A 57,671-nucleotide genomic window follows, 5' to 3' on the forward strand; every position below is an offset into this window, starting at 1 on the left:
GAGGCTCCTCAAAATATTCTCCGTCTGCCTGGTCGATGAAGGCGAACAGAGCCTCTACCGCCTCACCGTATGACTGCGAAAACTCCTCTTTTAGGAAGGTGATGATCTCCTCATGGGACTTTCCGGCAGTTTCATATCGTACACGTTCCTCATCCTTTCCGCCCGCCAGATAGGGAAAGCGGATATAGCGCAGCATTTCCCAATAGAGATTGAGGACCAGACTGTTATTCAAGGTGCTCAGCGTCAGAATATAAAACTCTGCCGGCACCGATATGGCTCCGGGTAAAGGTTCTTCCATCTCACGAAGCAGCGTTTGCCAATCCTCCTCGCTCCATCTGCGCAGCCCCTCCTCCCAAAAAGGTTCAAACAAAATCTGGCCCGACTGGGTCAGATCTATGATTCCCGCTTTTCTGGGAACAAAATATTTGGCTGCGTTTTCCCGCAGCTGACCGGGCTGGGCATGATAAGTTACCTTCGCCGCTTTTCTGGCATCGGTCCGGATATATCCGTTCTTTTGCAGCAAAGACAGCGCCGAACGAACGGTTGCCGGCGCCATGCGAAACATGGCGCAGATCTTGGGGATAGACGGCAGAGAATCGCCACAGGTATAAAAGCCAAAAAGGATTCGCGTCTCATAGTATTCATAAACAAGTTTGTATAATTCGCTGTCAATTTTCATTATTGCACCTCATGTTTATTTTAGCACAAAGCTTTTTTCCCTTCTATAACTATATTGCCGCGTTGTATGGTGTTCCCGGTGGATCAAAAAACTCCGAAAAAAATAGGGGAACTGCGGCATTAGACATTATCTAATACCGCAGTTCCCCTGAAAACCGGTGCTTTGCCGGATACTTATTCCTTTGGATGATCGAAATTCTCTTCCAGTCTGTATTTGGATGGATCACTGCCTTCCAGCTCGATCACGTTTCTGCGGGCAATCGGTTTGTATATGCGGTTTTCACCCACGCTCATATAGGCCGGACGAATAATCTTATCTACGTTAATCAGTTCTTCAATGCGGTGAGCGCTCCACCCCACCACTCTGGCAATGGCGAAAATCGGTGTATAGAGCTCCAGCGGGATGTCCAGCATACGGTAAACAAGGCCGCTGTAAAAGTCCACGTTGGCACTGACCCCTTTATAGATCTTCCGCTTGTCGGCAATGACCTGAGGCGCCAGTTCTTCCACTGCGGAATACATCGCGAATTCCCGCTGGTAGCCCTTGGCCTCCGCAAGGTCCTTCACAAAGCCTTTGAAGATTTCCGCCCGGGGATCGGATACACTGTAAATAGCATGTCCCATACCGTAAATCAATCCCCGCTCGTCAAAAGCCTTTTTATCTACGATATCCTCCAGGTAGCGTCTGATCGCTTCCTTATCTGTCGTATCCTTTACCGTTTCCTCCAGGTCCCGCATCATTTCCACAACCTTGATGTTCGCGCCACCGTGTTTCGGCCCCTTGAGCGAACACAGCGCTGCCGCGATAACCGAATAGGTATCGGAACCTGCAGAAGTTACCACTCTGGTCGTAAAGGTGGAATTGTTTCCGCCTCCGTGCTCCATATGGAGCATCAGGGCAATATCCAGCACGTGAGCCTCAAGCTCCGTGTATTTCATGTCAGGACGCAGCATCCGCAGTATGTTTTCCGCCGTTGACAGCGATGGGTCCGGACGGTGGATGTACATGCTCTCATCCTGCTCGTAATGGTTGTAAGCGTGATAGCCATAGACAGCCAGCATTGGGAATACGCCGATGAGCATCAGACACTGCTGGAGTACATTGTCGATTGACAGGTCCGACGCATTGGGATCATAGGACGAAAGCGTGAGCACGCTTTTGGTCATGATGTTCATAATATCTTTTCCCGGAGCCTTCATGACTACGTCACGGACAAAGTTGGTAGGCAGCCGCCGCATAGTCCCTATCGCTTCCTGAAACTCCGCCAACTCTTCCTCCGTGGGCAACTCGCCGAAGATCAGAAGGTACGCCGTTTCCTCAAAGCCGTATCTCTCCTCGTGAATCGGCCCCTTTACCAGATCTACCACATCGTATCCCCGGTAATAAAGCTTGCCCTTGCATGGTACCTTGTGACCCATATATTCTTTATACGCCTCTATTCGCGATATGGAAGTGAGACCGGTGAGCACCCCAATTCCGTTCTTATCGCGCAGGCCTCTGTTTACATGGTTGTCGTGGAACAGTTCCCCGCTTATAAAGTCATTCTCTCTGCACAGTCTGGAACGGTCTTTCATGTATTCATCAATTTTCTTCATACAAAGCCTACCTCCTTTTTTATATGGACATTATAACATTTATGTAACTTTTGTCAATTATTGATTTTAGTCATCGTTTGACATGTGTTACGGTTTGGTATATACTTAAGGACAGTAATTAGGACTTGAAAGGATTGAATACGATTATGAATCATGCTGAAAAATCGGAGAAAGAACAGATTATTGTGTCCCTGTTGGGGCTCCTTCTTAATTACAATCAGTGTTTCAACAACTTTCTCGATATCCGGCAATACCATCTCACCAAGACACAGCTGATGGTCATAGTAGCGCTCAGCCGCTATCCGGGTATCACCATGAGCGAGCTGTCGGAAAAGATCAGCACTTCCAGAGAGCAGGCCTCAAGGGCCGTATCTCCCCTCGTGCGCAGGCAGCTGATCAGCAGGGATACCAATGCGCTCAACCGGCGTCAGATCAATATGGCGCTGACCGATGACGGCCGCAGATACCTCTCCCACATCAAGGAGAACTATCTGGACCTTTTGGTATCCTCCTTTGATAAACTGACGGATGAGGAATTGCGTACCTTCCTCACCTCTCTGAAAAACATTTCCGAAACTTTGAATAAACTGATGGAAACCTAAAAGGCCCGGCATGGATATTTCTAAATGCCGTCAGGCCTTTTTCTTGTATAAGCATTTTCACACTTTCATCAATTCCCGTATATTTTAAAAGCGATTCCCGCTCCCCGGGTACGGGGTATTTTACCCTTCGATAATCTTCACAAAGAAGGTTCTCCGTCTGGGTCCATCGAACTCGCAGAAATAGAGATCCTGCCAAATGCCAAAAACGATCCTTCCCTGATGGATAATCAGTGTCTGCGAGGGGCCGAACACTGTGGTTTTAATGTGGGCATGGGAGTTCCCCTCCCCATGGCGGTATTCCCTGTCATCCGTAGGAAACGTATTTTCGAACCCGTACAGCATATCGGAAACCACATCGGGATCAGCGTTTTCGTTGATTGTGAATCCGGCGGTGGTATGGGGAGAAAAAATCACAGCGATTCCCTCCTTTACGCCGCTCTTCTTAATATCCGCCTGAACCTCTCCGGTAACCTTTATCATCTGCTGAGGCCGGCCGGTTTCAATTTCATGTTGATAGAAATACATCGTACACTCTCCTTCTCTTCTCTATTATACCAGAAAGCTATAGAATTCTACAAATAGAAAAAGTCCCCTGCGGCCATAAAGATGGTCACATAAGGGACTTTTATCAAACTGCTGCTATCGCTCCAGCCTTACGATGGACAATGTCAGCTGCGTCTCCGTATTGGCAGTATTGGCGTTAAAGGTCAGGGAAAAGTTGGACCTGCCGGTTATTCCGACAATAACCGTTGTCGAACCGCTGGCGGTCTCACGATCGCTCCCTGTTTTCGCATAAATACTGTATTCGGTGTGCGGCGCCCCGTCATAAGAAGGGGTAATCTGCATGAATCCGGCAGTGGTAAGGAGCGAGCTCACCTGAAAGGTTATGTGGTAATAGCCGGGATTCAGGGTTATCGCTGTTTGCGAAGCCGCTGTTATATTTCCGGTGGTATCCGTCACGATCGGGTAAAGGGACATCTGCGTTCCATCCGTATAACGGGCACCATAGTCCGCATAGGAAGCAAACGCCTGGGCAGTAATGCCCGCAGGTCCGGTAGCGCCTGTGGCTCCCGTGGCACCGTTTGCTCCTGCAGCGCCCGTTGGCCCAGTTGGACCTGCAGGGCCGGTTGGGCCGGTCGCTCCGGTCGGGCCTGCTGTTCCCGCAATTCCTACAGGGCCAGTTGCTCCCAAAGGGCCAGCAGGACCCCTGGCACCCGTAGGGCCTGTGGCGCCTGGCAGCCCGGGTTCTCCTGGCAATCCGGCAGGGCCGGTTGCACCCGTGGGACCCGTTGGACCAGTCACGCCTCTCGGACCGGCAGGACCCATCGGGCCTTGCGGTCCCGTTGAGCCAACGGAACCGCTGACCCCTGTCGCGCCATTCTCTCCCCGCTCTCCCGCAGGGCCTCTTTCTCCGCTCGGACCAGTGGGACCTGTTGGGCCGGTTGGACCTATTGGGCCTGTGGCTCCGGAAGGACCGGTCGGACCGGTTGGCCCCACCTCGATGATCGGCGCAGGGCAGTCCGGCTGACAGCACTGACAGGAATCCGCCTCCTGCCGACAGTCGCGACTGTCGATAATACGCTTATCCATAAACAATTTCTCCTTTTCATAGAATACTTTATTTTATGAATAAAACCCCATGGTGTGCGTATCGCCGTGCCATACGCTCCTCCGTTCGCCCTCAGCCAGAAAAAGCTTATAATTTTACAGAGATCGATTTTCCTTCTTTGCGCCAGTTTCTGAACTCAGCCGTAGCTGTAAACAATGCGTCCGACGATGAGTTGAGCGCTGTCTCGCAGGAATCCTGAATAACGCCGATGATAAAACCTACGCCGACTACCTGCATGGCAATGTCATTGGAAATACCAAACAGGCTGCATGCCAGTGGAATCAGAAGCAGTGAACCGCCTGCCACTCCTGATGTTCCGCATGCCGCTACGGACGCTACTACGCTCAGCAGCAAAGCTGTGGGGAAATCTACTGTAACCCCCAGCGTATTTGCCGCAGCCAATGTAAGTACGTTGATTGTAATGGCTGCCCCCGCCATGTTGATGGTAGCTCCCAAAGGAATGGAAACCGAATATTTTTCTTCGTCCAGTCCCAGCTCTTCACACAGAGACATATTAACCGGAATGTTGGCAGCGGAACTTCTTGTGAAGAACGCCATGATGCCGCTGTCCTTGATGCATTTCAAAACCAGTGGATACGGATTTTGACGGATATTCAAGAATACAATAATCGGATTTACGATGAAGGCTACAAAGAGCATGCAGCCCACCAGTACCAGGATGATCCGTCCATAGGAAGCAAACGCCTTGATTCCAGTGGTTGAGATCGTTGTGAACACCAGTCCTAAAATACCGAACGGCGCACAATTGATGACCCAGCGAATCGCTGTGGAAAGCGCGTCTGAAATATTTTCCAGCATATTTTTCGTGTTATCGGACGCAGCCCGCAGAGCCAGTCCAAAGATAACCGCCCAAACCAGCACGCCGATATAATTGGCGTCTACGATGGAACCGATGGGATTGCTCACTGCGTTCATCAGCAGATTTTTCAGAACTTCCGCGATTCCTCCGGGAGCCGTGGCCTCAGCCCCTTCGGCCAGCGTCAATGTTGCCGGGAACAAAAAGCTTGCAAGGACCGCTGTAAAGGATGCCAGCAGCGTACCGATCAGGTAGAGCACGATAATTCGCGTCATATTGCTGCTGTTTCCCTTCTGGTGCCTGCACAGGGAATGAATAACCAAAAAGAACACCAACAAAGGTGCCAGCGCTTTCAGCGCGCCTACGAATAAGTCTCCCAAAATGCCGATTACCGCAGCCTTCGGGATAAGTAAACCTAAGATAATTCCTACTATCAATCCTGCAACGATTCGTTTGACCAGACTGATACTGTTCCATTTTCTGATAATACTCATGTTAAACCTCTTTACTTAACTATGAAAATTTATAATTGCCGTAGCGGACGCGGCGTTTACGACCGCCATATATAAGTTTAACGCAAAGTTAGAAAATGTCAAATAGTTTCGTCAACGGGACTGTCTTTAACCCCCATAACGAAGCACTCTTTACGGAAAAAACAAATCCCATACATCCGGATCACTATAAGTGGAATCTCCTGGTAAGCTCGCGGCGGATTTCGTCCCCCTGGAAAACAATAATGCCAGCCAGAGATATGATGCTGCACGAAATACAGATGATCGAAGGAATCTTCACATCCACGATACCGATCGCATAAAAGACAATGGGAATAAAGCCGAAGATAATATCAATGATCAGGCAGATCAGATACTCGCCTGCGGGAATTTTCATCAGCCTGCCCAGGACTGTCATGGAAATGATCGCTACCGCAAAGGTACAGGGGATGGCAAAATTGATCGACCAGCCGTGCCAATGGGTCACCAGGTCCCAGATCACACTGAAAACGGAAATGAAAATCGCCTGGTATGTAATATTTTTCGGCAGACTGTTTCTCTGATGTACGGCAAAGTACATGCTGATCCAAAGACCCGCGATTCCAATTACCACAAAGAGCGCCCAGTGTCCGCTCTGGGGAAGAAGCAGATTTACGGCGCAGGCCGCGACTGCTGCGACAATCGTTGAAAATATCAGGATTTTGAAAAAATGACGATACTGCCTGTACATTGTACGAACCTCTGGATACAAAGGTCCACCCTCCGCTTCTCCGACCAGCATCCGCTGGCACAGCGGACAGCGCTTCATATCGCCCCGAACCTGCACTTTACATTTTTCACAATACTTCATATATCGTCCTCCTCCCCGGTAAGATTTGTGGTAATCTCCACAGAAGCTCCCGCCGTCGTCAGCATGCGGAAAAAGCTGCGCTCAATGTCCGTACTGATATGGGGATTGGTGCAGCTGAGACTGAGCCGGTCACCAAAGGTGCAGATGCAGATCTGCAGTTTATTGGTGGAAGCGCAGACATCCACGGCGCGGATATATGGCGCCAGCTCCGGCGGCAGCACAATTCTTCCCACATTGGAAATGGTTGCGGTGACGCTCTTCATGTTTTGTTTATAGACACGCCTCAAAACCAGATTTTTTAAAAACAGAGGCGCCAGCTTGGCAAAAAAATTGTTGACCGGCGTACTGTAAGAATCCAATTGCCGCGACAGATAGTCCTCTGTCAATTTTTCATGAAACTCACCCTTGATCGTTTTCACTACATCATCAAATTCTCCGCCGCCCTTATTCCAATCGTAGGAAACCTGAATGGTTCCAAAAAAATTGCGGGCCGAAACCGACGGGAAATAACTGCGCAGGTTAACCGGAACCGACAATACGATCGGACGCTTTTTTTCTCTTCTTGAAACGTTTTCGCCAATGGCGCAGATCAGACACGCCGCCAGAAATACGGTCACGGTTGCATGATGCTCTTTGGCCATAGCCCGGATGGCCTCGGTAGAGGTCACGCCGATGATATTGCGCAGGATCGATTCCCCGTAACGCATACCCTGAATCCGGCACGCTCCCTCCGATTTGTCCCGTTTTTGCTTTTCCCCTGAATAGTAGCGTTTGTAGCTGTCGTCCCGGCTCTGGGTGTAGGAAGCATCCAGATCTGACTCCGGTTCGGCAAGATCATAGGCAATACAAAGATATTTGGTCACCAGAACCTTCAAAAACTCCATGGCGCTGGTTCCATCTGACAGCACGTGATAGACCTCCAGATTGATCCTGTTTCGAAAATAAGTCACTTCAAACAGAAGCTTTCTTGTATTGGCACAGCCCAGGTCCCGGCAAAGCTTTTGGGTCTCAGGCAGCACAACCGGCCGGATCTGGCTTTCCTCCAGGTAGTGCCAGAAAAATCCCCGTTTAAGCACCACCTGGTAGGTGGGAAACAGATCCAGGGTTTGCTCCAGCGCCGTCTGCAGGCACTCTTCTTTTACCGGCTCATTCAGCTCACAGGAAAACCGGAAAACCTGCGTTTCCGTCTTATGGACGCCGGCCGGAAAAATCTTGGCCGCATTGTCCAGGGAAGTCCAGTTATTCCGCATAGCACGCTCCTCCTCTCAGAAAATCGTCTACCAGCCGATAGGTCTTCTGTACATGGACAAACCGCTGGGGCAGTGTGAAAAATCCGTGAAGCGCATCTTTCATCCTGTGAAGCATAACCGGATTTCCCTGAAGGGCCAGCTTCTTTCCGTAAGCTTCTCCCTCGTCGCGAAGCGGGTCGTATTCGGCGGTTACGATCAGCGTTTCCGGCTGCCTGGAAAGATCCTCTGCCAGCAGAGGCGCAAAATATGGATTTTCCAGATCTTCTTTATTGGAGATATATAAATCGATATAATCACGAATGCGCTTTGAGGTGAGAAGATAATCTTTTCCAAACTCACGGACAGAAGCAAACTGCGAATCATCGCTGTGGTCGTTTCCGGCCGCCGGATACAGAAGAATCTGCCGCTTTACCTGAAAATCCCCTCTGTCTCTGGCCATCAGGCTGACGCAGGCCGCCAGATTTCCTCCCGCGCTGTCGCCCATGAGAACGATCTGCTCCGGGTGCAATTGAAATTCGCCGCTGTTCTGATAGATGGTAAGGGCCGCCTGGTAACAGTCGTTGAGCCCGCAGGGAAAGGGGTACTCCGGCGCCAGGCGGTAGTCAACCGACAAAACCCGCCGGCCCGTATTGTTAGCAAGAGAAGCGCATGGCTTGGTATAGGAATCGATGTTTCCGGTAACCCAGCCGCCGCCGTGGAAAAAGAGAAACACTTCTTCCGAACGTTTTTCTTTTGGTTCAAAGATCCGCACCGGTATATCCGCCTCGTCCAGGCTGATTTTATAATCGCTCACTTCGTAGATTCGTTTCACCGGTGTGACGATTGTATTGTTCACCGCCCGGTAAAGCTTGTAATTCTTTTTTAAGTCTGGTTCTGAATAGGTCAACGCTTTCAGCGCCGCTCTCATCCACTTATTAATTGCCAAATTTTCTCCTCCTAGCAAAAAAGCTGCTTTCTAAAAAGAAAGCAGCTCTCTGATTTGAAAAACTATGCCGCGCAAACGTTAGCAGCTCTAAACTTGTTGCGCTGCGGGTCCTGTTCGATATCGAACGTAACCTGCTGTCCTTCTCTCAGTGTTTTGAATCCCTCTCCCGTGATTGCGGAAAAATGTACGAATAAATCTTCGCCGCCCTCATTGTTTGTGATGAATCCGAATCCTTTGTCCTCATTAAACCATTTTACTGTACCTGTATGCATAGTGGTACCTCCTATTTTTTATTATATCGCATAGATCTCATATAATAAAATATAGTTCCAAGGCATTTGAATAGAAAAACCTCGAAACTATACGTTAATCACTGTTATCCATTTAATACTCTCTTAATATACCACGGATTCCCCATAAATGCAAGCATTAATTTAAAAAATTCGCAATTTCTATTCCTAACCGCAGCCCGAACCTCGCTCCACCGCTGTGGCAAATTCCACACTGCAGGCCGTTTCTTCTTATATTATGCGCAAAGATGGCCGAGAATCATCAGTATCCACAGGTGGACCGGATATATAATATAAAACAGATTCTTGGCAAAGCGGCTGCTGTTTCCCCTGGTTCCATCGTACAGCATCATAAATGGAACCGCTGTAAACATCATGAATTGATTATCAAAGGTCAGGTAATCGTAGAGGCTGGTATAAATGCCTGTCATGCTGCTGTAGCTGTAAATCGCTTTCACCAAAAGCAGGCCGCAGAAAAGAAGGATCAGCCCATACTGCAAGCGCGCTCTGTTCCTGCACAGATACATAATCAAAGCTATTGGAAGCAAGTAAATTCCGCCTTCGCACATTAAGGACGCCAGCATCAATGCCAATGCCGACACGCCCTTGAGCACCCGGAGCTTTTTTGTCCGCCGTATGGAATCCAGCAGCCAGATAATAGAAAACAGCACTGCCAAGGTCAGAAAAATATTGTTTCCTTCTATCAATGACAGAAAAGTGATTTTTCCGGTCATTGGATCGGTATTGTGGGTCAAAAAGTTGATGACCGTATTACCGGCCAGCATGACAGCCGCTCCTGCGTACAGGCGAATCAGATATTTCTTTCTGCTGCGGGTGTAGAAAAAGCCTTCTATCATTAGATATACGAAGATTGGCGCCACAAAGCGGGTCAAAAGCTCGACCCAGGAAGGCAGCAGGCCGTAAAAGGTTTTATTGACGTGATCCAGGATCATAAACGCCAGCGCGATCAGTTTGATTTGAAATCCATTTAGTTTCATATTGTGTTCTCCTCTATTTCTCAGTAAATTTCTTTCTCAATTATACGGATTTTGCCAAGAAATAAAATCGAATCACCTTGCAGAAACCTTACAGTTTTGTCACGTCCTCTTCCGTCAGAACTCCGTAAGCCTCTCTATACTTTTCCTTTCTCTTCCGGTCCTTTTCCTTAATGGTTTCCAGCCGGCCCAGATCCATATTATGTCTCAGATCAGCCTTTTTGACCGCTGCGCATATGGGATTGTCCTTGAGGCTATGTATGTATTCTATATAGGGAATCTGCGGATCGTGGGTCAGCAGCACCAGAGCTTCCTGAACCTGCTTTGAAATTCCCAGATTTCTAATATCCTCTAAAGTGCGGTCCGTATCTTCCAGCACGTCGTGAAGCAGCGCTGTGAGGATATAATCTCTGTCTTCTCCCACAGAAGACGCCACATGCATAGGATGAAATACGTATGGGACTCCCGCCTTGTCCTTCTGCCCTTTATGGGCTTCGAAAATAAAACAAACTACCTTTTGAATCATTTTGTCTTTATACATTTGCCGAACAATGTCCATCTTAGAAAACTCCTTTCTATACATCCAACAGGTCGAGGAAAAATCTATTCAGCCCACCCCAGTCTCTGTTTTCATCATCCGTTAAGGATGTCAGCTGCTCCTCGATCCTTCTTAACTGCTCTTCGATATATGTGTTCAGCTCCCCGATACTAGCCGAGGTTCCCATTTCAGGCGTATTCTTTTTTTGTTCCAACAAACGCTCTACTGCCGGAATCAAATACGGCTCCAGCTGTGTCTCCACCAGCTGATCAAAGGGTACAGGCGGCGTAGTTTTCTGATCCAAGGCCCAGCGGGCCGCCAAAATAGGCCGCAGCACATAGAAATATTTTTTCAGGTGTACCTGCTGTCCTTTTAAATAGTTTTGGTAGTTGGCCCTGGCCATATTATAATAATGGTGCGTCGTCTTTTTTACGGAAAAACAGTCGTTTGCCAGCTCTTTAAATCTTAAAAAGGCTTCGCTGCTGCGGTAAAGGATCGGGGATGCGCACCATTCAAAAATCGTAGGGTTGGATTTCATCAAAAGGCGCAGTGCTTTCTGCACATCCCATCCGTTGATGTCCAGCGTCTGGTCCAGCTGCCACTCAATCACATCCCTCTGGCCTTCCAGCTTCAGGTAATCTTCCCGCAGCCTCACATAGATGAAACGAACGTCATAATCGCTGTCCGGAGAAGCAAATCCCCATGCCCTGCTCCCCGCTTCCGCAGCCATAAGGATTGTTACCTTTTCCTTTTTTTCAATTTCTTTCAGTTTTTCTTCTATTACCTGCCTCATGCCGCCTTACTCCTTCTTTTTTCTTTGGCCCTCCATTGAAAATCAAAATATTGAATCTTTGTTTTTTACACACTTTTTTGGACTTGACTGTCGTATAATTTGCAAGCTGCTCACCAAAAGGGCAGTCCCGGTAACCTATGCTGATTTTTTCGAAAAGTTACGCATTTTTCAATGATCCTGCGGCCTTCAGAACGACTAGTAGCACAAATTTTCACTTTTTACGATTTCGAGCACCCGCAAACCCACAACTTTGCGTAACTTTTCATGATTTTTTTGAAAAGTTACCGCCGCTCGCAAATTATAACTTACGAGCCAGGTCGAGTAAGCTTCACGTATATTCAACCTCTCGGCGAAGCCGGCCCAATCAGCGTTTGGAAGGCCGCAGCTTTTTTAGCAATATACATATTTCTTCAACAACGGATTCATTTCTCCTTGGTTGTAGAAGTATTTCCAAGGTTTGGGGCCTCCCCTTCCGTCTAAAACCACATATTAATTGAGTTTCTGCGTTTACATGTTCTGTATCCTTGAAAAAAGCTCAACAAAAACTCGTTTTTTAGCTGCGTGTTGATGAAAATAATAATTTGCCTTTTTGAGGCGGTCTTTCATATGAGCCGATTCTTGCCGCGCAGCGAGGTGGCCCTGGGTTCTCTGCAAGGTGACCCGGCGGGCCAACGGACTCACATCTGCACCTTTTCAGGTTCGAATCCTCTTATCCGTAAAATGGAACCCTGCGTCGAACCCGGGGTTTTCTTTTATATGAAAAAATAACGCCCTACATGGGCGTTATCAAAATTGGTGCGGATAAGAGGATTCGAACCTCCACGAAAACAATATTCACACGGACCTGAACCGTGCGCGTCTGCCAGTTCCGCCATATCCGCATATGTTCTTCACTGACTTGATTCAGCTTTTCTATAATAAATCAAATCAGTGAATTTGTCAATCGGAAAGCTGCACTTTTTTCTAAAAATCCGCAATTTTTTCAGTCGATAAATTCCAGTTTCCAGCTATAGTAACCTTTTTGAGGATCTTTTTCGTAATGGAGGTAAGCGCTGAATTTATTGCCCTTTTTGCTTTTCAGCCCGTGAAAGCCCACTCTTCCGTTCTGCAGCAGCAATTTTACCATCTCCGGAGAAACCTTTTTACCCAGAGACTCGATATATTTGTCGTCCTTCCATATGGTGTAGCGGCAGCCGTTTTTCCAGTTGCTGCAGCCGTAGGCTTTCTCCGATTCAATGACCGGATTGCCGCATTCCGGGCACATGCCCAGCACCTCCACCGATTCGGGAAGGCTCACTTTGGAAGCAAAGACTTTATCCTCCTTGATAGCCTCCACAGACCTGGCGGTAAAATCTTTGATCATATCCAGAAAATCCTTTTTCTGAAATTTATTCTTTTCGATATCGGAAAGGGTCTTTTCCAGCCGCCCGGTGTATTCCAAATCGAACAAGTCTTTAACGGGAAAGGTTTCCACCATCATCCTCCCCAGCTGGGTGCAGATCAGCGACTTGCCTTTGGTCGTTATGTAGCCCACGTCTTTCAGCTTACGGATGGTCTCGGCCCGGGTGGCCGGCGTGCCGATGCTGAAACCGCTGAGAATCGCCATCATCATTTCCTCGGAGTCTTCCTCTTCAAAGCTCTTGCCGCAGGTCTCCATGACCCGCAGCAAAGTCTTTTCCGTATGATGCTTGGGCGGTTTTCGCACCACTTCTTTCACCGCCAGCTCCCCTGCGGTCAGCAGTTCGCCTTTTTCAAGGGGCGGCATCATTACTTCCTTCGTGGAAACGGATTCCGCTTTTTTCCATCCTTCTACCAGCTGAACCTTGCCCTTGGCAACGAAAACGCCCGGCAATTGCCCATTCTCATCTTTGATAACCAGCCGGGTCTCTTCGCTTTCCGATATGGGCAGAAACTGAGCTAAAAACCGGTTTCTCACCGCATCGTATACGATCTGCTCATCCGGTGTCAGGTTTTTAGGCACGACATAAGTGGGTATGATCGCCGAATGGCTCTCCACCTTTTTACTGTCAAAGATACGTTTGGACTCGCTGAATTTGATCTCATCCTCATAGGGCATCCCCCGCTTAACCGTTTCCAGAACCTTGGCGGCTTTCTCCTTCAGACTTTCATCCAGCACGCTGCTGGCGGTTCTGGGATAGGTGATGATCTTTTTTTCATAGAGATCCTGCGCTGTTTTCAGGACCTTTTCCGAAGTCCAGCCCTTGAATTTGCTGGTGATATGACCCTGCAGGTTGGAAAGATTAAAAAGATACGGCGCGTACTCCTTTTTCTGCTCCACTTCCTTCTCTGTGATAAGACCTTTCTTACCCTGCATCTGCGAAAGAATTTCTTCCAGATAGTTCTGGTCTTCAAACTTTTCGCTGTCCTTTTCCATGTAAAGAGCTTCGATCTCCTCCCCTTCATCTGTCTTAAAGGGAGCGATCAGCTTATAATATTTGGATTTTTTAAAGCTTTCGATCTCTTTATCACGATCGTAGATGATTTTCAGAGTCGGCAGCAAGACTCTGCCGATGTTCAAAACCTTGTCATTGTTGGAATTACGATATTTGACCGTAGCAACAGAAGTCAGATTGATCCCGATAAGCCAGTCCGCCAGCTGCCGGCCGAATCCGGCGTCCTGCATGGGTTTTAAGTCGCTGTTGGGGCGCAACCTGGAAAGACCCGCCAGTACCTCATCCTTCGTCCACTCGTTGAGCAGCAGGCGCTCCACCCGCTTCTCTGTTTCCGTATAGAGAAAGATTTCGTCAGCGATGATCTGCCCCTCCCGGTCGTAGTCAGTAGCGGAGACCACACCCTCGACATCTTCCCTCTCCATCAGGGATTTGATGATTCCAATCTGTTTTTCCGCACCTTCATCCACCTTGTTTTTATCACGGGAATCGGTCTTGATCTTATAGCGAAAGTCCTCCGGAATAAAAGGAAAGTTTTCCATACGCCAGCTCTTTCGGCTCTCATCGTAATCCTTCACATCATAAAGCTGGAGAAGATGGCCAAACACCCAAGTGATGACATACTCTTCTCCCTCCATATATCCGTCCCTGCGGCCCCTGATTCCCAGGGCGTCGGCAATATTTCTCGCTACCGATGGTTTTTCTGCGATGATCAGTTTTTTCAAAACCCGATGTGTTCCCCTTTCCTGTTTGTTCTGCATAGATGCTATTTTAACACGAAAGCGGCAGGAAAGTCGAGTCTGATTTCATTCAAACTCTTTTGTCCCGCGCAGAGATCCATCCTTCATAACGTACAGCGCGCCGGCTCCTTTGATGGATTCGATCAGAGACCTGCTCTTTTCATAATCCAGGAGAAAGGCCGCTGTGGACAGGGCGTCCGCAAGCCCGGAATCCTGGCAGTGTACGGTGACCGCCCGGTAATGCTGCGCCGGCATCAGGGTCTTGGGATCAATAATATGGTTATACCGCTTCCCATCAACCATATAATAGCGCTGATAATCGCCGCTGGTAACCAGAGAACTGTCGGCAATGGAGAGGTCCCGCAGCATTTTTCCGCTGTCATCGGGATTCTGAATTCCCACCTTCCAAGGCTCCGATTTGCCGTCTTTATAGCCGATGGCCCGCACATTGCCTCCCACGCTCAAAAGCAGAGCGTCCGCCTGCTTCTCTCTTCGCACGTCCCGGCTTACAGCCTCCACGGCAAAGCCCTTTGCCACTGCTCCCACATCCAGGCTCATCTGCGGGTCTTTCAGGAAAACAGTTGATTTCTGCCTGTCGATAATCAGGTCTTCAATATTCGTATGCTTTGCCGCTTCTCTGAGCGCTTCCATGGGCGGCAGCTGGGCACGAGCGGGATCATCCGTTCCCGATTCCCGATACTCATGCCAAATGGAGAGCACGCTGCCGAAAGCCACATTGACATTGCCGTTGGTCATTTGGTAGACCTGCCGGGAAAACTCCAAAAGATCCAGGATCTTTTCATCTACCTTCACCGGAGCCTTCCCTGCATGATCATTGATACTTTTTATATTGGATACCCCTGTATAATCGTGATAAATATCAAAGAGCTGATGATACCGTTTCAATTCCTTATGAATGAAATCCGTTTGATCCCGGAACTGCTTTTCGCTTTTGGAATAACCAACGATCTTTGTCATCGTATCGAAAACATCGATGAACTCTGCTTCATATCGTTCCGTTTTTTCCTTTTTTACAAACCAGACCGCCGCTCCCAGGATCAGCACAGCCGCAAGCAGCAGGGACAAACGTCCCCGCCGCTTTTTCAATGCGTTCATATTAGTTTTACCTCGCCATGTTAAAAGCTTTTGTAATACATCCGTTGAAGTCTCCTACGGAGATCGTTACTGAAGAAGCCAGCTCCGGATCAGCAGGCGAACCTTCTTTGTTCACTGCTACATCCGTTATTTCCTTTTCTGTTTTTCCCAGTACATAATCACTGTACGCTGCTGACTGTTCATACCATTCTTTTCCGATTCCGGATTTTGCTTTCATGCCGTAGTCGTCACCCATTCCGGCTTTTGTCTTCTGCGGAGCCGTCAGGTCTGAGGTGAACTTGCCCTGGCTGTTAAAGTTCAGGTTGCTCTGCGATCCGTCAATAACACAGCTTGTTACCTGTCCGTCACCGTTAAAGGAGGCCAGTGCATAGGAAGAGTTCGCCTGAGCCAGGCCGTCTTCTGCTCCCGCGTCCTTAGATTTGTCGATCCTGGTTACGATTCCCAGACCCAGGGTATCTCCCTTTTTCGCTCCCCGGTCCTTTGCGTCTGACACTGCCTTATCGAGACCTTCGATAAACCCGCCGATCTTGATTGTGACGGATGATGCCAGTTCTTCATCTTTCGGCGCTGTCTTTTCATCTACACTGATTCCCTTTACTTCATCCAGTGTTTTCCCCTGAACGTAGTCACAGAAAGCAGTGATCTGATCCTTCCAGTCCTTTCCCAGTGAAGATGCTTTGTGCAGACCATAGTCGTCTCCCAGTTCATATTTCGTAGGAACCGGCTTGTCCAGCGGAGTCAGCAGCTTCCCTTCTTTGGAGAAGTTGATCTTTGTCTGAGCCGAATCAATTACACATTTTACAATCACGCCATCGCTGTCCACCAATACGCCGAAAGCCGTGGAATCGGTCTGGGCCAGGCCGTCTTCCTTCCCCGCGTCCTTAGAATTTTCCACGGATGAAGTTACGGCAAATCCGGTTTTAAGCGTATCGCCATCGCTGCTTTTCTTCGAATCCTCCGAACTGCTTCCGCAGGCTGTGATAAATACCATTGACAGCACCAGGGCTGCCGCTAACAAAACTCGTTTCATGTCATCCTCCTTATTTCCTCCAACTTTTGATACTAACCTTTTAATCTATTAAAGCAATCCGCAGATAAAAATGAGCCCCGCGTCCGCGCTCATGATGAGGATATAGTTTTTGATGGAGCACAGGAAAGTCGTTTCTTTGTTCTGCGTTTTACGAAAGACCCGAATATTCTTCACCACCGGAATCAGCGTTATAAAAAACAGCAGGCACAGCGGCGGCAGAATTCCAATTATAATCATTACCAGGTGGACTGCGTAGACCGCGTAGTAAGTTGCGGAAAACAACAGCAGCGCCCGCTTTTTTCCCAAATAATACGCCAGTGTGTAGCGCTTTACGAGGACATCCCTCTCCACATCGCAGATATTATTAGCCAGCATAATGTTGGCCGTAGCGCAGGCCGGCGCCGCGGACAGCAGTAAAAGCCCGATAAGCGGCATGATATGCAGCGTAATAACCAGCTCTCCCGAAGACAGCGCCAGTTTCAGAAAGGTTCCTTCCGGCATATTGATATAGAGCAACAAAAAGGGAATGAGCAACCCATAAAATATACCGGAAAGAGCCTCTCCCAGGGGCAGGCGGGATATTGGAACCGGCCCCCAGGTATATAAGATTCCGCCCAGAAAGCACAGCCCTCCTGTAAGAAGCACTACGATATCTGTCAGATACGCCAGAAAAATTCCACAGGCCGTACTGACACATAGGAGGATCATAAGCGCTGCGAAAGCCGGTTTTCTGGGCAGAGTAAGCTCCTGATCGTTTGTCTTTGTATCAATGTAATTGTTGATCGCTGTTGTCGTCAGATCGAAGAGAAACATCCCCGCGAAGAACAGCAGCGTCAATTTCCAATGGATTTGCTGATCTCTATAGTACAGGAAGGCCAGTCCCATCAAAAATGCGAACAAACTTGTAATCTTGGTGGTAATCTCCACATATTTGAAAAACCTTCCGAGCACGTTTCTACCCTTCCTTCCCTAAAATTCCGTAATAGGACTGATTTACAAGCTGCAGGATATACCGTCTTTTTTCTTCCGTAATATCCAGTTCCGCAAGAAGATTTCGCGCTTTGCGATAATAAAGCTCACAGATTCCACGGGTGTATTCCACCCCCTGGCACTGTTTCACCAGTTCCTGAATTTCCTCTTTGGCAGGAGGTTTCTTGTTTATCTGCTGTTTAACCTGCGGGTAATGTTTTAACGCGTACACAAGCGGCAAAGTGAAAACTCCCTGCTCGTAATCGGAACGGACCGGTTTTTTTATTTTGCTCTCGTCTGAAACATAGTCCAGACAGTCATCGGTCAGCTGAAAAATCATTCCCGTGTACCTGCCCAGCCTCGCGTATTTTGCGGACTGACTCTCCGTTTGGTCAGAGAGAATGGCTCCGGCCCGAAAGGCCCCTTCAAACAGAGCCGCGGTCTTTCCTCTGGCTATCCTTAAACAGGTCCCGGGGGAAATGTCCGCGTTCCAGCCGTTTTCCTGCTGCAGAAGTTCCCCGCCGCACAGGCGGCTGATATAGTCCGGGAAGGAAAGACCAATGTATGTTTCCCGTTCAGTGACCTGGGAAAAGCATTTCATCGCCATGCACAGCAGATAATCCCCGCAGATGACAGCGGATCTTTTGCCGAATTTTTTCTGTACCGTAGGGATGCCCCTTCTGACAGAGGCATTATCTATGACGTCATCATGCACCAATGTCGCTAAATGCAGAAGTTCGATCCCTACTGATACGCGTACCGCATTTTCACTTATCCGGTTCTCTCTGTCCATGGCACAGGCCAAAAGCCCGCGGCTGCGAAGCATCTTTCCCTGGGACAGAGCCAGGTGCCGGGTATAGACTCGCACCATCGGAGGTGTGTTTTTCAGTAAATGTGAAAGCTGATGTTTTACCCTCTCAAGCGCCGTGTCGAACTTATGGGAAACAGTAGCGGGCTCTTGATTTTGCGCTGTTTTCTTCTCAGTCATTGTACCAGTACCACTTTCTCACAAATTTAACTCGTTTCCATTTCTTTTTCAGCCATGGCATTACATAATAATCCAATCCGAAAGTATGTCCGCCTCCAATCAGTACAGCGATCGCTGCGAAAACCATCCACACAGTTCCCATGTACAGTCCTGTGGTAGCGACGAACATGAACTGCAGGATCAAAGACGCTCCGGCAGAGAGGAAGGTTAATAGTCCACCGATCAGCGCCAGCCCAATGAGAATTTCCGCAATAACGATCGCCGACTGCATGAAAACCTGCATAGAATCGCTCGAAAGAACAAACCGATCCAGCATGTCATTCATCAGCGGAATATTCAACTTCACTGCGTAATCTGAAATCTCAGCGCTGTGAAGGTCCGCGCCTGAAACGAAGTACAGCTGAAACCAACCGAAAAAATCCCAATTGATCAAAGCCGTTCCGGCAGACACCGCCGTTTCCGCCGCAGCGCCGGTCGCTGATGACACGGCATCCGCCGCGGCTCCGGTAGCGGCTGTCTGCGCATCTGCCGCGCCGCCGGAAACACCGTTTAAAATACTGTCATACCAGGCCGAAGCGCCGCCGAAAAAGGCAACCAGCTTCGGCTCGGCAAGCCAGCCCTCTACGATTTTCATAATGCCCTCAAAGACCCAGGCCATTCCCAGAAAAACGCGGAGGGGAACCAAAAGAAAACTTGGTGTCACATTGGAGAAATGTCCCCCAAGGAAGCTCCTGTGATGACGGATGGTAAAAAATTCATGCTTTACATAGCTGAAAATTTTATTCCATCCCAAAACCTGTATAAAATAAATAATATTGATAAAGTGCTTTACAAACATGGCCAGAAAGGAGGCCAGGCTTATCATATGCTTTGGTGTGCCTACCCGGGCAACGCCGTATCGCCCTCCGACACAGACCATGACACCGTGAAAGGACGGCTCGTATACGGACAGCTCCGTCTGCTCATCGGAAAGAGATGCCGCGACGTTCTTTGCGGCTGTCTTTGCGCTCTGTTCACAGTTCTCAACCATCTGCGGAACCGGTTTTTCTTCACCGTCAGCAATATAAAACAGGTTATCTCCTACAATAAAGACATCCTCTCTGCCGTCCGCCCGCAGATACGGGTCCGCTTCCAATCTGCCTCTCCCCTTTGATTTCAGAACCTTCGCCGCCTTGCCCGCAATATCCGCGCTTTCAATGCCCGCAGTCCAGATAACGGTTCCTGCCCTGCGGCGTTCTGTATTTTCTCCGCATTTCAGGTCAATGTAATCCGGGCCGACTTCCATGACCCCTACACCTAATTCCACGGTCACATTCATCTTTTCCAGACGACGCCGTACCTTGTCGGATATTTTTTCCGGCAGTATGTTCACAGTCCGCGGCAGCTGGTCCACATCATGGACATGGACCAGATCAGGCTCGATTTCATACTTCTGGCAGAGAATCGGCACGTATTCCGCCAGTTCTCCTGCCATTTCCACGCCAGTGAATCCCGCACCCACAACATAGAAGGTAAGCAGCCTCTTTTTCTCGCTCAGATTTCTTTCTCCGGCTGCCTGTCGGAACCGTCTGTCTATGTGTTCTTTAAGGCGGATCGCGTCTTCATAGGACCAGAGACCGAAGGCGTTTTCCGCCGCCCCTTTGACGCCGAAATAAGTGGGTTTTGACCCTGATGCGATTACCAGTCTGTCGTAGTCGTAGCTGCGGTTCTCACAGATAACGGTTTTTTTATCAAAGTCGATCTCTTTTGCAGTATCAAGTGTTACCTTTACTTTTCTTCCGGCAAAAACTTTGTCCAGACTGATTCTGATACTGTCCTCCTCCACCCTGCCCGCCGCTACCTCATGAAGCTCGGTCAGCATGGTATGGTAAGGATTCTTATCAATGATGCGGATTTCCGTATCATCATCTTTTTTGTACAGTTTCGCCAGTTTTTTGGCTGTAAGTACGCCGCCGTATCCGGCACCGATAATAACAATTTTCTTCATTTAAAACACCCCTGTAAGTTCTTCTCTGTTTTCCTTATCGGTCCTCCGGCCCATCGGCCAAAGCCCGGCAAATCGCAGAAATCAATTTATTGGTGCGTAAGGTAGGGCCTGTAACCGCATCCTTGTCCTCTATGACCGCAGGCGGCTCATAAAGCTCCGTCAGAGCCTGTACGGACTTACCCTCCAGATAGGCCGCGGCTTCTTTGTATTGATCGGCGATCTCTCTGGCGGCAGAAGACTCTTCCTCTTTCAAGTAATCCAGTCCTCCATAATTGAGCGCTTTATATTTTACAGAAACGAATTTCCGATCCTTTATTTTCACTTCTACCGCGATCTGTTCCACCCCTCCGTCATCGTAAGCGCCCCGGTAGATTCCGTCTTTCAAATCATCGGGAAAGCTCACTGCCTCTGACCGGGCCGGCCGGAACACGTTTCTCTGCAGACCGTCTTCAACGGCACGTTCCAGCTTATCTGTATTGAGCGTAGCTCCCGTGACCGCATCCATATCGCTGACAATGCTCTTGGACTCCGCCAGGTCCGATACCGCATCTACGTTTTTTCCTATGAGGTATTTTCCGGCCTGCGTGTACTGTCCGGCCACCTGCTTTTGCAAGTCGGTGGCATCGGATGCCAGGTAATCTCCGTCTTTATACTTTAGGCTGCGAAAGGTCAGTCTTTGAAAGATATCATTCTCCAATTCAAACTGAACCGATAATTCCTCTTCATCCCCATATTTATAGAAGCCTCTGTAAACTCCGTCCGCATACTGTTGAAAGGACTCTGCGCTTTCAGAATTCTTCAATGTTTCACTATCCGAAGGCGCATCGACCGGCGGTACAAAATAGGCACACCCGCAGGCACCGGCCATTACACCGGAAAGCAGCACTGCTATTGCGATCAAACGTTTCATGTTCCCTCTCTTTGTCAAAATATTCTTTATTGTTTATATATTATCACCATTCTGTGTCTTTTTTGTGGCATTTCGTACCCGCCACTTTTTTTGTGATATAATAGGGCAAACATAGATGCCTCATCGCTCCGGCACGATGGTTATGGAGGGATTGTAATGACCAGGTTATTAATTGTCGATGACAATGAACAGATCACGGACGTACTTACACTATACGCAGAAAAAGAAGGCTTTGAGACTGTGGCGGTTTCCTGCGGCGAAGACGCGCTCTCCGCTTTTCGGGCCAATACCTTTGATTTGATTCTTTTGGATCTGATGATCCCCGGTATAGACGGGCTGGATGTCTGCCGCCAGATACGCAAGGTTTCCGACATTCCCATTATCATGGTGACTGCCCGCAGCGAGGACTATGAGCGGATCATGGGTCTTGAGATCGGCGCGGACGATTATATTGTAAAACCCTTTTCGCCCGGCGAGGTTATGGCCAGGGTGAAGGCTGTTCTGAGGCGGATCAGCAAATCGGAGGCTTCGGGTGCGCCGCTGGTCATTTTCACGCTCAATCTGATGATTGACCTGGATGCCTATCTGGTAAAGATCAATGGACAGACTGTGCCTCTTACAAAGCGCGAATGTGAAATTCTCTGGCTCCTCTGCGGAAATCCCGATAAGGTTTTTACCCGCACAGAACTTCTCAACCGCCTCTGGGGCTACGATTATTACGGAGACACCCGCACAGTGGATTCTCACGTGAAACGGCTGCGCAGCAAAATTTCCCGCTTTGAGCATCCTCTATGGGATATAAAAACAATTTGGGGAGTAGGTTACAAATTTGAAAAAAATATTAAAGATAAGAAGGATTGATTCACTGTTCAGGAAGATCGCATTCTGGCAATGCGCGGCGCTGTTTCTCTTCGCTGTGATTACCGGCGCGCTCTTTGCGTTCAGTTATTCCAAATATACTTATGAACGTCATCTGAGCCAGTTGGCCGGATCCATTGCGGAGGCGGTCAGCAATCATGTGGAAGATACGGGAAAGCCGGTGGGTTCTCAGGACCCATCTGAAATTCGTACTTATACGGATATCATTAGCGGCACTTCCAATATGGCGGATATCTCTGTCTGGATCATCACCAAGGATAAGGAACTGATCAGCTACAATCGAAAAACCGGCAGGCTGGAATTCGATCAGCTGCCGACTCGCTATACGGATATGCTGCATTACTTGCTGCAGGGAAATTCCGTTCATAATGATACCTATCGGAAGGTTTGGAACCGCGACATGTTCGGGGTGGGCACGCCCATTTTGGACAGCGGCGGGTTTGTCATCGGCGTAGTGTTGGTCCAGACTTCTCATGACGTAGTATTGGATGCCATGAAAACTTCTATGACCAATCTCGCTTTCAGTCTCCTGATTGCCATGCTCGTTACTCTGTGCATCGCTATTATTATCTTTCGTATTATCACAAAGCCCCTGGAAAAAATACAAAAAAGCGCCTTCCAGCTTCAGGAAGGCAACTATGAGGTGCGTACAAACGTCCGGCAGGATGATGAGCTGGGAAGGCTGGCAGAATCGGTGGATGAGCTGGCCATACGACTCTCCGAGGCCAGAGCGGAACGCGATAATCTGGATAAAATGCGGCAAACTTTTATTTCGAATATTTCTCATGAATTGCGTACGCCCGTTACTACTATACGGGCATCGCTGGAAGCGCTTTGTGAAGGTCTGGTAACGGACCCGCAGAAAGTACGCCAATATCATCAGGCCATGCTCAAGGACAGCATCCAGCTGCACCGCCTGATCCATGATCTTTTGGATCTTTCCAGCCTCCAGTCCGCCGAATTCAACATGAATCAATCGGATCTGAACCCCTACGAGCTGATACAGGACGCTCTCTCCGGAATCCGCCCTCTGGCGGAGAAAAAGAATATCACGCTTCGCCTGGACTGCCTGTGCGAAACTTGCTCTCATTGTTCTGTCAAAGGCGACTATGGCCGCCTGCGGCAACTTTTTACCATCCTTTTGGACAATGCGGTCAAATTCACTCCCGCCGGAAAAACGGTCACCGTCTCCGCGGAATATTCGGACCATTTTGTATGCCGGGTCGTGGACCAGGGATGCGGCATACCTGCCGAGGATCTGCCCAATATTTTCAGTCAGTTTTACAGAGGCAGGTCCAGTGCTGACAAAGAAGGATGCGGCCTGGGTCTTGCCATCGCGGCGCAGATCGCCGCTCATCATGATATTGATATTCATGCGGAGAGCTGGCTGGGCGAAGGAACGTGTTTTACCCTGGTTTTTAAAGATTAATCGAGCAAATAAAAAATGACAGTTTTGTAGATAGAGGGGGCCTGTGCAAACAAGCTTCAGTTGTACGGATCCCCTCTATGCACCCCTTGCGGGATGCGACATGTCAGAAGATTGTGTGCGCTACTTTAACTTTATTTCAATCCACGCACCCCTTGCGGGATGCGACAAATTTGTTTGGGACAAGCGGAGGAGACAACGGAATTTCAATCCACGCACCCCTTGCGGGATGCGACGAAACGCCTTTTTCACGTTGTCCAGCAGGTCGATATTTCAATCCACGCACCCCTTGCGGGATGCGACTTTAATGCTCAGGCTTGCGGTTTTTTCCGTATGATTTCAATCCACGCACCCCTTGCGGGATGCGACAGCAAAATAGTACAAAACATCACAGACAGCTCATACGATTTTGCTTTTCTCAAATAAAACTTAGCACATTCTGTTTAAATTGTTTCCCACATTAAACAATTCTCAGCCATTTAAAGGTGCGAAGGACCTGGAGAATTTATGTTCGCTTACCTTTCGCACCAGCAACCCATAGTCAGGGCTTCTTCTACCCATTCAATTTCATCGCAGCCTCCGCGCCGCTCATCCCCACCGCGACACCCATTTTTTCACCTTCAGGGGTCACCGCTTTCACTGGGTTTGCCAAAACTTCATCAAAATTGCTTCCGCCCACAACAGCAGCCGCGTCTCCAAATTTCTCGGCCGCGGCCTGATTCAGATAACCACACATAATATAACCTTTTTTACATAAAAGAACCAGCATATTAGGATGCCCTTCGCCGCCCGGGGCCTTTATGCAAATTCCTTGTATTGTCTGACCATTAACATCTAACATTTCAACCTGTATCATAATTTCAATCCTTCCTTTCAATCCTATATCTGCAATAATTTTTCATATATTTGTTATTATAACACACGGTACCTTGTGCGTTTCCGGGAATTCAAAATTTCTATCCCAGCCAGTTGCGTAAATAGAACGCCCCCGATCCGCAGAGTTAAATGCAGGCCGGGAAACCAGAGCCTGCATTTCAGAAAAAGTTATCGCCGGGCACTGCCACCCCTACCCATTCTTCATTACTTCTCAGCAGGCGGACTGCATCTGCGGATGATTTCTTCCGCAACCTTTATTCCGTCCACTGCCGCCGATGTGATTCCTCCTGCATATCCAGCGCCTTCGCCTGCTGGATAGAGTCCTTCTATATCCGATTCCAGGGCCTCTCCTCTCAAAATCCGAACCGGCGATGAACTGCGGCTTTCTACCGCAGTCATTTTTACGCTCGGGTCATCAAAACCTCGCAGCTTTTTTCCTAAATACGGCATAGCCTCTTTTATGGACTCCACTGCGAAGTCAGGAAGAGAAGCGGCTACCGGATCCCCCTTTTCAGCAAATTGCTTCCATGTCGTTCTTGGAGGGTTACCATTTTCAAAAGCCATTTTTTCATATTTCTCCTGGAATTCCACACCTGCCAGCACATCTTCCGAAGAAAAATCAGAAGTACGCACATCCACCAAAAGACCGCTGTTGGCGTACTGTCCGGCACGGGCGCTGTAGCTCATGCCATTGGTCACGGTCAAACCTTTTTGAGAAGCTGCCATAATCACTTCTCCGCCCGGGCACATGCAGAAGGTATAGACACCTCTGCCGTTTTCAGAGTGATGACTCAGCTTGTAATCGGCGGGACCGAGAATTTCCGCTAAAGCCGGATCTCCATACTGTGCCCGGTCGATCCACTCCTGCGGGTGTTCGATTCTCACGCCGATGGAAAAGGGCTTCTGTTCCATGGGAACCCGGCGGTCCCTGAGCATACGAAACGTATCCCGCGAGCTGTGCCCCAGTGCCAGAACCAGATGATCTGTCCCCAGCTGCTCCGCGCCGTTGATGACAACACCTTTTAATTTGCCATCCGATATAACCAGATCCGTAACCCTGCTTTCAAAACGGATTTCACCGCCCTTAGCCTGGATTTCTTTCCTCAAGTTAACAACCACGCGGCGAAGCACATCCGTGCCAATATGAGGTTTCTGTTTATAGAGAATCTCCGGGTTCGCTCCGGCCTGCACAAAAGTTTCCAGCACCTTTGCAATCCGGGGATCTTTGATTCCGGTGGTCAGCTTCCCGTCAGAAAATGTTCCCGCGCCGCCTTCACCAAACTGCACGTTGGAGACTTCGTCCAGTTCTCCGGTTTTCCAGAAATGCTCCACATCCCGGACGCGCTGCTCCATAGCCCGCCCCCGCTCCAGTACGATAGGCCGATATCCCATATCCGCCAGAATCAGCGCCGCAAAGATTCCGCAGGGGCCAAAACCAACGATTACCGGACGGCCGTTCATCGGAGCGCTGCCCGGATTCACATTTTTATAGCTCAGATCAGGAGCCTGCGGCAGTTTTAAGGTTTTATCACAGGAAAAATCCACGGTGTAAACTACCCGAATTTGCTTTTTATCCCTGGCGTCGATGGACTCTCTTCTTATAATCCAGTCTTTCACCAAGGCCCCTGTTTTCTTTTTTATCTTCTGCGGGATATGATTTTTATCTTCACCCGGCTGTAATTTTATCTGGTGTATTCTATAGTACATTTGTCATTATCCTCCCGCTTTTGCATTGTTAGTTTGGCTCAGTAACGCTATTATATCGCACACGCCTTTCCTGAACAAGTCTTATAAAGTATGGCTGCACACCCTTTTGCTTTCCGATTGCTTCATAGTTTTGTATTCATTCACCGTGCTTCATCTTCTCATTTAAAAGAGGCGGGAAGAATCACGCTATGTCATTCTTCCCGCCCCGCTTCAAATAAACTGATTACTAAATATTCCTGGCCAATTCGTAAGCATCCCATATCGCATACATAATGTTATGTACCCGCTGTGAATCTCCAATATTGTAAACCGGAATTTCCAGATCCTTAAGCTCGCTATAGAGCTGATCGTCCGAATCATATCCCACCGACAGAATGATCGTTTCTGATGGCAGCTCTATGGTTTCATCATCCTTTTTGACTATCGTCACGGCATCGCCGGTCTCAACGATCTGCGCGTTCGTATAAATTCCGATCTTATGATATTTGAGAAGATCATAGAGCATGAATTCATTCATATGAGGCAGCGCGCCATGACCTCCCAGCAATTCCGGAAGGACTTCCACAACGTTGACCTCTTTTCCCTGCTGGGCCAGCCAGAGGGCCGTCTCGCATCCCACCAAACCGCCTCCAACCATAAGAACCTTGTCGCTGCAGGAGACCTTATCTAAGAGTACCTCTTCCGCAGTTACCGTTTTTCCACTGCCTGGCAGGTTGATCTTCTTGGCCTTGGAACCGGTAGCTACTACGATAACATCCGCCTCGTATTGCGCCGCCGAGTCTGCTGTCACAACCGTATTATACCTCACATCCACGCCCAGCAGCTCCATCTGCCGCTTATAATAAGCGATCAGTTTGTGGTCGTTCCGTTTAAAATGCGGTACGCCGCCGGGGATCAGATTTCCTCCAAGGGCGTCGCTCTTTTCACAGAGAATCACTTTATGTCCGGCGATCGATGCGGTTCTGGCAACTTCAAGGCCGGCCACGCCCCCTCCGATAACCAGAATCGTCTTCTTCACAGCTGCCGGAACGATTCCATAAATCGTTTCCCTGCCGCACGCAGGATTTACGGCGCAGCTGACCGGTCCATTGCCAATTCTGCCCAGACATCCTTCATGACATCCCAGGCAAGGCCTTACCTCATCCAATCTTCCAGTGCGCATTTTTTCCACGTATTCCGCGTCGCACAAAAGCTGCCTGCCGTAGCTGACAATATCGCAGCTCTTGCCCAGAGCCTCCACGGCCATCTGCGGATTTTCCATTTTCCCCGCAAGTATAATCGGCACATCCACGGCCTTTTTCAGTATCTCACCAAACTCTCTGTAGCAGCCATCCTCAAAATACATAGGCGGATGGTTCCAGTACCAGGAGTCATAGGTTCCGGCGTCCACATTGAGCGCGTCGTATCCTGCCGCCACCAGAATTTTTGCCGCTTCAATACCTTCTTCAATATCCTTGCCGGCTTCCTCATACTCTTCTCCCGGAAGTCCGCCCTGCCGCAGGCCTTTCATGCAGCTTTTCAGACTGTAACGCAGGCTGACCGGAAAATCTTTGCCGCAGGCTTTCTTGATACCCTGCACGATCATCGTCGATACCCGCAGCCTGTTTTCCAGGCTGCCGCCGAATTCATCCTCACGATGATTGTACAAAGAGATCGCGAACTGATCCAGCAAATAACCTTCGTGAACCGCATGGACTTCCACTCCGTCGAATCCCGATCGCTTGGCAACCACTGCGGACATGACAAATTTCTGGATCAGGTTCATAATTTCTTCTTTTGTCATTTCCCTGTGGGTCACGCTTGGATCAAACCGATTGCCCTGTTCGGACGGTGCGATCTGCTTTGTGGTAAACCCAGGAAGCGCGCTCCTTCCAAGGCCGCCGGTCAGCTGCAGGAAAATTTTTGCGCCGTACGCATGAACCCGTTCATTCATCTGATAGGCATTGTGTACGAACTTCAGTGGCTCTACTGTCGGACAGGGAATTCCGGCCGTACTCATGCCCTCGATGTTGACATCGACGCTGCAGATACCGGTAATGATCAGACCTACTCCGTGCCTCGCGCGTTCTACATAATAGTCCTGAAGCCGCTGATCAAAAGCGCCGAAGGCATCAGCGTACCCCACCGGGCCCATGGGGGCCATAGAAGTTTTGTTCTTTAGTTTCAGCTTACCGATTTGCGCCTGTTGGAACAATTCTTTGTACTGAGTCATATGCATCTTCCTTTCCATTTAAAAATTACGTTAATTCACCCTTGTTTCTTTTTATGAAATTTTCTCAGACATAAGGTTTTCCTGTTTTGTATTATGCGTCTTGTCTTAGCAATTTCATAAATCATCCTTCTTTAACAATACCACGTTTTGATATTTTATTCAATTTTTAATATTCCGAATTTTGTCCACATTTCAGTTTATCCGAAAGCAGTATTCAGGCTTTGCCGAGAACATAAAAAAGACCCCTGACAGAGTGAACTCCCCTGCCCTGAGTCTTCTTAGTCCTTCCCATCATTTAGATATCTGATTTTCCTTTTTTCCGGGTTTGACCTTTTACAGGCTGGCCGCCATTGCCTTTCCTGCTTTTATTCCCGTTTCCCATGCGTTTTGCAGATTGAATCCCCCGCAGGGGCCGTCGTAATCGATGATTTCTCCCGCAAAATAAAACCCCGGAGCCAGACGGGATTCCATAGTCCGCTCATCAATCTCAGACAGCTCCACTCCGCCGGAGGTACACTGCGCCGTTTTCCATCCCTTTACCCCCGAAAGGGTCAGCTTCCATCCTTTCAAAAGCCCCGCCAGTATCCGAAGCTTTTCCTCCGTCACCTGTGCCGCCTGAACATCGCCGTTGATCTGTGCCGCAGAAAGCAGTCTCTCCGCCAAAATCGATGGAAGGATAGAAAGCAGGAGCTCTTTTGCTTTCAGGCCGGGAATTCCGCAGCGTTCATCCAGAAAAGCTTCCACCTGCCTCAGATCCATATGGGGCAGAAAGTCCAACCGGATTCCATACCTGCCGATTCCTTCCGAAAAAGCTTCGCCCGGTTCAAATTTAACAAACCTGCTTAAATCAAAAACACAGATGCCGGATAACCCTTCGGCTGTAAACTGGACCTCTCCTTCTTCCTGCGAGATCAGGGTTTCATCCTTCCATAATCCCACCGATGCTTTCATACGAATCCCCTTCAGCAGCCGGAAGTCCTCTTTCACATCCAGGGCCGTAAGAACCGGCGAAAGTCTGGTTATTGTATGTCCCATCTGTTTGGCCAGGGTATATCCGTCCCCCGAGGTACCAAACTGCGGCGCTGCCTTCCCCCCTGCCGCCAGCAGCACGCGCTTTGCGGAAAGTTCTTCTCCGCCGCCGAAAGCAATCTGAAAACCGCCGGGCACCCTGGAAATACGCTCTGCCGTACAACCGGTTCTGGTCCTGATACCAAGTGCTTTCATCTGCCGGATCATCCCATAGACCACATCTCTCGCCTGCTGAGAATAGGGATAAATTCTTCCCTGCTCATCGGTTCTGGTAACGATTCCCATGGACGAAAAAAACTCCAATGTCTGCCTCACATTGGGGCAGCCCGCATTGGTCAGATTGCACTTTCCGTTACCTGTGGCAGCCAGTTTTTTCCCCAGAGCATCCTTTTTTTCCAAAACGCAGATGGAAAGCCCGGGGTTTTCCGAAGCCGCGGTAATCGCAGCTGCCATGGCCGAAGCTCCGCCTCCGATTATACAGATATCCCACATACATCCTCCTTATAAATTCACAAAATGTTAATGAATTATACCATAGAATTTAAGCTTTTACCACCTGCGGCGCATTGAATCGGGACATAATAAGTGGTATTATAATAGAGCGATTTTAGAAAGACAGAAATGGGGTTTTGAAATGCTGAGAGCGATTGGAAAGCTTTTTAAATGGATATTTATTTTAGCTTTTATTGTTGTACTTATCGGTGTTCTCTGCGTAGGCTACGCGCACTTTATCGAACCAAACCGGCTGACGGTTACAGAAACGCAGGACACCAGTTATTCTATGAAAGAGCCTATCACAGTGGCCGTGTTCGCAGACACGCACTTTGGTTTTCAATACGATACGGATATGTTTCAGAAAGTAGTTGACAAAGTCAATGAAAATCCTCCGGACATCCTGCTTTTCGCCGGTGACCTGATCGATAACCTGAGCCAGTATAACAAGGATACTTCCGAGATTTCGGAAAAACTTTCTATGATGAAAGCCAATATGGGCAAATATGCTGTCTTCGGCAACCACGATTACGGCGGCGGCGCGGAGTACAAATACGAAAGCATCATGAAAAAGGGCGGGTTCAAAGTTCTTGTCAATGAAACTGTTACCTTCCGCAAAAACAATCTGCGGCTGATTGGAATCGACGACCTTCTCATCGGATACGGTGATCCTTCCGTTGTCAATAAAGCGGATTCTTCCATGTACAATCTGGTATTATGCCACGAACCGGATATCGTCGAAAAGATATTGGATTCCAACACGGATTACATGGTTGCGGGCCACACCCACGGTGGACAGATCCGGGTGCCCTTTTACACAGAAAAGTTTCTCCCTTCATACGGCGAGAAATACGTCAAGGGAAGCTATGAACTGAACAATAACAATAAAACGGTTCTCTATGTTAACTCCGGCCTCGGAACGACTAAGATACCGGCCAGATTCATGGCCGTTCCGGAGCTGACTTACATCACCATCTCACCGCACAATTCCTGAGAATTATCTATAGAAAAAGCCTGTATCGCAAATTTCGGCGGTACAGGCTTTTATGTATAATCCTTTTTATTTCTGGTCTTTAAAAATATTTGAAAAATCGGGTTTGTCATCGTCTTTGACGTCTGCGTTATTTTGAATAGAGGCGGCTTTTTGAAGCGCTGCTGCGATCTGAGCTTCTTCGGCCCTCCTGATTGCCGCTGCGATTCTATCCTCTTCCTCCTGCTGTTCATCGGCCGCTGAAACAGGATTTTCCTCCGGCTCCGCTTTAACAGTCGGCGCAGCCTCTGGTTCGACAGGCATCTGCGGTTCCTCTTTTATCTCCTGCGTCTGAGAAACGGCGGCTGTTTCCTGCGGCATCTGCACAGGCTGGACAGGCTGAATCACCGGTTCCTCCTCTGCTGCTTCCTTCTGCAATTGTTTTTGTCCTTTTTTATGTTTCTTTTCTTTCTTTGCCTTTGGTTTTTTTACCTTTTTTTCATGAGGCATATGAATGCCCAGCTCTAGGGTACTGATTCCCTGCAATACAAAGAGAATTCCCAGGAGCACCGCAATGGCAAGCCCTGCGATGATCGGATCCAGAAAAGCGTAGATGCCTCCCAGCACGCACAGGACTCCGGTAATCAGCGTCCAGGCAAAATTCAGTTTTTTGTTTGCCCGGTCGATCATTGTTGCCGTTACTACTCTCAGCACGCCGGAAAACATGACCCACATTCCGAACACCATCGGAATGGCCACATCTGCCGCAATCTGGTTGCTCAGCACCAGAATACCCAAAATAAAGGTTATGATGGCTTCTGTCAGAATCCATCCGTTATTGTCGTTCTGCCCGCTTCTTCCCCAACAGTAAGCGATCCCCTGTATGATGCTGTTGATCACCATGATCAATCCCAGCACAAAAGCCAGCGACAAAAAGGTCTCTCCAGGGTTGGCAAAACAAAATACTCCCGTCAAAACCAACAGTACGCCGCTTATAATCGTCAATACTCTCAAACTTATGTCCTCCCTTGTTGCCTGTTTCACGGAACGATTGTCAGTTCCGCCTGATTACTGATTTTTTCCCCAAATCTTGTAATGAGGTTTGCTTCATTTTTCACTTGGCCGGACTGCCCTAAGACCACATTGGTGATCTCATTCTTCTTCACCAGATCCACCAGTGTCTCTAAAATATTGTTGGAACGCACCACGGTCAGATTCGCACCGTATTCAATAGCTTTTCCATACAAATAGTCCAGGGCCTCTCCTTCTTCGGAACTTCCCAAAATCTTAAAATCTTTCGGCGCAACATGAATAATGAACAGTTCACCGTCCTGTCCATCCAAAACCTCGTGGCCATAGCGAATCAGCCGGTCACAGGTCTTCTGCTGCGTAACACACACCATTACGTTTTTCATAGTATCCCCTTATCGTAACCCCATCTACCACAATTCGTCGAATTCACTGGTAGTCTTATCCACGTGTCTTACTCGTTTCTCCTTTTTTTCTTTGGGCACGACATCGAATACTTTAACGATTCCGTAAATCAGTATAAACCCTATGAATATAATTCTCAGCACCTTATTGATCTTCTTTAGCATCTCATCAACCCTTTCTCATTCAAACGTTCTTGATTCCCGGCCCTTCTTACAAGACCGGACAAGCTGTCAAAACTATTTAATTATTATATCATAAATAGGGGTAATCCATCTACCCCTATCCTTTTCTTTCACGAAAAAACCATCTATTCGCAGATCCTCTTGATAAAGGCTTCAAAATCAGTGAGAATCTGTTTCATGTCCACGGATTCATCATCCAGAGCAAGCCCGTAAAACGGCGGCATTTTCAAACCGCACTCCCGGATGGCTTCTTTCAACTCTTCAATGTACACGCCCGATCCCTCGATGATCGCATCGTTATACTCGAGATCCACCGGACTGGCGCCCCATCTTTCATCCCAGCTGGTTATATCCACTCCGCAGGTGGGAGAACCGTCGCAGCTCAATACGCCCACCGTTTCATAGCCGGCCCGTTCGTATTCTTCCATATAAGTCACTGCCTGCTCCGCCAACTCCCTGCAGAAACTGCGGAAGCCGTGATTGTCGTAAAGGTTCTTAGTGGCCCACCATCTTTTGATGCCCAGATAGAGAGTTTCCGGGCACTGCATCTGATTGATTCCCAGATCATACTTATGTAAAGTATCAAATACTTCCTTGCACATCCCCGGGTATCTTGCCAGACCCTGAACCTTGTTATTAGTATTCAGCAGGCAGCTTGATACGAAAATAATTTTTTTACTCCTTGCGTCTTCTTTTCGATCCATTTTAAAATCCCCCCTGTCATTATTATTTGATTTTTCTGACTTTCTGTTTTACAGTATACCATATTTCTCACCCCACCGACATTGCCGCGGGAAAAAAGCAGCGAATTTTTCCCGTTAAAATTCAAATCTTTGCCTGATTCCCATGGCTACCGGCAGGAAAATCAGCTATAATAAAGGCATGGACAGAACAATACTTCATTGCGACATGGACGGATTTTACGCATCCGTCGAATTATTAGATCATCCTGAACTGAAAGACAGCCCGGTAGCGGTCTGCGGGAACCCGGAGAACCGTCACGGTATTATATTGGCCAAAAACGCCCGGGCAAAGAAATATGGCATTACCACCGCGGAAACCGTATGGCAGGCAAAGAAAAAATGTCCGGATCTGCGGCTTTTGCCGCCCCATCATTATAAATACAAGGAATTCAGTCTCAAGATCAACGATATCTATCAGCGGTTCACCGATATGGTGGAACCTTTCAGCATTGACGAATCCTGGCTGGATGTCTCGGCCTCTCTGAAACTCTTTGGTACGGGAAAGGAAATCGCCGATATGCTGCGGGAAACCGTTAAAACCGAGCTGGGCCTGACTCTCTCCGTTGGAGTTTCCTTCAACAAAATTTTTGCCAAAATGGGCAGTGACTACAACAAACCTGACGGCACTACCGTCATCAGCTGCGATAATTATAAAGATATCCTCTGGCCCATGAATGTGCGAAAGATGTTTTTTGTCGGAGAAGCTACTGCTGATAAGCTGAACAAGACCGGCATCAAGACCATCGGCGATCTGGCCCGTTCGGACCGGACTTTGCTGACCGCGCTCCTGGGGAAGCAGGGCGGAATGCTGTATGAATATGCCAATGGCCTGGACAGCAGCCCGGTCTGCCGCTACAGCGAACGTGAAAAAATCAAATCCGTGGGAAACGGGACTACCTTCCGCCGCAATCTTCAAGGTATGGACGATATTAAAGTGGCGGTAACCGCCTTATCGGATACCGTCGCCAGCAGGCTGCGCAAATATCAGATGAAGGCTTTCGGGGTAAAGGTAGATATCAAAGATCCGGAATTCAAGATAATCTCAAGGCAAAAGCAGCTTTCCGCGCCGACCAATCTGGCGGAAGAAATCTGTCGGGCCGCCATTGAGATCATTTCTTCATCCTGGCGCCTGCGCGACCCCATACGTATGCTGACCATTACTGCGATCAACCTGTGCGATGAAAATGAATCTGAACAGCTTTCTCTCTTCGACCTTGCAGATAACAGCCGGGAAGAAAGCGAAAAGGTAGAACGTACAATTGACAATATCCGTGCTAAATTCGGAGATAAGGCCATCACCTTCGGTCGGGTGATTAACAACGATATCGGTATTGATATGGACGATAACCGTACGGAATAGGAATAGAGGTCCATTCATAGGCAAAGCCCGGCTCTTGAAAATAAGCCGGGCTTTTTTCCTTGCGCTTTACCGCCTTAATGACCTCTGTGTTTTTCTTTTCGTTTTTTCTGCTTCCTTTCAAACCGCTCCTGTTTGAGCCGCTGTTTCTCATCTTTATTTTCCCTCTTTGTCTCAGCTTTGCGCTGCTCCTGCTGCTGTTTTAACGCCTGCTGCGCCTTTGTACCGATTCCTGCGGGCTCCAGGCTTTTGGCAATCGCCCGGCGCATTCGCTTGGGATTAATCCGCCGTTCCGGAAATTCTTCCATGGGTATGGGCTTGCTGAAATTGAGGTCTTTCCAATTCTCCGATAAAAAGCCATACACTTCGTAATCCTTTGGCTCCGCGCCAAAAGTCACTTTACAGACCTGATATCCTTCATCGCAGATCCGCTCATACACGCCAACCCAGAAAGGCTCCTCAAAAAACACGGTAAACTTGCTCCTGATTTTTTGCATGACAAAATTCTCCTTTTTCCTTCTGAAAAAGAGAATGGACAACCTAAGGAGGCAGGTTACTGACAGGGCGCTTTCCATCCTGCATCCGGACTACCTACCGGATCGTGTTTTTATCTCTCGAAAAATATTTACTTATTTATATTATAATATAAGATGCGGGCTGCGTCGAGCATCTTTCACGATTCTGCACCTTACGGCGAAGCCGGTTCAATTGGAGAATATCGTATACGGTTCGCATCGGGTCCCAACCCCAAATATCAATAGGTGCAAGAATTTCTCATGATTTTGATAGTTTCACGAAAATTTCGCCGAGTTCTTTTCTGAAAGTATCATTTAGCCTTTAAATAATTGCATATTACGATACTCTTTCTTATTTTCCAGAGGCTATCCCGGCAAAACTATCATTTTTTCACTTTTTTCGAAGTCTATTTGACATTTGCATATTTCGGTTGCAAGCTGCCAGACATAAAACTTATAACTTGGGAAATTGATTCTCACAACACAGTGGGCAGCGGCAACTTTTTTCTAAAATCGGACTCTGGTTATCAGACTGCATTTCGTTTCCCACGTATTAAAAAAAGCAACCATTTACAGACATGATATCTGTTAACGCTTGCTTAAAAGTGGGTACTTTTAAAATATTATGGCTGCCGCCTGATTTTCCAGTCCCACCCGGAAGCGGCATTATACAAATTAGGATTTTGGATAAATACGTTATATCCTCATAACAGCGTTTTTCAACGCTTTTTTATCCACTTTCTGCTCTCTCAGAATCTGCATTCCGTCAATCGCAGCACCCAAATCGGTCTCAAGAATTTGAAAATTACGCTGATCTTGTTTTTGAAGCTGAATCACAGCTCCCTTCAACCCAGAGATGTCCGCTTGCATCTGCCGGCTTTGTTCCTTCAACCCTGCGACATCCGCTTGCAGCTGCTTTAAATCTTTTTGCATAGAGACCAATATTTCCTTTAATTCTGCATCCATACTATTTCACCACCTTTCCTTTTTATTTTAGCATGTTGGCTTACTGTGTTAAAGTCTTTCTTTTATGGCCATTATATAGCAACCGGGATTAATTGTCAATATTTTACAATTAATCCCGGCTATAAATTTTCTTGGAAGCAGCTCAATCATTATGCTCCTTTTACAAAGGCCCCTTCTTTCATAATCACTTCCATGTTATCCGTGGAAACAGCCTTGATGTCCTCAGCCGGGTTGCCGGAAAGCACCAGAAGATCGGCAAATTTCCCTGCTTCCAGCGTTCCGGTGATGTCATCGATTCGCAGCATTTCCGCTCCGTTTTTCGTTGCTGCCAGAATAACCTCCATGTTGGTCAGACCCGCCTTATTGAGCGCGTACATTTCGGTAATGGCATATTTCCCGTAAGGAGTCAGGGTACTGCAGAAAGAATCGGAGCCGACTGTGATACGGATGCCCTTCTTGTTGGCATTCAGCAGATTGTCGGTGATTCGATTCAGCTCCTTTTCCGCCGTTGTCGCACCTGGATATTTGTCGTGAATCGGGCGGTAAGGCGGTTCGTATACCGTAAACCATTCGGTAAAGAACTGGTATGTAGGGCAGAAGGTAATATCCTTTTCCTTCATGATTTCCAGACATTCTTCATTGAGCTCCTGTCCGTGGATCACAACGGAAACACCGGCCTTGCAGGAATTGAGCGCGCCTTCGTATCCCTCCGCGTGAGACCATACGGGAAGCCCGATCATATTGCTCTCATCCACGACAGCCTGAATTTCTTCCATGGTATAATGGGAGTCCGCCTTGGCATCATGGCGCCAAATGCCGCCGCCAGTAGACCAAATCTTGATGGCGTCTGGATTTTCACGAATCCTGCGGCGAATAGCTTTACGCAGTTCCCATGGTCCGTCCACCCGTTCCGCCCAGGGATGGGATGCTTCGTTATATTCCAAAGGCAGTTTATGAGAATCGCCGTGGCCGGCAGTCCTGCAGAATCCGATTCCCGCCGTCACCGTTCTCGGACCCGGGATGACGCCTGCTTCGATCATATCCCGGATATATGGACCAAAACGGGAAATCTCGCCTACGGAAGTGAGGCCGTTTTCCAGCGCTTCTCTGGCCTGCGCCACAGCTACCACGGCCTTCTGGAAGATCGGTTCCATAACCCATTCCGTATCGTTATCGCTGAGGTTGCCGCTGTAATGGAGATGGGAATCGATCAGTCCCGGCATAATCGTCTTTCCGGAAATATCCCGCACCTCATAGCTGCCGTCAAACTCTTTTTTAGGGCCTGCATAAACAATCTTTTTATCGTCAATCAGCACCAGTGAATCCGCTACTGGCTCGCCACCATTGCCGTCAATTAAAAGCCCATTTTCAAAAGCGATTTTCATAACATCCTCCTTTTATTTTGCATTTATATTGATATATTTTGCCTTAGTCTTACTATACATGATTTTCTGACTTCCGTACAGTCCATAATATCCGGAAAGCATATAGCTGATGCTGCAGGCTATGCCGAAGAAGATCAATCCCTGAGCGCCGAACAGTTCGATGCCCAGCAAAATCGAAGCTACCGGACTGTTGACCACCGCACAGAAGGTGGCAATAAGGCCGATTGCAGCCGCAAAACCAGGGTCCAGACCCAAGAGGCCCCCAACGAAACAGCCCATGGTCGAACCGATGAAAAAGGTCGGCACGATCTCGCCGCCTTTGAACCCCGCTCCTAAAGTCACAGCCGTAAACAAGATCTTAACCAGAAACGCCCACCAGTCGGCTTCTCCATCCAGCGCCTGAAAAATCACACCCATTCCTGAACCGTTATAATGGCCCGATGGGAATAGCATCGACAGCCCCACTATAACTATGCCTCCGGTCAGTATGCGCAGGTAGGGATTTTTAAAAAACTTTTCAAAAATATCATCCACCCGGTCCATCGTAAAAATATAGAGTATGCTCAGCACTGCGCAGCAGACGCCCAGCACCGCCACCCGCAGGACAGGAAACAGTCCGAAGTCCGGCACTGCCAGCACCTTTTCAATCTCCAGGTCAAAGCCAAAATAGCCGGAAATGCTGTAAGCCACCAGAGCGGAAACCAGACACGGCACCAGCCCTGAATAATAGATAACGCCCACGCTGATAACCTCCAGTGCGAAAAACACGGAAGTCAGAGGCGTGCCGAAAAGCGCCGCGAACACACCGCTCATGCCGCTGAGTACAATTAAAGACATATCTTTTTCATCCAGACGGAACAGCTTTCCCACATGGGTGCCGATGCTTCCTCCCAGCTGCAGCGCCGCGCCTTCCCGTCCGGCAGAGCCGCCCAGAAGATGCGTAATAACCGTGCTGACAAAAATCAGCGGGCCCAATATAACCGGAACTTCCTCCTCCGCCCGCACCGAGCCGATTACCCTGTCCGTGCCAATGGGCGACTTGATTCCACAGAGCTGATAGCAGCCTACAATTAAAAGACCACCCAGCGGCAGTAAAAAAATCAGCCAGGTGTTAGCCTGTCTCAGGACATTGGCGTTTTCTACAGAAAGACGAAAAAGCGTTCCTACTCCTCCACTGATTACACCGACAACACCCGCGATCAGCAGCCATTTGAAAAAGCTCCTCACAAAGATGCGGGCATATTTCACTCTACTTTTTATTTTATATTTCAATCTGTTTTTCACTTTGACAACACATCCGCTAAATGATACAGGTCCGTATCGAACGGCCGTTTGATAGAAAGGGCTTCCTCCAGGTCATAGGCTACGATCTCGCTGCCGCAGATACCGATGGCTTTGCTGTCTTCATCGTCGTACAGCAGCTCTACCGCTTTGCTGGCTGTTTGGCTGGCCAGCATGCGATCCTTTGCCGTAGGTGAGCCTCCCCTTTGCAGATAGGCCAGGATCACCACCCTAGTTTCCTTGCCTGTACGTTCCTCAACCATCTGTGCCAGCTCCTTGGCGTCTACGCCAACGCCCTCCGCCTTCATGATAATATCGTGCATCTTTCCCCGGTTCTTGCCCTGAATGATCTTTTTGCAAACTTTATTGATATCAAAGGGCATTTCCGGCACCAGAATATTATCAGCCCCTCCGGTCAGTCCCGCATAAAGAGCGATGTCTCCGCAATGGCGGCCCATGACCTCGATCACTGTAGCCCGTTCATGGGAAGAAGACGTATCGCGGATATTGGTTACTGCCGACAGGACGGTGTTGACCGCCGTATCGAAGCCAATGGTATAGTCCGTATAACCCAGATCATTGTCGATGGTTCCCGGAAGCCCCATGACAGTGATTCCTCTCTGTGAAAGCTCCAGTCCTCCCCGAAGAGAGCCGTCCCCTCCGATGACCACCAGTCCTTCGATGCCAAAAGCCGACAGCACATTGAGCGCGTGCTTCTGCCCCTCCTCTGTCTTAAAACGTTCGCTTCTGGCCGTACGCAGGATGGTTCCCCCTCTGTGGAGAATATCTCCCACTGAGGACATATCCATTTCCTTAATGGCGCCTTCGATCAGGCCTTCGTACCCTCGCTGTATGCCGTAGACCTCCATACCCCGGTCCAGCCCGCAGCGTACAACAGCCCGCACCGCGGCGTTCATTCCCGGAGCATCGCCTCCGCTTGTAAGCACTCCTATCCGTTTCACCTCTTTGCCTCCTTATACCTTCAGGTTTTCTCTGCCGATCAGCTGAGAAACTCTCTCACAGAAAGCTTCATCCGCATTGACCCAGAGATCTTGTTTTGTTTTCATCGCTTTTCCGGTCTGGCCCAGATAAATAATCACCGGCGTGCCGCCCTTATGCTGGGATAAAATTTCCCGAATCTGTTCCAGCCCGTTCTCCAAACTGTCAGGGATTCGGATCTTCACCACATTTTGAGCAGCTGTTTTGGCCCCCTGGCTGGTTTCTTTCAGATCCAGCACTTCATTGGCCAGGAGCTTCGGAAGCTCTCCCTCTTTAAAATTGATGCTGCCTTTTACAACGACCAGCGCGTCCTCCCGGATGAGCTGCGAGCAGCGCTCGTACACATTGGGAAATACCACCATCTCCACGTTGCCGTAAAGATCTTCCATATCCACAAAAGCCATCATTTTATTGTTTCTGGTCATCAGGGTCTTTTTGCTATTGATGATTCCGGCCATGGTAGCCCGCATACCGTCAAAGAGCACCGGCCCGGCTCCTGCGGCAGGGACCTCTCCTGTCTCTTCCTGATCGGCCACATGGGCCAGATCCTCAGCCGTCACATTAATCATCTTTCCGATTTGATCTTCATACTCCTTCAACGGGTGATCGGAAATGTATACGCCCAGCATCTCTTTTTCCAGGCTGCTGCGGTATTCCTTTGAAAAATTCTCCACATCCGGCAGACGGGCCGCCGCTTCTTCCAGTTCCATCTGTTCGGCGTTCAGCTGGAAGAGGGACATCTGCCCTTCGATATTTTTCCTGGAATCATTCTGCGCCGACTCGATCAGGCTTTCGTATACGGCCATGTGCGCAGCCCGGTTTTCATTGAGGCTGTCCAGCGCCCCCGCCTTAATCAGGCTCTCCACAGCCTTTTTATTCACTTCATGAATGTCCACGTTGCTGATAAACTGGAAAATATCCTTGGGGTTTCCCTTTTCTTCACGAGCCTTGATGATCGCTTCAATGGCGCCTTCCCCTACGTTTTTGACGCCCAGAAGCCCGAAACGGATCTTGCCGTCCTTCACGGTAAATTTCTTACCGCTCTCATTGATGTCCGGCGGCAGAACCTTGATGCCCATTTCCGTGCAGTTGCGGATATACTTTGCAATATATCCCGAATCGCCCATAACGCTGGTCATCAGCGCCGCCATGAATTCCACCGGATAATAGGTTTTCAGATAAGCCGTTTCATAGGCGATCACCGCGTATGCCGCCGCATGGGACTTGTTGAACGCGTATTCGGCAAAGCTTACCATTTGATTGAAGATTTCTTCAGCGATATTCTCCGGTATGCCGTTGCGCACGCACCCGGCGATCTCCACGTTGCCGTTCTCATCATCCTTGCCGTGGATAAAATATTCTTTTTCCTGGAGCATGACCTCCATCTTCTTCTTACCCATGGCTCGGCGCACCAGGTCCGATCTTCCGTAGGAATATCCGCCCAGCTCCCGCACGATCTGCATTACCTGCTCCTGATAGATCAAACAGCCGTAAGTAACCGACAGGATCGGTTCCAAGCTTTCATGGATGTACTCGATCTTATCGGGGTGTTTCTTATTTTCAATATAATTGGGTATGGAAGCCATGGGACCGGGACGGTAAAGCGCCACGCCCGCAACGATGTCTTCAAAACAGTCCGGCTTCAAATTTTTCATGAACTGGGTCATGCCGCCGCTTTCCAGCTGGAAGATACCCTGGGTATTTCCCTTGGCTATAATCTCATATACCTTGGGATCATCGTAATTCATTTTAGAAAAATCAATGGACTTGCCATAGTTGTTTTCAATCATTTCCAGAGCGTCCCGGATTACCGTCAGGTTACGCAGACCCAAAAAGTCCATCTTCAAGAGCCCCAGCTCTTCGATGGTAGTCATGGTAAACTGCGTGGAAACGCCCTTATCAGAAAAATACAGCGGCACGTATTCGTCGATGCTCTTTTTGGAAATTACCACGCCGGCCGCATGGGTGGAAGCATGGCGCGGCATCCCTTCCAGCGCCCTGGCCATATCCAGCACCTGCCGGACCTTCTCATCCTTTTCATAGGATGCTTTCAGCTCCGGGTTCATAGCCAGCGCTTTGTCAATGGTCATTTTCAGATCAAAAGGAATCGCCTTGGCAATGGCGTCGGTCTCCGGATAGCTGACGTTGAGCACCCTTCCCACATCGCGGACGGCGGCCTTGGCCTTCATGGTTCCAAAAGTAATGATCTGCGAAACTTTATCTTCTCCGTATTTTTCGATTACATAATCGATGACCTCCTGCCGTCTTTCATAGCAGAAATCAATATCAATATCCGGCATGCTGATCCGTTCCGGGTTGAGAAACCGTTCGAAAATCAGGCTGTAGCGGATCGGATCGATATCCGTGATCTTAAGCACATAGGAAACAATGCTGCCTGCGGCGGAACCCCTTCCGGGCCCTACCATGATTTTTTTACTCTTGGCATAGTTGATGAAATCCCAGACAATGAGGAAATATTCCACATAGCCCATCTTCTCTATGGTTGAAAGCTCGTATTCCAGCCGCTCCTGCAGCGCCTCCATATCCGCGTCTTCCTGCTCTCCGTATCGTTCTTCCAGTCCCTGCTGGCAAAGCTCCCGCAGATACTGCTGGTTGGTCTTGCCCTCAGGCGCCGTGAATTCCGGCAAATGAAGATTGCCGAACTCAAAGGAAACATCACATTTTTCCGCTACCTTCGCCGTATTGTCGCAGGCTTCCGGGAAGTTGGCGAAGATTTTGCGCATCTCTTCCTCGGATTTCAGATAAAACTGGTCGTTGGGGAAGCGCATCCTGTCTTCTTCATCAATGGTCGCCGCCGTCTGGATGCACAGCAGCACATCGTGGGCCTTCGCGTCCTCCCTGCGCACATAATGAACGTCGTTGGTCGCTACAAAAGGAATTCCTGTCTCCTCGTGGAGGCGGATCATATCGGGAAGAATTCTCGCTTCTTCCTCAAGTCCCTGGTCCTGCAGCTCGAGATAAAAGTTTTCTTCTCCGAAAATATCCCGCAGAGCCAGCGCTTCTTTTTTTGCGCCTTCATAATCCCGGTTCAAAAGCTTGCGCTGCACATCGCCCGCCAGGCAGGCGGACAAGGCAATGATCCCCTCACTATGCTTCCTCAGAACTTCTTTATCAATTCGCGGCTTATAGTAAAATCCTTTAATAAAACCTGCGGATACGATCTTGATCAGATTTTGATATCCCTGATTGTTTTTTGCCAGCAGCACCAGATGCCCCTGATATTTATCTTTATCCGCGTCTTTATCGGTCATAGACCTGGCCGCCGTATACACTTCGCAGCCGATGATCGGTTTTATGCCCTTATCCAGACATTCCCGATAAAAATCAATCACGCCGAACATGACTCCGTGGTCAGTAATGGCCACCGATTCCATGCCCAGTTCCTTTGCCCGCGCCACCAGATCCTTGATTCTGGCAGCCCCGTCTAAAAGGCTGTATTCCGTATGTACATGTAAATGTGTAAATGCCATCTATTTCTCCCAATCCTTACAAAATTATGCGATTCATTTTATTTTACCATAAAATACGAAAAATGCTTTTAAAAAAGCATAAAATATTGTAAAATATTGAGGTTGCGAGGTACTAGTAATTATGAAAAAAATTTTAATCCCACTCATTATTGTACTCTGTCTGGCCGGAGGCGGATTTGCTGTATGGAAAGTGCTGGACGCCAACGTTTTTTCCGTTGACGTGCTCCCACAGAAAACGACCATCAACACCATCGACTGCAGCGGTCTTACGACAGAACAGGCAAAAGAAAAACTGATCAAAGAATGGAACAGCAAGACATTCAATTTTACAGCAGACGGTAAAACGCTGGGCAGCATTTCCGATCTGCACTTTGACTATGGCATCGACGATGCCATGGCAAATGTAAAAAAGGACCACTTTTTCAGTGCCGCCCTTAATTATTTTTTCAAGGCTGATTTTGATGCGTCCGTAGACATGACCGTGAAAAAGGTCAACAAGGCGTTCAAAACGGATTTGAAAAATGCCGACTACCTGAAGGAAAAAGATCCGGTCGAAACGAAGGACGCTTATGTAGACCTTTCTTCGGAAGACTTTAAGATCGTCCCGGAAGTGTACGGAAACAACATCGACTATGATGTTCTGCTGAAAAAGATAACCGATCTGATCGCCAAGAATACGTTCACGCTGGAATATCAGGCATCCGACTTTTATACGAAACCGAAGGTAACGGCTGACAGCGAGGAGATCAAGGAACGTCAGGAATTCTGCAAAAAATATCTGACATCAAAGGTCACTTATATCCTGGGCAAAGACGAGGTCAAGATCCCTCCTGAGGAGCTGGAGAAGATCTTTGATATCGAAGTTGTGGAAAGCGGCTCCCCAAGTGAATCCGAAAAAGATGAAGCTGAAAAGGCCGCGGCCAAGGTCACCATCAAGGAAGACGCTGTCCGCGATTACGTGAAAAAGCTGGCTAAGGAATACAACACTCTGGGGAAAACCCGTGAGTTCACTTCTCTCAGCAATCGCAAGGTCAAGGTGTCCGGCGGCGATTACGGCTGGGCCCTCAGCGTTGATAAGGAAACAAAGCAGCTGATCAAGGATCTGAAAAGCGGAGAAGAGGTAAAACGCGAACCTGTCTGGCTCATGACCGGCTTCGGCGATTACAACAAGGAAGATGATATTGGAAATACATATGTGGAGGTTTCCCTTGCCGAACAGCATCTCTGGTATTTTAAAGACGGCAAAGAGATTGTAAACTGTCCGGTAGTTACCGGAAACGTCCTGTCCGGCTACAATACTCCCGCAGGAACCTTCAGCCTTACCTACAAACAGAGAGGCGCGACCCTGAAAGGCAACAATGCCGATGGAACTTCCTATTCAAGTCCTGTATCCTACTGGATGCCGTTCTACGGAAATTACGGAATGCATGACGCCCCCTGGCGGGGAGCCTTCGGCGGCAGTATTTACCGCGGCAGCGGCAGCCACGGCTGTGTCAACATGCCGGTCGCCTCTGCGAAAAAATTATTCAGCAATCTGGCCAATAAGGGAACACCTGTCGTTGTGCACTGGTAAGCAGGTACGTTTTCCGTCACAAAAGAAAATAAAAAGACCGTTCGATTTTTACATTTCGAACGGTCTTTTTATTTTCTTTGCGTTTACATCTGAGTTTTCTGTATATCCCAGATCCAAACGGATCTGGGAAGACATCAATTGCACCATATCCCCTGCCCCCGCATATACTGACTGTAGTATGAGAAGCAGAGGTGAATTTTATGGCACTAGACACTCGTGAGCTGTTCGCGCGGCTCATCCAATGCGAGGCGGGCGGAGAGGGTGACGACGGCATGCGGGCAGTAGCCACCGTCATCATGAACCGGGCCACCATCGATTACGGAGAATTTGCCCGGGTCAGCAATGGCGGAGACATACGCAACATTATCACCCAAAAAGGGCAGTTTGTCTGCATGAGAGAGTCCGTCGGCGGCCGCTATAACCCGCAAAACGTATATAATATGACGCCGACCGACATCCACTACGACATTGTAGACTGGGCCATGGCCGGCGGCAGACTCCAGGGCATTGACCATTCCCTGTTCTTTTTCAACCCTTACAGAGAAACCTGCCCGCCTTATTTCCCTACCAATGTGGGCGTGATTCATAACCGCATTGGCGACCATTGTTTTTATATTCCAACTTCGAACTATGCGAATACTTAAAAAGAGAGGTATGATTTTATGGCATGTTGTGAAACTCCATTGATACGTATTGAAAAAATCAAAAAAAATCAGATTGTAAATCCGGGATCATCTCCCTATGATCAAATGCCTGAGACAGGGGCCGGCAGCGGCACCCAGCCGGGGAACGTGCTTCCTGCGCAGGATATGACTCCGATCGTAACGCCCAACGCTCCGGGAACAGCAGGAAATCAGGCTCCGGCACCGCCGACCCAGTCCGGTTTAACACCGGAGCTGATTCCCAACGCTCCGACTTTCACCGTCCCAGCTAATCCGCTGCTGCCGGAAGGTTATCAGGAAGTCCTGGACTACAACGCCATTCAGTATGCCAATGGCTTTTACCGGACGCAGATCGGTCGTTATGTACGCATTGAGCAGCTGATGGGCTCCAATACCATTGAAACAAAGGAAGGCTATCTGATCGGTGTAGGTATCAACTACATCATTCTTCAGGAAATGTCCACCGGAAACATTCAGGTTATTGACTTCTACGGTATCAAAAGCGTGTACGTATACTACAATCTCGGCGGCAGCCCGGTTCTTCCGAGAACCATGGAAGCCGAGGCCGCAGGGACTTCCGCCCACCAGGAAACAGAAATAGAATCAGAATCAAAGGCGAAAAAATAAGACGGTTTCTATGGTTTTCCATAAAAATGCGTCCTTGATCCCTTAACGCAAAATCCCGACAGCCCACTGGCTTCGGGATTTTGCAGTATCCAAAATTATTTTTTTCCAATTCAGACCCGCTCGCGCCTACGGCAGGCAGCTGTTTAACTCCGGCTATGCGTGGAGCTTTTCTTCCGCTTCGATCTGCCGCTGAATAAAAGGCAGTACCTGCTCCGGTTTGATCCGCAGTACATAAGCGAATTCGTCATACAACAGCTTTTCCGCGTCTTTCAGGAAGCGTTCATCCACTTTATGCAGATTCTTTCCGATCTTTTTCTGTTCCTGCCTGTGCAGATACAACGTCTTTATCAGCTTTACGATTTCTCTGTGATTCCCTTTGAGAATAATCTCTTTATACTCCCTCATCCTGCTGCTCTCGTCGTCGATCCACGCCAGGGAGTCGCCCTCCGGCATTTCCTTGATGATCTTGCGGATCTCATCAGCTGAGAGGACGCGCCGCATCTTTGCCAGAAGGGCTTCATTATCAGCAGGCACGAAAATAGTAGCCGTATCATTGTACAAAGACCTCAGCACATAATACTCCATCTTCTCCCCTTTAAAATCCATCTCTGTGATTTCGGCAATTTGATAGACGCCTTCTGCCCCGTATAAAACCGTATCGTTCAAATGAAACATCCACATTCACTCCGTTTCTATAGTTTTCCCTCTATATTTTATCACTTGAAACCCGGGAAAAGTAAGTCTCAATTTCGAGAAACAACAAAATTTCTTCATACGTGCAAAAAGGGCTTGCCGCGGCAAACCCGTATTTATCATTCTTTCGTTCGGAACAGTAGTTTTTTCAGAGCTTTTTTATCAAGGGGAATCAGCGGATACAGGTAGCTGGTTCCTGCCAGGGTCTTGGTGGAAACCATAAATAACAGCCCTATGACAAGCCCGATCACCGCACCCCAGATTCCGTATACCGCAGCCCCGATCAGGATCAGGATGCGCATGAATTTTATCGCGTACCCCAGCTCAATACTGGGCTGGGTAAAGCTGGCCAGCGCTACTACTGCCATACAGAGAATCGTCTGGGGAATGAACCATCCCGATGATATGGAGAATTCTCCCAGAATCAAAGCGCCAATAACGGAAAGGGACATGCCCAGCGACTCGGGCGTATTGAGAGAAGCCAGCTTCAGTCCGTCGATAGCCAATTCCAGCAGGATAAACTGCCAGAACAGGGATATGGCAAACTCCTCATCAGGCACGAAAAAAGTCTCGTTGATGGGAATCGGGATATCCCCCTGACTCACCAGCAAGTATACCGGCGTAAGAAACAGAATCACCAGCGCGTTGGCAATTCGCAGCAGCCGGAAATAATTGCCCGTGATAACCGGGAAATAATAATCGTCCACATCCTGGACAAAGTCGAAGACCCCCGCCGGAATCAGAATCACCGTTGGCGAATTGTCTATGATGATCGCCAGTTTTCCCTCTGCTACATGGGCTGAAATAACATCCGGCCTCTGGGTATAGCGTACCTTGGGAAACGGATTCAGAAAACCGCCTCTGCGGCCTCCCCGCTTTCCCTGCAGCTTGCCCATGGCCTCGATCAGCGTCTGTTCACCAACCGTCGTGGTTTCCAGCTTCAGCTTGTTCAGCTCGTCCGACAGCCGCTCGACCAGCTTGGGATCCGCCTTTCCCTTCATATAGACAAGGCAGACATCGCTCTTGCTTTCATTGCCCACAATGAAACCTTTAAAAATCAGGTTATTGTCCCGCAGCCTCCGCCGGATGAGCGCTACATTGGTCATCATAATTTCCGTAAATCCGTCTTTGGCGCCCCGGAGCGATTTCTCTTTGGCCGGTTCCTCCACACTTCTCGCAGGATAATCTCTAATATCGATAATGATAATTTCATCCAGACCGTCAATAATAAACGGTATCAGCCCGGAATAAAAATGCTTTAAAGCTTTATCCACATCTGTCTCTGTCAGAGTGTCCAGAAACGGAAGATTATGTTCAATAAACGCTTTTGTGGTCTCTACGCCTTTCATTTTCTCCGGGGGCACCCGCAGCAGATAGGACATGACCCTCTGCATGACCTCGCCGTTGACCAGGCCGTCGATAAAAAAGATGGTCGTCTGCCTGCCCCCTATGGAAATGCTCCGCTCCAAAACATCAAAGCATTCACCCAGAGGCAGCTTGGTTCGGAACGCATTGAGATATTCCTTATATTTGTTCATATTTTTTCTCCCCTAACAAATCAGCTAACTATCATATGTTTAGTTTGTCAAGGTTTTGGAATATCATTCGCGTTTTTTCAGAAGATAAGGGCTATTCTCTTCCTCCGCACTGATACAGAATGGCATTGCAGATGGCAGCGGCGACGTTGCTGCCCCCTTTTCTTCCTCTGGCAACAATGTATGGGATATCCGTTTTCATGATTAATTCTTTTGCTTCCACCACATTGACGAAGCCCACCGGCACCCCGATAATCAACGCCGGGCGCAGCGTTCCTTCTGCGATCATTTCATAGAGCGCCGCCAGAGCCGTAGGCGCGTTGCCGATGGCAAAGATCGCCGGACCTTCAATGGCAGCCGCCTTTTTCATGCTGGCTGCCGCTCTGGTGGTGCCGTCTGCTTTGGCGGAGGCGCGCACGTCTTCGTCCGCCATGAAACAAACGACCCTGCCGCCGAATTTTTCCACCGCCTTCTTATTGATGCCGGCCATAGCCATGTTGGTATCGGTCACGATCGTAGCTCCCTTCACCACAGCTTCCATAGCCAGCTCTGCCGCTCCCGGCGAAAAGACCAGATTCTCCAGGTAATCAAAATCCGCGCTGGTATGAATTACCCGCTTTATGATCGGTTCCTCCAGAGGGTCCAGCTTCACATTTCCTATTTCCTGGGAAATGATCTCAAAGCTTCTTTTTTCAATTTCATCGGGAAGCACCTGCTGCAGTTTCACCTTATTTTCCATAATCCACACCCTCTTCAATTATTCTATATATCATATCCATATCCATATTCTTTCGAATACCCTCAGCCAGCAAATCATACTGGCGTTCCTTATAAGCGGCCATATCCACACCCGCTACCTGTTCGCCGCTGATTCCTTTTGCGCGAAGCAAGGATGAAACGATTGTCCCGGCCACGTCTCCGCAATCGAAGATTCCATGCACATAAGAACCGTAAATATTGCCGCAGCTGAGGCCATCGGCTTTTGCATCCATTCCCTCCTCTGCGATGTGGGAGAGGATGTTTCCTCCCTCCAGGGTCGTTGTTCCCATATGAATTTCGTAACCTTCAAATTTGATTCCGGAAAGACCGGAAAAAACGCCTTCCACTTTATCAAAGGTTCCCGTTACACGGGTCCTGGTCTTTTCTTTTTCAAAGATCGTTTCACCGGGAAGCAGGCCCATTCCGGCCATCTGACCGCCATGCTCTGTGCCATGAGGGTCTTTCAGCGTTCTGCCCAGCATCTGATAGCCTCCGCAGATACCGAAAACCGGTTTCCCCTTGGCAGCATGCTTTAAGACAGATGCCTCCAAACCGTTCTGCCGCATCCACAGAAGATCTTCCATCGTGTTCTTTGTTCCCGGCAGCAGAATCATGTCCGGATCTCCCAGATCCGCCGCATGATCCACATAGCGGACCGTCACCGACGCCATGGATTCCAAGGGGTTGAAATCCGTAAAATTGGAGATTCGCGGCAGCCGGATCACAGCCAGATCCACAAGGCCTGCCGTATTCTTTTTCGAAAAGCGTTCGCTGAGGCTGTCCTCATCGTCAATGTCCAGATTCATATAAGGAATCACTCCTGTAACTGGTTTGTGAATCATATCGGTCAGTTGGCAAAGTCCTGGCTCAAGGATGGAAAGGTCTCCCCGGAACTTATTGATTATAATCCCTTTTACCAACTCCCGCTCCTCCGGTTCAAAGAGCGCCATAGTCCCCACGAGGGAAGCGAACACTCCGCCCCGGTCAATGTCTCCCACCAGCAGCACCGGCGCTTTGGCCATCTTAGCCATGAACATATTGACGATATCGTTTTCCTTCAGGTTGATCTCCGCCGGGCTGCCGGCTCCTTCCAAAACAATGATATCGTACTGAGCCGCCAGTTTATCGTAGGCTTCCTTTACTTTGAACACCAGCTCCTTTTTATGTTTGTAATATTCTTTAGCGCTCATGTTTTCCATGACTTCGCCGCCGACAATGACTTGAGAGCTGGTATCATTGGTAGGCTTGAGCAAAATGGGATTCATCAGCACGGACGGTTCGATTCCCGCGGCTTCCGCCTGGGTCACCTGCGCCCTGCCCATCTCCAGTCCTTCTCTGGTGATGTAGGAGTTGAGAGCCATGTTCTGCGCCTTAAACGGCGCCACTTTATAGCCGTCCTGCTTAAAGATCCGGCACAGTCCTGCCGCCACCAGGCTCTTTCCCGCATTGGACATGGTGCCCTGTATCATAATTGCTTTTGCCATCGCGTTTCCCTCCTGCGCAGCGCTTCCACCAGCCTGCCGTTTTCCTCTTCGTTTCTCACTGCGATCCGAAAATAGCCTTTGCCCAGTCCCCGGTAATTGGCGCAGCTGCGGATCAGGATACCCTCGCTTTCCATATCAGCGATGAAATCATCCACATAGGCCGGAGCCGAAAGCTGTCGGAGCCGGAAAAAGATATAATTGGCACCGGGGTCATAGACTTTGTAGCCCAGCTGGGAAAGCTGCCGCTGCAGCTTCTCCCGTTCTTTGAAAATCAGGCTTCGTGCCTTTTCAAGATAATCCTTCTCCCGCAAAGCCTGAATACCCGCTTCCTGGGCTATCAGAGAAACGCTCCAGGGCTGTCCGGTCTCCCACAGAGCCCGGGTGAGCTCCGGTCTGCCGCATATTCCGTAGCCCAGCCGCAAGCCCGCCATAGCGTAATTTTTCGTGAAGGCCCGCAAGATGAACAGGTTATCGTACTGATCCAACAGCTTCCTGGCCGTGCAGTCCTGCGGTTCTTTCACAAAGTCGATAAAACATTCATCCACTACTAAAAAAATCTGCTTTTCATCGCATACCTGAGCGATCCGGCGCAGTAGTTCATAAGGAATCAGGCTGCCGGTGGGATTGTTGGGATTGCACAGAAACAGTACATCCAGCGAGTCATCCAGTGAGGCGAGCAGTCTTTCGTTCAGCACAAAGTCCTCCTCTTCCTTCAACTGATAATAGCGAACCAGACTGCCGGAGCTTCGCAGAGCCTTTTCGTATTCGGTAAAAGTAGGAGCCGGCACCATGACCTTTCCGGGACGCATTGCCGCCGCCAGACGGAAAATCAGATCAGAAGCCCCGTTGCCGAATATCAGATACTCCTCGGGCACCTGTTCCTTTTCCGCCACAGCCCGGCGCAGCCTGCGGCACCTGGGATCCGGGTAGAGGTCGCACTTCTCCAAGGCCGCCGCTGCCGCCGCTTTGACTCCCTCGGGCATGCCCAGGGGGTTAATATTGGCGGAAAAGTCCAGAATCGCTCTGTCCCTCCGGCCATCCTTTTCCATCATCGTATAAATATCTCCGCCATGTTCAAATTCTGTCATCATCCTACTCCCATCATTATCAAAATCATTATTGCCCCAATCACAAGGCAGACTCCCAGGCAAAGGAAAGCCGTTCCATAAAGCAGCCGGTTGGCGCTGCGGATGTCCTCCCAGGAAACCGGGCGGGTGCCATCACCGATAGTCTTTTTCGGGTAGAGTTTTCCAAAGTACCAGGCATCGCCGGCCAGCCGTATACCGAGAGCGCCGGCGCAAACGGCTTCTGTCTGCGCGCTGTTGGGGCTGGCGTGGTTAAAACGGTCCCGCCTGAAAATCCGGTAAGCACCTCGCCAGTCCATGCCCAGCAGCATGGAAGCTATGACCATCAAAAGCGCCGAAATCCTCGCCGGAATGAAGTTGAGCACATCGTCCAGCTTTGCCGAAAAGCGGCCGAAAAACAGATAGCGGTCGTTTTTATAGCCTACCATGGAATCCAGTGTGTTGACGGCCTTATAGAAAAATCCCAGCGGAGCGCCGCCTACAGCCATAAACAGCATGGGCGCCACCGTTCCGTCGGAGGTATTTTCAGCCACGGTTTCCACTGCTGCCTTGGCTACCTGTTCCTCGTTCAAATGCTCCGTATCTCTGCCTACGATCATGGAAACTTTTTCTCTCGCTCCCGCAAGGTCGCCCCGCTTCAGCTCATCAAACACCTTCATGCTCTCTTTTTTCAGGGATTTCACCGCCAAAATCTGATAGCACATGATCGTTTCCAGAAAGAGCCCCAGCCACAGATTCAAGCGATAGGCCGCCAGCAGGATTCCGCCGGAAACTGCCCCGGTCAGCAGTGGAATCAAAATTCCCAGGACAGCTCCCGCAGCAAGCAAGCCTCTTTCGGTATCGGGAAACAGTTTTCTCATTAACTCTTCTCCCAGCTCGATTGCTTTGCCCATGAGCCGCACCGGATGGGGCAGAAAATGGGGATCTCCAATCAAAAGATCCAGGAAAAAACCAACGGTCAGAGGGATAAAATGCAGCAGGATCATGGTTCCATCCTCAGTATGGTTTCGATCATGCTGTCAATCGTCGCCTGTTTTGACACCGTAACCTGCATACCGTATTTTTCCGCCGCCGCCGCAGTCTGCTCACCGATGCAGATTGCCTTTACCTGTGAATAATCAGTATCGGGGTTAAGCTTTACAAATCCCCGCACTGTAGACGCGCTGGTAAAGGCCACGCAGTCCACCGTATCGTCATATCCCGGCACCGGCTGGTTTCCCTCATTTGTTTCGTATACCGCAATATCATCAAAAGAGATTTCGGCGTCTCTGAGAGGCCGGATAACTGCTTCTGTTCCCATGGCCGCCCGCGGCAGCAAAATACGCTCCCCCGGTGAAACCGCTTTTGCCAAATCGCGCCCGAGGGCCTCTCCGCTGTAGACCTCCGGCATTAAATCAGCAAAGACGCCCTTTTCTTCAACTGCTCTGCGAGTGCCGGCGCCGATAACCGCGATCTTGATGCCTGCCAGACTGCGGATATCCATTTTCTTCTCTTTCATAGCTGCATAAAAAGCCTGCACCCCCGCAGCGCTGGTAAAGGCAATCCAGCTGTAAGCCTTGATTTGCTCCAAAGCCTGATATAAACGCCTGTTATCTGCAATCGGCCTGGTCTCAATGGTAGGCATGAGGACTACCTCCGCCCCCAGAGCCTGCAGCTTTTTCGCCAGCGAAGAGCTCCTGTCCTTCGGTCTGGTCACAGCGATCTTCCTGGTGCCAAGAGGCCTGTCCTCGGCCCAGTGAAAATCCCTTTCCAATGTGCAGACCTGTCCCACCACAATGACGGCGGGCGTTTTGATGCCAGCCTTCTCCGCCTCCCCGGGAAGACTGGAAACCGTCGCTACGACTCTTCTTTGGTGAGCGGTTGTCCCCCGCTCCAGCACGGCTGCCGGCATATCCGGTTTCATTCCCGCTTCCAGAAGTCCGCGGCAGATTCGGGGCATTGCCGCTACTCCCATGAGGAATACCAGCGTTCCGTTCAGGCGTACCAGCGCCTCGTAATCCACATCCGCTTCCTCTGCTTTTTTCGTATGTCCGGTAATGATATGCAGGGAGGAACAAAAATCCCTGTGGGTCACGGGAATGCCGCCGTAAGCCGGAACCGACAGCGCGGAAGTGATTCCGGGGACCACCTCAAAGGGAATGTTATGCCGGCAGAGCAGCTCCAGTTCTTCGCCGCCCCGCCCAAAGAGGAATGGATCTCCCCCCTTCAAACGCACCACATAGTTGCCCGCAAGGGCTTCCCGCAGCAAAATCTCGTTGATCTCATGCTGGGGCACCGGATGATGCCCCGCTTCCTTGCCCACAGAGATCTTTCGCGCATGGGAAGGTACCATAGCCATGATTCCCTGTCCCACCAGCTTGTCGTATACCACCACATCTGCCGTTTCTAAAACAGCTTTTCCCTTTAAAGTGAACAGCCCCGCATCCGACGGTCCTGCTCCTACCAGCCAGACTTTTCCCTGTTTTTTCTCTGCCGTCATGCTTCCGATTCCCCTTTCAGCTGTTTTGCCAGGCGGACAGCCAGCTCTTCTCCCTGATCCTTGGGGCCTGCGATATTGCCAGTCCGCAGCTCTCCTGTTTTCTCATTAAAATACAGCCCGCGAATCCTTATCTCCTGATTTTGAATTTCCGCAAAGGCACCGATAGGAGCGCTGCATCCGCCCTCCAGATAAGAAACAAAGGCCCGTTCCGCCCCGGCCTCCGCCCTTGCCTCAGGGTCGTCCACGCAGTCCAGATAGGAGTAATCTTCGCCGGCTCTGCCCTGCACCACCATCGTTCCCTGCCCCGCCGCAGGGATCATCTCATCAGGAGAAAAGACCCGACTGACGCGTCCTTCCAAATCCAGCCGTTTGAGACCCGCATAGGCCAGGACCAGACCACTGTACTCGCCGCTGTCCAGCTTTCGGAGTCTCGTCTGCACATTTCCGCGAACGCTCTTTTGCCCCATATCGGGGTAGAGTTTTCGCAGCTGGACGTTTCTGCGGGGACTGGAGCTGCCCAGCGGCTTGCTCTTATCCAGGCAAGAGACTCCCTCCGGCAGTACCAGCACATCGGCCGCGTTTTCCCTTTTGGGAAAAGCCAGGAGGGGCAGGTCCTCCGGTACTTCCATGGGCATATCTTTCAGGCTGTGAACGGAAATATCGATCTGTCTGGCCCGCAGCGCACGGTCCAGCTCTTTTACGAACAAGCCCTTGCCCCCAATCTTATCCAAAGTCTTATCGAGGATTTTATCTCCGGTGGTTTTCATAGTCAAAAGCTCCAGCTCCAGCTCAGGGTGGTGCTTCTCAATCTGCTCCATCACCAGCCTGGACTGGATCACAGCCAGCTTGCTGTCACGGCTTCCTACAATTACTTTTTTCTTTTTCATGATATTCTCCCATCCGTCATCGATCCAGGCCGTTTTCCAGCCCGCGTTCAATCAGAATCCTGGCTTTCTTCGCCAGGGCATGGTCCTTTCCCCCTGCTGTAAAGCCTATGGTCAGATCCCCGTGTCTTATGACACCCGGAAAATAAAAATCACATTCTTCTTTTCGATCCGCCACATTGACCGTGATCTCTTTCTGTCTGCACAAAATCCCGATGGACCGGTTCAATTCCCGGTCGCCGGTGGCCGCCAAAACGATATCGGCGTCCTCAAGGTCAGCCTCCTCATAAGGTCTTTCCTCTAAACGCAGAAGACCTTGCCTTTCCAGCTCCTTCACTGGAGGCAGCACCTCCGGCGCGACCACGGTCAGCAGACAGTTATATTGAGAAAGAATCCTTATCCTTCTGGCAGCGATTCTGCCCCCTCCCACCACCAGAATCCGCTTGCCGGTGAGATCCTGAAACATGGGAAACCAGGCGGCTTTCTTAGCCGGTACCTGGGAAAGACCGCAGAGTTTCAGGGCTTCTTCCAGAGAGATTCCTTCTTCCTGCTTCGGCCGGCCGATGATAATTACCTTCGCACCCGCGGCTTCGGCGGCGGCCAGCTTATGGGAAAACCCTCCGGCTTCGCCTGATTCTTTGGTAACCAGATAGTCCGCGTTTATATGGCGGAGCATCGCCAGGTTGTCTTCATAGGAGAAAGGGCCCTGCATGCAGATCAGATGAGCAGCGTCAAAGCCCAGATCAAAGGCCCGCTTCACCATCTCGGGGACAGGCAGAATTCTGGGATACAGCCGTTTTTCAAAATCAGCGATGACTGTAAATTCCGCCAGTTCTTTACTCCCGGTGGTAAGGAGCACGTTTCCTGACGTATCTTTCAAGTATTCGGCAGCTTCCTTGGCGCTGGCTGTGATAATATGTCGCTCTTCCGGTTCTGCCTGGCGCCGAAGGAGCCGCATGCAGGGAACACCGGTGTGTTCCGCGGCCATGCGGATATTTTCCGTCGCCTCCGCGGCATAAGGGTGGGTGGCATCGATGACGCGGTCGATGTTTTCCTTCCGTATCAGTTCTTCCATCTCCCGCCGGTCAAGGCGGCGGGCCAATACGGTGAGGCTATCGCTGTCCTTAGGCAGCAGATGTTTTCCGTGCTCCGTAGCTACGCAGACGAGAAAGCGATTCTGCCCGCTCTGATCGTCAGCGGCCGCTTCCGCCAGCTTTCGCCCTTCTGTGGTTCCCGCAAAGATCAAAATATTACTCATGTTTTCCTCCGATCCGATATCCTCTGGACGTGACCATTTTGCCGCCGATTTCTCTTGTGGTGGAATTGCCGATATAGACCGTGGAAAACATATCGGTCTGCGTGTTCCGCAGCTCCGCCAGAGACAGCACCCTTCCTGACTCCCCCTGTCTGCCGATATTTTTCGCGATTCCGCAAACCGTGCTCCCATCTTTATATTTCAGAATCAGGTCGCAGGCTTTCTGCAGATAATCATATCGTTTTTTGCTGGAGGGATTATACAGGCAGATGACAAAATCCGCTGCCGCCGCGCATTCGAGCCGCTTTTCGATCTGCTCCCAGGGGGTCAAAAGGTCGCTGAGACTGATGACCGCAAAGTCGTGGATCAGCGGTGCTCCCAGGACAGCGGCGCCGCTGCAGGCGGCCGTGATTCCGGGAACTACCTCGATTTCAATGGCATCGTACTCCTGAGCGATCTCGTAGATAAGTCCCGCCATGCCATAGACGCCCGAGTCCCCGCTGCACACCATCGCTACGTTCCGACCCTTGAGTGTTTCCTCAATGGCCAGCCTGCACCGCTGTACTTCCTGTTTCATGGAGGTGGAAATCAGCCTCTTATGGGCGAACCGCTCTTTAATCAGATCTATGTAAACCGTATACCCGAAAATAGCCTCGCATTCTTCCAGTACGCTCATGGCCCTTCCCGTGGCCTGTGGCAGTTCTCCCGGTCCCAGACCCACTACATAAAGTTTCATTTCTCCCACCTCGCTTTTCCGGTTTTCAGCGTATCCCGCCGTGCGGATTCTGTGAGAGCGGAAAGGCAGCTTTCCCACAGTTCCTCGGGCAGCGTATCCCGCAGCCCGAAGAGCAGCTTTTCCACCGCATGGTCCACCGCCTCCTCCGCGGAAAGCTTTTCCATGCGTTTGCAGGCATCCTCAGCAGTAACGGCAGACAGATGCTTCACCGTGTCCACATGCTGCCGGAAGGAAAACCACCGTTCCAGCTCTTTTTTGTATTCTTCCAGTATCTCCATCGCTTTTCTGAGGGATGCTTCATTTCGCTTTCCCGAGTAAGAATCTCCCAGCCGGTCCATGTCATATAGCTCAATCCCCTGAAGGTCCGCCG

Annotated in this window: 52 protein-coding genes and 1 tRNA gene (2 of these 53 cut by a window edge); 8 read left to right on the top strand and 45 right to left on the bottom strand. The window is 49.5% G+C overall.

Annotated features, from left to right (window positions below):
- Together NE619_RS06180 and NE619_RS06185 are read right to left on the bottom strand one after the other, a co-directional pair.
- Positions 1-679, bottom strand: partial view of a GntR family transcriptional regulator gene (locus NE619_RS06180; protein WP_256131510.1) — the 5' portion only. It extends 728 nt beyond the left edge of the window; 679 of the gene's 1,407 nt are visible here — the first part of the coding sequence; it begins with the start codon at positions 677-679; the stop codon falls past the left edge of the window.
- A 173-nt stretch (positions 680-852) separates the two neighbouring features.
- Positions 853-2,274 carry a citrate/2-methylcitrate synthase gene (locus NE619_RS06185; RefSeq protein ID WP_256131511.1) on the bottom strand — a complete coding sequence of 474 codons (1,422 nt, stop codon included), beginning with the start codon at positions 2,272-2,274 and terminating at the stop codon, positions 853-855.
- Positions 2,275-2,420: 146 nt separating this feature from the next.
- Between NE619_RS06185 and NE619_RS06190 the strand changes: the two genes are divergently transcribed.
- Positions 2,421-2,876 (top strand): MarR family winged helix-turn-helix transcriptional regulator, encoded by a 456-nt coding sequence (locus NE619_RS06190; protein WP_256131513.1) that lies wholly within the window; start codon positions 2,421-2,423, stop codon positions 2,874-2,876.
- A gap of 120 nt (positions 2,877-2,996) precedes the next feature.
- Here the strand turns inward: NE619_RS06190 and NE619_RS06195 are convergent, their stop codons facing one another.
- The 18 genes from NE619_RS06195 to NE619_RS06280 form a co-directional block, all read right to left on the bottom strand.
- On the bottom strand, positions 2,997-3,401 hold the full coding sequence (locus NE619_RS06195) for a secondary thiamine-phosphate synthase enzyme YjbQ (protein ID WP_256131514.1): 405 nt from the start codon (positions 3,399-3,401) through the stop codon (positions 2,997-2,999).
- 114 nt (positions 3,402-3,515) lie between these two features.
- On the bottom strand, positions 3,516-4,466 hold the full coding sequence (locus tag NE619_RS18865) for a BF2992 family fimbrillin-A clan protein (protein ID WP_305146590.1): 951 nt from the start codon (positions 4,464-4,466) through the stop codon (positions 3,516-3,518).
- 106 nt (positions 4,467-4,572) lie between these two features.
- Positions 4,573-5,796, bottom strand: coding sequence for a serine/threonine transporter SstT (gene sstT / locus NE619_RS06205; RefSeq protein ID WP_256131516.1), 1,224 nt, complete (start codon positions 5,794-5,796; stop codon positions 4,573-4,575).
- A 184-nt stretch (positions 5,797-5,980) separates the two neighbouring features.
- Positions 5,981-6,643, bottom strand: a complete 663-nt coding sequence (locus NE619_RS06210) for a DUF6320 domain-containing protein (RefSeq protein WP_256131517.1) — start codon at positions 6,641-6,643, stop codon at positions 5,981-5,983.
- Positions 6,640-7,893 carry a hypothetical protein gene (locus tag NE619_RS06215; RefSeq protein ID WP_256131518.1) on the bottom strand — a complete coding sequence of 418 codons (1,254 nt, stop codon included), beginning with the start codon at positions 7,891-7,893 and terminating at the stop codon, positions 6,640-6,642. Before NE619_RS06215 ends, NE619_RS06210 begins: the two co-directional genes overlap by 4 nt.
- Positions 7,883-8,818, bottom strand: a complete 936-nt coding sequence (locus NE619_RS06220) for an alpha/beta hydrolase (protein WP_305146591.1) — start codon at positions 8,816-8,818, stop codon at positions 7,883-7,885. Before NE619_RS06220 ends, NE619_RS06215 begins: the two co-directional genes overlap by 11 nt.
- 62 nt (positions 8,819-8,880) lie before the next feature.
- Positions 8,881-9,090: a cold-shock protein gene (locus NE619_RS06225; protein ID WP_256131519.1), complete on the bottom strand. Its 210-nt coding sequence runs from the start codon at positions 9,088-9,090 to the stop codon at positions 8,881-8,883.
- 254 nt (positions 9,091-9,344) lie between these two features.
- The gene (locus tag NE619_RS06230) at positions 9,345-10,106 is read right to left on the bottom strand and encodes a TraX family protein (protein ID WP_256131520.1); all 762 of its coding nucleotides are present in this window, start codon (positions 10,104-10,106) and stop codon (positions 9,345-9,347) included.
- 88 nt (positions 10,107-10,194) lie between these two features.
- Positions 10,195-10,662, bottom strand: a complete 468-nt coding sequence (locus NE619_RS06235; protein WP_256131521.1) for an HD domain-containing protein — start codon at positions 10,660-10,662, stop codon at positions 10,195-10,197.
- A 16-nt stretch (positions 10,663-10,678) separates the two neighbouring features.
- The gene (locus tag NE619_RS06240; RefSeq protein WP_256131522.1) at positions 10,679-11,434 is read right to left on the bottom strand and encodes a nucleotidyltransferase domain-containing protein; all 756 of its coding nucleotides are present in this window, start codon (positions 11,432-11,434) and stop codon (positions 10,679-10,681) included.
- Positions 11,435-12,227: 793 nt separating this feature from the next.
- Positions 12,228-12,315 (bottom strand) — tRNA-Leu (locus NE619_RS06245).
- A gap of 101 nt (positions 12,316-12,416) precedes the next feature.
- Complete coding sequence (locus NE619_RS06250) at positions 12,417-14,570, bottom strand: type IA DNA topoisomerase (protein ID WP_256131523.1); 2,154 nt, start codon at positions 14,568-14,570, stop codon at positions 12,417-12,419.
- 81 nt (positions 14,571-14,651) lie between these two features.
- Positions 14,652-15,701: an FAD:protein FMN transferase gene (locus NE619_RS06255; RefSeq protein WP_256131524.1), complete on the bottom strand. Its 1,050-nt coding sequence runs from the start codon at positions 15,699-15,701 to the stop codon at positions 14,652-14,654.
- A 7-nt stretch (positions 15,702-15,708) separates the two neighbouring features.
- A complete protein-coding gene (locus NE619_RS06260; RefSeq protein WP_256131525.1) occupies positions 15,709-16,731 on the bottom strand; it encodes a hypothetical protein in 1,023 nt (340 codons plus the stop codon).
- A 48-nt stretch (positions 16,732-16,779) separates the two neighbouring features.
- Positions 16,780-17,682: a UbiA family prenyltransferase gene (locus tag NE619_RS06265; protein WP_256131526.1), complete on the bottom strand. Its 903-nt coding sequence runs from the start codon at positions 17,680-17,682 to the stop codon at positions 16,780-16,782.
- Between the two features lie 4 nt (positions 17,683-17,686).
- A complete protein-coding gene (locus tag NE619_RS06270; RefSeq protein ID WP_256131527.1) occupies positions 17,687-18,688 on the bottom strand; it encodes a polyprenyl synthetase family protein in 1,002 nt (333 codons plus the stop codon).
- A complete protein-coding gene (locus tag NE619_RS06275) occupies positions 18,681-20,675 on the bottom strand; it encodes an NAD(P)/FAD-dependent oxidoreductase (protein ID WP_256131528.1) in 1,995 nt (664 codons plus the stop codon). Before NE619_RS06275 ends, NE619_RS06270 begins: the two co-directional genes overlap by 8 nt.
- 34 nt (positions 20,676-20,709) lie before the next feature.
- Positions 20,710-21,585, bottom strand: coding sequence for a hypothetical protein (locus tag NE619_RS06280; RefSeq protein WP_256131529.1), 876 nt, complete (start codon positions 21,583-21,585; stop codon positions 20,710-20,712).
- A gap of 156 nt (positions 21,586-21,741) precedes the next feature.
- On the opposite strand from NE619_RS06280, the gene NE619_RS06285 reads away from it, so the two are divergent.
- Positions 21,742-22,446: a response regulator transcription factor gene (locus NE619_RS06285; RefSeq protein ID WP_256131530.1), complete on the top strand. Its 705-nt coding sequence runs from the start codon at positions 21,742-21,744 to the stop codon at positions 22,444-22,446.
- A complete protein-coding gene (locus tag NE619_RS06290) occupies positions 22,415-23,893 on the top strand; it encodes a HAMP domain-containing sensor histidine kinase (RefSeq protein WP_256131531.1) in 1,479 nt (492 codons plus the stop codon). The genes NE619_RS06285 and NE619_RS06290 overlap by 32 nt, the downstream gene beginning before the upstream one ends.
- A gap of 550 nt (positions 23,894-24,443) precedes the next feature.
- Here the strand turns inward: NE619_RS06290 and NE619_RS06295 are convergent.
- From NE619_RS06295 to NE619_RS06310, 4 genes are all read right to left on the bottom strand, one after another.
- Positions 24,444-24,746 (bottom strand): YunC family protein, encoded by a 303-nt coding sequence (locus NE619_RS06295; RefSeq protein ID WP_256131532.1) that lies wholly within the window; start codon positions 24,744-24,746, stop codon positions 24,444-24,446.
- A gap of 224 nt (positions 24,747-24,970) precedes the next feature.
- On the bottom strand, positions 24,971-26,473 hold the full coding sequence (locus NE619_RS06300) for an NAD(P)/FAD-dependent oxidoreductase (RefSeq protein WP_256131533.1): 1,503 nt from the start codon (positions 26,471-26,473) through the stop codon (positions 24,971-24,973).
- A 226-nt stretch (positions 26,474-26,699) separates the two neighbouring features.
- The gene (locus NE619_RS06305; protein ID WP_256131534.1) at positions 26,700-28,685 is read right to left on the bottom strand and encodes an FAD-dependent oxidoreductase; all 1,986 of its coding nucleotides are present in this window, start codon (positions 28,683-28,685) and stop codon (positions 26,700-26,702) included.
- 333 nt (positions 28,686-29,018) lie between these two features.
- Positions 29,019-30,206: an aminoacetone oxidase family FAD-binding enzyme gene (locus NE619_RS06310; protein WP_256131535.1), complete on the bottom strand. Its 1,188-nt coding sequence runs from the start codon at positions 30,204-30,206 to the stop codon at positions 29,019-29,021.
- A gap of 142 nt (positions 30,207-30,348) precedes the next feature.
- Between NE619_RS06310 and NE619_RS06315 the strand changes: the two genes are divergently transcribed.
- Positions 30,349-31,200 (top strand): metallophosphoesterase, encoded by an 852-nt coding sequence (locus NE619_RS06315; protein ID WP_256131536.1) that lies wholly within the window; start codon positions 30,349-30,351, stop codon positions 31,198-31,200.
- A gap of 66 nt (positions 31,201-31,266) precedes the next feature.
- Here NE619_RS06315 and NE619_RS06320 read toward each other — a convergent pair whose 3' ends face one another.
- The 4 genes from NE619_RS06320 to NE619_RS06335 form a co-directional block, all read right to left on the bottom strand.
- Entirely contained in the window at positions 31,267-32,190 is a 924-nt protein-coding gene (locus NE619_RS06320) for an HdeD family acid-resistance protein (protein WP_256131537.1), read from the bottom strand.
- 26 nt (positions 32,191-32,216) lie between these two features.
- Positions 32,217-32,591 carry a universal stress protein UspA gene (locus NE619_RS06325; protein WP_256131538.1) on the bottom strand — a complete coding sequence of 125 codons (375 nt, stop codon included), beginning with the start codon at positions 32,589-32,591 and terminating at the stop codon, positions 32,217-32,219.
- A gap of 24 nt (positions 32,592-32,615) precedes the next feature.
- On the bottom strand, positions 32,616-32,774 hold the full coding sequence (locus NE619_RS06330; protein WP_256131539.1) for a hypothetical protein: 159 nt from the start codon (positions 32,772-32,774) through the stop codon (positions 32,616-32,618).
- Positions 32,775-32,917: 143 nt separating this feature from the next.
- Positions 32,918-33,496, bottom strand: coding sequence for a CD3072 family TudS-related putative desulfidase (locus tag NE619_RS06335; protein ID WP_256131540.1), 579 nt, complete (start codon positions 33,494-33,496; stop codon positions 32,918-32,920).
- 178 nt (positions 33,497-33,674) lie between these two features.
- Here NE619_RS06335 and dinB point away from each other — a divergent pair, with 178 nt between their 5' ends.
- Positions 33,675-34,895, top strand: a complete 1,221-nt coding sequence (gene dinB / locus NE619_RS06340; protein ID WP_256131541.1) for a DNA polymerase IV — start codon at positions 33,675-33,677, stop codon at positions 34,893-34,895.
- 74 nt (positions 34,896-34,969) lie between these two features.
- Here the strand turns inward: dinB and NE619_RS06345 are convergent, their stop codons facing one another.
- The 6 genes from NE619_RS06345 to NE619_RS06370 form a co-directional block, all read right to left on the bottom strand.
- Positions 34,970-35,389 (bottom strand): YjdF family protein, encoded by a 420-nt coding sequence (locus tag NE619_RS06345; protein ID WP_256131542.1) that lies wholly within the window; start codon positions 35,387-35,389, stop codon positions 34,970-34,972.
- Positions 35,390-36,103: 714 nt separating this feature from the next.
- Positions 36,104-36,373, bottom strand: a complete 270-nt coding sequence (locus NE619_RS06350; protein WP_256131543.1) for a hypothetical protein — start codon at positions 36,371-36,373, stop codon at positions 36,104-36,106.
- Between the two features lie 149 nt (positions 36,374-36,522).
- Positions 36,523-37,758, bottom strand: a complete 1,236-nt coding sequence (locus NE619_RS06355) for a metal-dependent hydrolase family protein (protein WP_256131544.1) — start codon at positions 37,756-37,758, stop codon at positions 36,523-36,525.
- Positions 37,759-37,770: 12 nt separating this feature from the next.
- Entirely contained in the window at positions 37,771-39,030 is a 1,260-nt protein-coding gene (locus NE619_RS06360) for a chloride channel protein (RefSeq protein ID WP_256131545.1), read from the bottom strand.
- 8 nt (positions 39,031-39,038) lie between these two features.
- Positions 39,039-40,001 (bottom strand): 6-phosphofructokinase, encoded by a 963-nt coding sequence (gene pfkA, locus NE619_RS06365; protein ID WP_256131546.1) that lies wholly within the window; start codon positions 39,999-40,001, stop codon positions 39,039-39,041.
- Positions 40,002-40,013: 12 nt separating this feature from the next.
- The gene (locus tag NE619_RS06370; RefSeq protein WP_256131547.1) at positions 40,014-43,529 is read right to left on the bottom strand and encodes a DNA polymerase III subunit alpha; all 3,516 of its coding nucleotides are present in this window, start codon (positions 43,527-43,529) and stop codon (positions 40,014-40,016) included.
- Between the two features lie 121 nt (positions 43,530-43,650).
- Here NE619_RS06370 and NE619_RS06375 point away from each other — a divergent pair, with 121 nt between their 5' ends.
- From NE619_RS06375 to NE619_RS06385, 3 genes are all read left to right on the top strand, one after another.
- Positions 43,651-45,102 (top strand): L,D-transpeptidase family protein, encoded by a 1,452-nt coding sequence (locus NE619_RS06375; protein WP_256131548.1) that lies wholly within the window; start codon positions 43,651-43,653, stop codon positions 45,100-45,102.
- Positions 45,103-45,302: 200 nt separating this feature from the next.
- A complete protein-coding gene (locus NE619_RS06380) occupies positions 45,303-45,746 on the top strand; it encodes a cell wall hydrolase (RefSeq protein WP_256131549.1) in 444 nt (147 codons plus the stop codon).
- Between the two features lie 18 nt (positions 45,747-45,764).
- Positions 45,765-46,391 carry a hypothetical protein gene (locus NE619_RS06385; protein WP_256131551.1) on the top strand — a complete coding sequence of 209 codons (627 nt, stop codon included), beginning with the start codon at positions 45,765-45,767 and terminating at the stop codon, positions 46,389-46,391.
- 153 nt (positions 46,392-46,544) lie between these two features.
- Here the strand turns inward: NE619_RS06385 and NE619_RS06390 are convergent, their stop codons facing one another.
- The 11 genes from NE619_RS06390 to hemA all read right to left on the bottom strand — a co-directional run.
- Positions 46,545-47,066 carry a CarD family transcriptional regulator gene (locus tag NE619_RS06390; RefSeq protein WP_256131552.1) on the bottom strand — a complete coding sequence of 174 codons (522 nt, stop codon included), beginning with the start codon at positions 47,064-47,066 and terminating at the stop codon, positions 46,545-46,547.
- A 137-nt stretch (positions 47,067-47,203) separates the two neighbouring features.
- Positions 47,204-48,622, bottom strand: coding sequence for a spore germination protein (locus tag NE619_RS06395; RefSeq protein ID WP_256131553.1), 1,419 nt, complete (start codon positions 48,620-48,622; stop codon positions 47,204-47,206).
- Positions 48,623-48,713: 91 nt separating this feature from the next.
- Positions 48,714-49,358 carry a precorrin-8X methylmutase gene (locus NE619_RS06400; RefSeq protein ID WP_256131554.1) on the bottom strand — a complete coding sequence of 215 codons (645 nt, stop codon included), beginning with the start codon at positions 49,356-49,358 and terminating at the stop codon, positions 48,714-48,716.
- A complete protein-coding gene (locus tag NE619_RS06405) occupies positions 49,348-50,862 on the bottom strand; it encodes a cobyric acid synthase (protein WP_256131555.1) in 1,515 nt (504 codons plus the stop codon). The genes NE619_RS06400 and NE619_RS06405 overlap by 11 nt, the downstream gene beginning before the upstream one ends.
- Positions 50,844-51,950, bottom strand: a complete 1,107-nt coding sequence (gene cobD / locus NE619_RS06410) for a threonine-phosphate decarboxylase CobD (protein WP_256131556.1) — start codon at positions 51,948-51,950, stop codon at positions 50,844-50,846. The genes NE619_RS06405 and cobD overlap by 19 nt, the downstream gene beginning before the upstream one ends.
- Positions 51,950-52,933 (bottom strand): adenosylcobinamide-phosphate synthase CbiB, encoded by a 984-nt coding sequence (gene cbiB / locus NE619_RS06415; protein ID WP_256131557.1) that lies wholly within the window; start codon positions 52,931-52,933, stop codon positions 51,950-51,952. The genes cobD and cbiB overlap by 1 nt, the downstream gene beginning before the upstream one ends.
- Positions 52,930-54,426, bottom strand: a complete 1,497-nt coding sequence (cobA, locus tag NE619_RS06420; RefSeq protein ID WP_256131558.1) for a uroporphyrinogen-III C-methyltransferase — start codon at positions 54,424-54,426, stop codon at positions 52,930-52,932. Before cobA ends, cbiB begins: the two co-directional genes overlap by 4 nt.
- Entirely contained in the window at positions 54,423-55,313 is an 891-nt protein-coding gene (gene hemC / locus NE619_RS06425) for a hydroxymethylbilane synthase (protein WP_256131559.1), read from the bottom strand. The genes cobA and hemC overlap by 4 nt, the downstream gene beginning before the upstream one ends.
- 16 nt (positions 55,314-55,329) lie before the next feature.
- Entirely contained in the window at positions 55,330-56,568 is a 1,239-nt protein-coding gene (gene cobK, locus NE619_RS06430; RefSeq protein WP_256131560.1) for a precorrin-6A reductase, read from the bottom strand.
- Positions 56,561-57,301: a precorrin-3B C(17)-methyltransferase gene (gene cobJ, locus NE619_RS06435; protein WP_256131561.1), complete on the bottom strand. Its 741-nt coding sequence runs from the start codon at positions 57,299-57,301 to the stop codon at positions 56,561-56,563. Before cobJ ends, cobK begins: the two co-directional genes overlap by 8 nt.
- Positions 57,298-57,671, bottom strand: the end of a protein-coding gene (hemA, locus tag NE619_RS06440; protein WP_256131562.1) for a glutamyl-tRNA reductase. It continues 844 nt past the right edge of the window; only the last 374 of its 1,218 coding nucleotides appear in the window; its start codon lies beyond the right edge, outside the window; its stop codon occupies positions 57,298-57,300. The genes cobJ and hemA overlap by 4 nt, the downstream gene beginning before the upstream one ends.

The sequence above is a fragment of the Anaerovorax odorimutans genome, assembly GCF_024459955.1.
Lineage (GTDB): Bacteria > Bacillota > Clostridia > Peptostreptococcales > Anaerovoracaceae > Hominibacterium > Hominibacterium odorimutans_A.

Coding starts and splice junctions, on each gene's coding strand:
- NE619_RS06285 (WP_256131530.1), top strand. CDS start 21,742: ATGACCAGGTTATTAATTGTCGATGACAATGAACAGATCACGGACGTA.
- NE619_RS06225 (WP_256131519.1), bottom strand. CDS start 9,090: ATGCATACAGGTACAGTAAAATGGTTTAATGAGGACAAAGGATTCGGA.
- NE619_RS06375 (WP_256131548.1), top strand. CDS start 43,651: ATGAAAAAAATTTTAATCCCACTCATTATTGTACTCTGTCTGGCCGGA.
- NE619_RS06300 (WP_256131533.1), bottom strand. CDS start 26,473: ATGTACTATAGAATACACCAGATAAAATTACAGCCGGGTGAAGATAAA.
- hemC (WP_256131559.1), bottom strand. CDS start 55,313: ATGAAAAAGAAAAAAGTAATTGTAGGAAGCCGTGACAGCAAGCTGGCT.
- cbiB (WP_256131557.1), bottom strand. CDS start 52,933: ATGATCCTGCTGCATTTTATCCCTCTGACCGTTGGTTTTTTCCTGGAT.
- NE619_RS06370 (WP_256131547.1), bottom strand. CDS start 43,529: ATGGCATTTACACATTTACATGTACATACGGAATACAGCCTTTTAGAC.
- NE619_RS06330 (WP_256131539.1), bottom strand. CDS start 32,774: ATGCTAAAGAAGATCAATAAGGTGCTGAGAATTATATTCATAGGGTTT.
- cobA (WP_256131558.1), bottom strand. CDS start 54,426: ATGACGGCAGAGAAAAAACAGGGAAAAGTCTGGCTGGTAGGAGCAGGA.
- NE619_RS18865 (WP_305146590.1), bottom strand. CDS start 4,466: ATGGATAAGCGTATTATCGACAGTCGCGACTGTCGGCAGGAGGCGGAT.
- cobD (WP_256131556.1), bottom strand. CDS start 51,950: ATGACAGAATTTGAACATGGCGGAGATATTTATACGATGATGGAAAAG.
- NE619_RS06185 (WP_256131511.1), bottom strand. CDS start 2,274: ATGAAGAAAATTGATGAATACATGAAAGACCGTTCCAGACTGTGCAGA.
- NE619_RS06195 (WP_256131514.1), bottom strand. CDS start 3,401: ATGTATTTCTATCAACATGAAATTGAAACCGGCCGGCCTCAGCAGATG.
- sstT (WP_256131516.1), bottom strand. CDS start 5,796: ATGAGTATTATCAGAAAATGGAACAGTATCAGTCTGGTCAAACGAATC.
- NE619_RS06400 (WP_256131554.1), bottom strand. CDS start 49,358: ATGGAAAATAAGGTGAAACTGCAGCAGGTGCTTCCCGATGAAATTGAA.
- cobJ (WP_256131561.1), bottom strand. CDS start 57,301: ATGAAACTTTATGTAGTGGGTCTGGGACCGGGAGAACTGCCACAGGCC.
- NE619_RS06345 (WP_256131542.1), bottom strand. CDS start 35,389: ATGCAAAAAATCAGGAGCAAGTTTACCGTGTTTTTTGAGGAGCCTTTC.
- NE619_RS06305 (WP_256131534.1), bottom strand. CDS start 28,685: ATGACTCAGTACAAAGAATTGTTCCAACAGGCGCAAATCGGTAAGCTG.
- NE619_RS06210 (WP_256131517.1), bottom strand. CDS start 6,643: ATGAAGTATTGTGAAAAATGTAAAGTGCAGGTTCGGGGCGATATGAAG.
- NE619_RS06240 (WP_256131522.1), bottom strand. CDS start 11,434: ATGAGGCAGGTAATAGAAGAAAAACTGAAAGAAATTGAAAAAAAGGAA.
- NE619_RS06280 (WP_256131529.1), bottom strand. CDS start 21,585: ATGAAACGTTTGATCGCAATAGCAGTGCTGCTTTCCGGTGTAATGGCC.
- NE619_RS06230 (WP_256131520.1), bottom strand. CDS start 10,106: ATGAAACTAAATGGATTTCAAATCAAACTGATCGCGCTGGCGTTTATG.
- NE619_RS06325 (WP_256131538.1), bottom strand. CDS start 32,591: ATGAAAAACGTAATGGTGTGTGTTACGCAGCAGAAGACCTGTGACCGG.
- NE619_RS06270 (WP_256131527.1), bottom strand. CDS start 18,688: ATGACTGAGAAGAAAACAGCGCAAAATCAAGAGCCCGCTACTGTTTCC.
- NE619_RS06260 (WP_256131525.1), bottom strand. CDS start 16,731: ATGAAACGAGTTTTGTTAGCGGCAGCCCTGGTGCTGTCAATGGTATTT.
- NE619_RS06215 (WP_256131518.1), bottom strand. CDS start 7,893: ATGCGGAATAACTGGACTTCCCTGGACAATGCGGCCAAGATTTTTCCG.
- NE619_RS06315 (WP_256131536.1), top strand. CDS start 30,349: ATGCTGAGAGCGATTGGAAAGCTTTTTAAATGGATATTTATTTTAGCT.
- NE619_RS06395 (WP_256131553.1), bottom strand. CDS start 48,622: ATGAACAAATATAAGGAATATCTCAATGCGTTCCGAACCAAGCTGCCT.
- NE619_RS06390 (WP_256131552.1), bottom strand. CDS start 47,066: ATGTTTCATTTGAACGATACGGTTTTATACGGGGCAGAAGGCGTCTAT.
- NE619_RS06335 (WP_256131540.1), bottom strand. CDS start 33,496: ATGGATCGAAAAGAAGACGCAAGGAGTAAAAAAATTATTTTCGTATCA.
- NE619_RS06405 (WP_256131555.1), bottom strand. CDS start 50,862: ATGGCAAAAGCAATTATGATACAGGGCACCATGTCCAATGCGGGAAAG.
- NE619_RS06355 (WP_256131544.1), bottom strand. CDS start 37,758: ATGAAAATCGCTTTTGAAAATGGGCTTTTAATTGACGGCAATGGTGGC.
- NE619_RS06350 (WP_256131543.1), bottom strand. CDS start 36,373: ATGGATGCAGAATTAAAGGAAATATTGGTCTCTATGCAAAAAGATTTA.
- NE619_RS06380 (WP_256131549.1), top strand. CDS start 45,303: ATGGCACTAGACACTCGTGAGCTGTTCGCGCGGCTCATCCAATGCGAG.
- NE619_RS06255 (WP_256131524.1), bottom strand. CDS start 15,701: ATGAACGCATTGAAAAAGCGGCGGGGACGTTTGTCCCTGCTGCTTGCG.
- NE619_RS06275 (WP_256131528.1), bottom strand. CDS start 20,675: ATGAAGAAAATTGTTATTATCGGTGCCGGATACGGCGGCGTACTTACA.
- NE619_RS06295 (WP_256131532.1), bottom strand. CDS start 24,746: ATGATACAGGTTGAAATGTTAGATGTTAATGGTCAGACAATACAAGGA.
- dinB (WP_256131541.1), top strand. CDS start 33,675: ATGGACAGAACAATACTTCATTGCGACATGGACGGATTTTACGCATCC.
- NE619_RS06235 (WP_256131521.1), bottom strand. CDS start 10,662: ATGGACATTGTTCGGCAAATGTATAAAGACAAAATGATTCAAAAGGTA.
- NE619_RS06385 (WP_256131551.1), top strand. CDS start 45,765: ATGGCATGTTGTGAAACTCCATTGATACGTATTGAAAAAATCAAAAAA.
- cobK (WP_256131560.1), bottom strand. CDS start 56,568: ATGAGTAATATTTTGATCTTTGCGGGAACCACAGAAGGGCGAAAGCTG.
- NE619_RS06310 (WP_256131535.1), bottom strand. CDS start 30,206: ATGTGGGATATCTGTATAATCGGAGGCGGAGCTTCGGCCATGGCAGCT.
- NE619_RS06190 (WP_256131513.1), top strand. CDS start 2,421: ATGAATCATGCTGAAAAATCGGAGAAAGAACAGATTATTGTGTCCCTG.